Source organism: Mesorhizobium sp. M0761 (assembly GCF_040320205.1).
In the GTDB taxonomy this organism is placed as follows: Bacteria; Pseudomonadota; Alphaproteobacteria; order Rhizobiales; family Rhizobiaceae; genus Mesorhizobium.
Window position 1 is genome coordinate 1 of the sequence record NZ_JAMYPF010000017.1, and the last position, 56682, is coordinate 56682.

55 protein-coding genes, 1 tRNA gene and 2 riboswitches (1 of these 58 only partly in view) are annotated in these 56682 nt (G+C 63.5%); of the genes, 20 read left to right on the forward strand and 36 right to left on the reverse strand.

Annotated features, from left to right (window positions below):
- Positions 1 to 121: 121 nt before the first annotated feature.
- The 3 genes from NKI32_RS23620 to NKI32_RS23630 all read right to left on the reverse strand — a co-directional run bounded on the left by NKI32_RS23620 (position 122) and on the right by NKI32_RS23630 (position 2112).
- Entirely contained in the window at positions 122 to 925 is an 804-nt protein-coding gene (locus NKI32_RS23620) for a CbtA family protein (RefSeq protein ID WP_352513086.1), read from the reverse strand.
- A 15-nt stretch (positions 926 to 940) separates the two neighbouring features.
- The gene (locus NKI32_RS23625; RefSeq protein WP_023670784.1) at positions 941 to 1120 is read right to left on the reverse strand and encodes a CbtB domain-containing protein; all 180 of its coding nucleotides are present in this window, start codon (positions 1118 to 1120) and stop codon (positions 941 to 943) included.
- A 36-nt stretch (positions 1121 to 1156) separates the two neighbouring features.
- Positions 1157 to 1352, reverse strand: a riboswitch (cobalamin riboswitch).
- A gap of 67 nt (positions 1353 to 1419) precedes the next feature.
- On the reverse strand, positions 1420 to 2112 hold the full coding sequence (locus NKI32_RS23630) for a gamma-glutamylcyclotransferase (protein WP_353003826.1): 693 nt from the start codon (positions 2110 to 2112) through the stop codon (positions 1420 to 1422).
- Between the two features lie 134 nt (positions 2113 to 2246).
- On the opposite strand from NKI32_RS23630, the gene NKI32_RS23635 reads away from it, so the two are divergent.
- Complete coding sequence (locus tag NKI32_RS23635; RefSeq protein WP_353003828.1) at positions 2247 to 3422, forward strand: aromatic ring-hydroxylating oxygenase subunit alpha; 1176 nt, start codon at positions 2247 to 2249, stop codon at positions 3420 to 3422.
- Positions 3423 to 3429: 7 nt separating this feature from the next.
- Here NKI32_RS23635 and NKI32_RS23640 read toward each other — a convergent pair whose 3' ends face one another.
- On the reverse strand, positions 3430 to 4629 hold the full coding sequence (locus NKI32_RS23640; RefSeq protein WP_353003830.1) for an MFS transporter: 1200 nt from the start codon (positions 4627 to 4629) through the stop codon (positions 3430 to 3432).
- A gap of 232 nt (positions 4630 to 4861) precedes the next feature.
- Here NKI32_RS23640 and NKI32_RS23645 point away from each other — a divergent pair, with 232 nt between their 5' ends.
- Together NKI32_RS23645 and NKI32_RS23650 are read left to right on the forward strand one after the other, a co-directional pair.
- The gene (locus tag NKI32_RS23645) at positions 4862 to 5872 is read left to right on the forward strand and encodes a heparan-alpha-glucosaminide N-acetyltransferase (RefSeq protein WP_023690977.1); all 1011 of its coding nucleotides are present in this window, start codon (positions 4862 to 4864) and stop codon (positions 5870 to 5872) included.
- Positions 5869 to 6375 (forward strand): methyltransferase family protein, encoded by a 507-nt coding sequence (locus NKI32_RS23650; protein ID WP_023670789.1) that lies wholly within the window; start codon positions 5869 to 5871, stop codon positions 6373 to 6375. Before NKI32_RS23645 ends, NKI32_RS23650 begins: the two co-directional genes overlap by 4 nt.
- Positions 6376 to 6686: 311 nt before the next feature.
- On the opposite strand, the gene NKI32_RS23655 is transcribed toward NKI32_RS23650, so the two are convergent.
- On the reverse strand, positions 6687 to 7073 hold the full coding sequence (locus NKI32_RS23655) for a MerR family transcriptional regulator (protein ID WP_006203215.1): 387 nt from the start codon (positions 7071 to 7073) through the stop codon (positions 6687 to 6689).
- Positions 7074 to 7231: 158 nt separating this feature from the next.
- Positions 7232 to 8650 (reverse strand): magnesium transporter, encoded by a 1419-nt coding sequence (mgtE, locus tag NKI32_RS23660; protein ID WP_023753461.1) that lies wholly within the window; start codon positions 8648 to 8650, stop codon positions 7232 to 7234.
- Positions 8651 to 8963: 313 nt separating this feature from the next.
- On the opposite strand from mgtE, the gene NKI32_RS23665 reads away from it, so the two are divergent.
- From NKI32_RS23665 to sucD, 5 genes are all read left to right on the forward strand, one after another.
- Complete coding sequence (locus NKI32_RS23665) at positions 8964 to 9584, forward strand: LuxR C-terminal-related transcriptional regulator (protein ID WP_353003940.1); 621 nt, start codon at positions 8964 to 8966, stop codon at positions 9582 to 9584.
- Between the two features lie 145 nt (positions 9585 to 9729).
- The gene (locus tag NKI32_RS23670) at positions 9730 to 10920 is read left to right on the forward strand and encodes an aminotransferase class V-fold PLP-dependent enzyme (RefSeq protein WP_353003833.1); all 1191 of its coding nucleotides are present in this window, start codon (positions 9730 to 9732) and stop codon (positions 10918 to 10920) included.
- A 10-nt stretch (positions 10921 to 10930) separates the two neighbouring features.
- Positions 10931 to 11905 carry an HpcH/HpaI aldolase/citrate lyase family protein gene (locus NKI32_RS23675; RefSeq protein ID WP_023690973.1) on the forward strand — a complete coding sequence of 325 codons (975 nt, stop codon included), beginning with the start codon at positions 10931 to 10933 and terminating at the stop codon, positions 11903 to 11905.
- Positions 11906 to 11923: 18 nt separating this feature from the next.
- Complete coding sequence (locus tag NKI32_RS23680) at positions 11924 to 13108, forward strand: malate--CoA ligase subunit beta (protein ID WP_023739131.1); 1185 nt, start codon at positions 11924 to 11926, stop codon at positions 13106 to 13108.
- A 128-nt stretch (positions 13109 to 13236) separates the two neighbouring features.
- On the forward strand, positions 13237 to 14136 hold the full coding sequence (gene sucD, locus NKI32_RS23685) for a succinate--CoA ligase subunit alpha (protein WP_352499753.1): 900 nt from the start codon (positions 13237 to 13239) through the stop codon (positions 14134 to 14136).
- Positions 14137 to 14172: 36 nt separating this feature from the next.
- Here the strand turns inward: sucD and NKI32_RS23690 are convergent, their stop codons facing one another.
- Complete coding sequence (locus NKI32_RS23690) at positions 14173 to 15105, reverse strand: TauD/TfdA dioxygenase family protein (RefSeq protein ID WP_023685215.1); 933 nt, start codon at positions 15103 to 15105, stop codon at positions 14173 to 14175.
- Positions 15106 to 15504: 399 nt separating this feature from the next.
- Between NKI32_RS23690 and NKI32_RS23695 the strand changes: the two genes are divergently transcribed.
- Positions 15505 to 16584 carry a sensor histidine kinase gene (locus NKI32_RS23695; RefSeq protein ID WP_023685214.1) on the forward strand — a complete coding sequence of 360 codons (1080 nt, stop codon included), beginning with the start codon at positions 15505 to 15507 and terminating at the stop codon, positions 16582 to 16584.
- Between the two features lie 235 nt (positions 16585 to 16819).
- Positions 16820 to 17053, forward strand: coding sequence for a GcrA family cell cycle regulator (locus tag NKI32_RS23700; RefSeq protein ID WP_081726058.1), 234 nt, complete (start codon positions 16820 to 16822; stop codon positions 17051 to 17053).
- Positions 17054 to 17253: 200 nt separating this feature from the next.
- On the opposite strand, the gene NKI32_RS23705 is transcribed toward NKI32_RS23700, so the two are convergent.
- Positions 17254 to 17338, reverse strand: a tRNA-Leu gene (locus tag NKI32_RS23705).
- Positions 17339 to 17676: 338 nt separating this feature from the next.
- Here NKI32_RS23705 and lipB point away from each other — a divergent pair.
- Positions 17677 to 18420, forward strand: coding sequence for a lipoyl(octanoyl) transferase LipB (gene lipB / locus NKI32_RS23710; protein ID WP_023735909.1), 744 nt, complete (start codon positions 17677 to 17679; stop codon positions 18418 to 18420).
- A gap of 19 nt (positions 18421 to 18439) precedes the next feature.
- Here lipB and NKI32_RS23715 read toward each other — a convergent pair whose 3' ends face one another.
- The 27 genes from NKI32_RS23715 to NKI32_RS23845 all read right to left on the reverse strand — a co-directional run bounded on the left by NKI32_RS23715 (position 18440) and on the right by NKI32_RS23845 (position 44792).
- The gene (locus tag NKI32_RS23715) at positions 18440 to 19690 is read right to left on the reverse strand and encodes a peptidase M50 (RefSeq protein WP_023746861.1); all 1251 of its coding nucleotides are present in this window, start codon (positions 19688 to 19690) and stop codon (positions 18440 to 18442) included.
- A 463-nt stretch (positions 19691 to 20153) separates the two neighbouring features.
- Positions 20154 to 20837 (reverse strand): ABC transporter ATP-binding protein, encoded by a 684-nt coding sequence (locus tag NKI32_RS23720; RefSeq protein WP_023670800.1) that lies wholly within the window; start codon positions 20835 to 20837, stop codon positions 20154 to 20156.
- Positions 20834 to 22072, reverse strand: a complete 1239-nt coding sequence (locus NKI32_RS23725) for a lipoprotein-releasing ABC transporter permease subunit (protein ID WP_031194713.1) — start codon at positions 22070 to 22072, stop codon at positions 20834 to 20836. Before NKI32_RS23725 ends, NKI32_RS23720 begins: the two co-directional genes overlap by 4 nt.
- A gap of 104 nt (positions 22073 to 22176) precedes the next feature.
- Positions 22177 to 23505 carry a proline--tRNA ligase gene (gene proS, locus NKI32_RS23730; protein WP_023670802.1) on the reverse strand — a complete coding sequence of 443 codons (1329 nt, stop codon included), beginning with the start codon at positions 23503 to 23505 and terminating at the stop codon, positions 22177 to 22179.
- A 733-nt stretch (positions 23506 to 24238) separates the two neighbouring features.
- On the reverse strand, positions 24239 to 24520 hold the full coding sequence (locus NKI32_RS23735) for a DUF1467 family protein (protein ID WP_023739139.1): 282 nt from the start codon (positions 24518 to 24520) through the stop codon (positions 24239 to 24241).
- Positions 24517 to 24921, reverse strand: coding sequence for a methylmalonyl-CoA epimerase (gene mce, locus NKI32_RS23740; protein ID WP_023739140.1), 405 nt, complete (start codon positions 24919 to 24921; stop codon positions 24517 to 24519). The genes NKI32_RS23735 and mce overlap by 4 nt, the downstream gene beginning before the upstream one ends.
- A gap of 97 nt (positions 24922 to 25018) precedes the next feature.
- Positions 25019 to 26692 carry a ribonuclease J gene (locus tag NKI32_RS23745; RefSeq protein ID WP_023739141.1) on the reverse strand — a complete coding sequence of 558 codons (1674 nt, stop codon included), beginning with the start codon at positions 26690 to 26692 and terminating at the stop codon, positions 25019 to 25021.
- Between the two features lie 32 nt (positions 26693 to 26724).
- Entirely contained in the window at positions 26725 to 27546 is an 822-nt protein-coding gene (locus NKI32_RS23750; protein ID WP_023670806.1) for a biotin--[acetyl-CoA-carboxylase] ligase, read from the reverse strand.
- Between the two features lie 4 nt (positions 27547 to 27550).
- Positions 27551 to 28987 carry an NADH-quinone oxidoreductase subunit NuoN gene (gene nuoN, locus NKI32_RS23755; protein ID WP_023741632.1) on the reverse strand — a complete coding sequence of 479 codons (1437 nt, stop codon included), beginning with the start codon at positions 28985 to 28987 and terminating at the stop codon, positions 27551 to 27553.
- A gap of 18 nt (positions 28988 to 29005) precedes the next feature.
- The gene (locus NKI32_RS23760) at positions 29006 to 30511 is read right to left on the reverse strand and encodes an NADH-quinone oxidoreductase subunit M (RefSeq protein ID WP_023670808.1); all 1506 of its coding nucleotides are present in this window, start codon (positions 30509 to 30511) and stop codon (positions 29006 to 29008) included.
- A complete protein-coding gene (gene nuoL / locus NKI32_RS23765) occupies positions 30511 to 32484 on the reverse strand; it encodes an NADH-quinone oxidoreductase subunit L (RefSeq protein ID WP_353003838.1) in 1974 nt (657 codons plus the stop codon). Before nuoL ends, NKI32_RS23760 begins: the two co-directional genes overlap by 1 nt.
- Positions 32485 to 32494: 10 nt before the next feature.
- Entirely contained in the window at positions 32495 to 32803 is a 309-nt protein-coding gene (gene nuoK / locus NKI32_RS23770) for an NADH-quinone oxidoreductase subunit NuoK (protein WP_023670810.1), read from the reverse strand.
- Position 32804: 1 nt separating this feature from the next.
- Positions 32805 to 33425 (reverse strand): NADH-quinone oxidoreductase subunit J, encoded by a 621-nt coding sequence (locus tag NKI32_RS23775; RefSeq protein WP_023670812.1) that lies wholly within the window; start codon positions 33423 to 33425, stop codon positions 32805 to 32807.
- Positions 33426 to 33548: 123 nt separating this feature from the next.
- Entirely contained in the window at positions 33549 to 34040 is a 492-nt protein-coding gene (gene nuoI / locus NKI32_RS23780) for an NADH-quinone oxidoreductase subunit NuoI (RefSeq protein ID WP_023685203.1), read from the reverse strand.
- A complete protein-coding gene (gene nuoH, locus NKI32_RS23785) occupies positions 34040 to 35083 on the reverse strand; it encodes an NADH-quinone oxidoreductase subunit NuoH (protein ID WP_023727693.1) in 1044 nt (347 codons plus the stop codon). Before nuoH ends, nuoI begins: the two co-directional genes overlap by 1 nt.
- Before the next feature lie 2 nt (positions 35084 to 35085).
- Positions 35086 to 37167 carry an NADH-quinone oxidoreductase subunit NuoG gene (nuoG, locus tag NKI32_RS23790; protein WP_352513065.1) on the reverse strand — a complete coding sequence of 694 codons (2082 nt, stop codon included), beginning with the start codon at positions 37165 to 37167 and terminating at the stop codon, positions 35086 to 35088.
- Positions 37167 to 37448 (reverse strand): pentapeptide repeat-containing protein, encoded by a 282-nt coding sequence (locus NKI32_RS23795; protein WP_352513064.1) that lies wholly within the window; start codon positions 37446 to 37448, stop codon positions 37167 to 37169. The genes nuoG and NKI32_RS23795 overlap by 1 nt, the downstream gene beginning before the upstream one ends.
- An 11-nt stretch (positions 37449 to 37459) precedes the next feature.
- Positions 37460 to 38152: a helix-hairpin-helix domain-containing protein gene (locus NKI32_RS23800; protein ID WP_352513062.1), complete on the reverse strand. Its 693-nt coding sequence runs from the start codon at positions 38150 to 38152 to the stop codon at positions 37460 to 37462.
- 72 nt (positions 38153 to 38224) lie between these two features.
- Positions 38225 to 39529 (reverse strand): NADH-quinone oxidoreductase subunit NuoF, encoded by a 1305-nt coding sequence (gene nuoF / locus NKI32_RS23805; protein ID WP_023670819.1) that lies wholly within the window; start codon positions 39527 to 39529, stop codon positions 38225 to 38227.
- A 3-nt stretch (positions 39530 to 39532) separates the two neighbouring features.
- A complete protein-coding gene (locus NKI32_RS23810; protein ID WP_023670820.1) occupies positions 39533 to 39736 on the reverse strand; it encodes a hypothetical protein in 204 nt (67 codons plus the stop codon).
- Positions 39736 to 41067 (reverse strand): NADH-quinone oxidoreductase subunit E, encoded by a 1332-nt coding sequence (locus tag NKI32_RS23815; RefSeq protein WP_353003842.1) that lies wholly within the window; start codon positions 41065 to 41067, stop codon positions 39736 to 39738. The genes NKI32_RS23810 and NKI32_RS23815 overlap by 1 nt, the downstream gene beginning before the upstream one ends.
- Positions 41068 to 41580 (reverse strand): DUF7674 family protein, encoded by a 513-nt coding sequence (locus tag NKI32_RS23820; protein ID WP_352712313.1) that lies wholly within the window; start codon positions 41578 to 41580, stop codon positions 41068 to 41070.
- Complete coding sequence (locus tag NKI32_RS23825) at positions 41580 to 42770, reverse strand: NADH-quinone oxidoreductase subunit D (RefSeq protein ID WP_023685196.1); 1191 nt, start codon at positions 42768 to 42770, stop codon at positions 41580 to 41582. Before NKI32_RS23825 ends, NKI32_RS23820 begins: the two co-directional genes overlap by 1 nt.
- Before the next feature lie 66 nt (positions 42771 to 42836).
- Positions 42837 to 43214, reverse strand: coding sequence for a four helix bundle protein (locus NKI32_RS23830; protein ID WP_031193090.1), 378 nt, complete (start codon positions 43212 to 43214; stop codon positions 42837 to 42839).
- A gap of 33 nt (positions 43215 to 43247) precedes the next feature.
- On the reverse strand, positions 43248 to 43850 hold the full coding sequence (locus tag NKI32_RS23835) for an NADH-quinone oxidoreductase subunit C (protein ID WP_023685194.1): 603 nt from the start codon (positions 43848 to 43850) through the stop codon (positions 43248 to 43250).
- A gap of 4 nt (positions 43851 to 43854) precedes the next feature.
- A complete protein-coding gene (locus tag NKI32_RS23840) occupies positions 43855 to 44436 on the reverse strand; it encodes a NuoB/complex I 20 kDa subunit family protein (RefSeq protein WP_352712315.1) in 582 nt (193 codons plus the stop codon).
- Complete coding sequence (locus NKI32_RS23845; RefSeq protein WP_023670825.1) at positions 44427 to 44792, reverse strand: NADH-quinone oxidoreductase subunit A; 366 nt, start codon at positions 44790 to 44792, stop codon at positions 44427 to 44429. Before NKI32_RS23845 ends, NKI32_RS23840 begins: the two co-directional genes overlap by 10 nt.
- A 327-nt stretch (positions 44793 to 45119) precedes the next feature.
- On the opposite strand from NKI32_RS23845, the gene NKI32_RS23850 reads away from it, so the two are divergent.
- The 9 genes from NKI32_RS23850 to NKI32_RS23890 all read left to right on the forward strand — a co-directional run bounded on the left by NKI32_RS23850 (position 45120) and on the right by NKI32_RS23890 (position 56172).
- Complete coding sequence (locus tag NKI32_RS23850; protein ID WP_353003845.1) at positions 45120 to 46343, forward strand: winged helix-turn-helix domain-containing protein; 1224 nt, start codon at positions 45120 to 45122, stop codon at positions 46341 to 46343.
- Positions 46344 to 46372: 29 nt separating this feature from the next.
- The gene (locus NKI32_RS23855; protein WP_023690307.1) at positions 46373 to 47065 is read left to right on the forward strand and encodes a DUF6348 family protein; all 693 of its coding nucleotides are present in this window, start codon (positions 46373 to 46375) and stop codon (positions 47063 to 47065) included.
- 58 nt (positions 47066 to 47123) lie between these two features.
- Positions 47124 to 47328: riboswitch (cobalamin riboswitch) on the forward strand.
- A 38-nt stretch (positions 47329 to 47366) separates the two neighbouring features.
- The gene (locus NKI32_RS23860) at positions 47367 to 47792 is read left to right on the forward strand and encodes a DUF1636 family protein (RefSeq protein ID WP_353003847.1); all 426 of its coding nucleotides are present in this window, start codon (positions 47367 to 47369) and stop codon (positions 47790 to 47792) included.
- A gap of 2 nt (positions 47793 to 47794) precedes the next feature.
- A complete protein-coding gene (cobW, locus tag NKI32_RS23865) occupies positions 47795 to 48847 on the forward strand; it encodes a cobalamin biosynthesis protein CobW (protein WP_353003849.1) in 1053 nt (350 codons plus the stop codon).
- Between the two features lie 18 nt (positions 48848 to 48865).
- Positions 48866 to 52546, forward strand: coding sequence for a cobaltochelatase subunit CobN (gene cobN, locus NKI32_RS23870; RefSeq protein ID WP_353003851.1), 3681 nt, complete (start codon positions 48866 to 48868; stop codon positions 52544 to 52546).
- Entirely contained in the window at positions 52543 to 54006 is a 1464-nt protein-coding gene (gene cobG, locus NKI32_RS23875) for a precorrin-3B synthase (RefSeq protein WP_023739147.1), read from the forward strand. The genes cobN and cobG overlap by 4 nt, the downstream gene beginning before the upstream one ends.
- A gap of 2 nt (positions 54007 to 54008) precedes the next feature.
- Complete coding sequence (locus NKI32_RS23880; protein ID WP_023739148.1) at positions 54009 to 54641, forward strand: precorrin-8X methylmutase; 633 nt, start codon at positions 54009 to 54011, stop codon at positions 54639 to 54641.
- Complete coding sequence (locus NKI32_RS23885) at positions 54638 to 55411, forward strand: precorrin-2 C(20)-methyltransferase (RefSeq protein WP_031199068.1); 774 nt, start codon at positions 54638 to 54640, stop codon at positions 55409 to 55411. The genes NKI32_RS23880 and NKI32_RS23885 overlap by 4 nt, the downstream gene beginning before the upstream one ends.
- Complete coding sequence (locus NKI32_RS23890; RefSeq protein ID WP_023700382.1) at positions 55408 to 56172, forward strand: precorrin-3B C(17)-methyltransferase; 765 nt, start codon at positions 55408 to 55410, stop codon at positions 56170 to 56172. The genes NKI32_RS23885 and NKI32_RS23890 overlap by 4 nt, the downstream gene beginning before the upstream one ends.
- Here the strand turns inward: NKI32_RS23890 and NKI32_RS23895 are convergent.
- Positions 56136 to 56682 carry the 3' portion of a cobalt-precorrin-6A reductase gene (locus NKI32_RS23895; RefSeq protein WP_032903654.1) on the reverse strand. Its footprint extends 212 nt past the window's final position, so 547 of the gene's 759 nt are visible here — the last part of the coding sequence; its start codon lies beyond the right edge, outside the window; it ends in the stop codon at positions 56136 to 56138. The genes NKI32_RS23890 and NKI32_RS23895 overlap by 37 nt on opposite strands.

The window sequence follows — 56682 nt, forward strand, 5'->3', positions numbered from 1 at the left end:
TCTTTTCTTTTTACAACCCCCCCTGCCCCGGCCGCGGGCGGCCCCCCCCGCTGTCCCTCCGGGGCCCCCGCCCCCCCCCCCCCCCCCCCCCCCACCGCCGATGATGAAGGTCAAACTGCGATCAGGCAAAGCTGTCGCGCAGGCTGGTCGCGGTGCCGGTGAAGCGCGCGCGCACTATGCCGACAACTGCGCCGAGCACCAGCCAGAACACCAGATTGGTCAGCGTCACCGCCACCACGAACTGATGATGCAGGCCCTCCGGGATCGGCGTTACGAAACTGTCAGGCTGCGGCGCGCCGACAATATGCGGGGCGACGATCAGGACGACGGCGAGCACGGTCAGGGGCGCCGACGTGCGGAAGGTGATAAGGGCAAGACCGATCGCGGTTGCCATCACCGTTGCCCACCACCAGATCTGGCGCTGTATGAGATCGGCCGCCGGCATTGCCGGCAGTTCCGGCGGCAGGCCGAGCCCCGGCGCCAGCGTGAACACGGCAAAGCCCGCCAGACCCCAGAACACGCCCTGGCGCCAGCTGCCGATGCCGCCGGCGAATTCGGAAACCGCCACCAGGACCAGCGCGAAGCCGATGCCGGTGACGATATTGGCGACGACACTGAAGGCGAAACGCTCGAAGCCGTCGGCCGGTGCCCAGCCTTCGTCCTCCGCCGGCGCGGCTGCTTCAGCCGGTGCTGCGCTGCTCACCGCATTTTCCGCCGGCGCGGCGGTGCTCATGGCATTGGTGTCCGCAGCGTTGGCGGCGGGCACCGCGGCATGCTGATGCTCGTGGCCGCCACCAGCCTTTTCGTAGACCTCCGCCTTGAGGATCAGCGGCACGGTGGCGTAGGCCTGCATGCAGGCGAGAGCGACACCGGCCACGAGCCCTGCGATCGCCGCGATGAACACGACGTTGCGAAACAGGTTCATGATGTCAGATCCTCGTCAGTGGCAGGGAAACGCCATCGAATGGCGATAGTCGTGCGCCGCATTGTGGACCGCATCGATGTGCGAGAAACCGACAACGCCGACGACGAAAATGCCCAGAAACGCGCTAAGCACGAGCTGCATGAAGCGCGACTGCGAGGAGACGGAAGCGCCGAGGGAGACGGAAGCGGTATTCATATCTTGTCCTTTCGCCCTCCACCCGAGGGCATCGAAGTCAGTTCCCTGTCGCCGGCAGGTCTCCTGGCTCGCGGATCAGCGCCCTTCCCCACCTTCCCGAAGAAAAAATCCCCAGTGGCTTGGAGAGGACTACCGCACACAGTTGCGGGGGCAGCCACGGCATTGGGCAACAAGTCAGCCCTCACCGCATTCCCTCTTGGTCCCTAACGGAACCGACGACATGCATGACTATAGGCTGAAACGGTCGCATCCGGCAAACCAAATTCCGCCGGCCAACAGCGCGAATGCGCCATGCGGCGTTACGGGTTCAACGCGGTGATCCGCTCGGCAACCAGCCGCTGCAGCCGCCACAGATGGCGATCGTGAATGCCGCGCTCTTCAAGGTTTTTCACCGTGTTGTAGAGATAGTCGGCGCCCGACCCCCAGTGCCCGCAGGACGTTGCCAGCCTTTCGACGACCTTGCCCTCGTCGAGCGGTCCTGAATAGGTCAGGCCGTTGCGGTTGATGACGAAGGCCAATGCCCTGAGCGGTCCGGCCTCGCTTGCAAGCTTGAGCATGCGCGGCCGGTAGCTTGTCGGCTTCAGCGTGACTTCGCGCCGGAAAAGCCGGCCCAACTGCTCGCGCCGGTTATTGTCGGTCAGCCGAAAGGCGACGCCCTTGCATTGTCCGCCACGGTCCAGCGCCATCATCAGGCCGGGGCTGTCCTTGGTGCCGCGCCAGCGCGTCATGTTCATGCAAAAGGATCGATGCCAGCCGCACGCCAAGGCAACGCGGTCCTCGACATAATCTATTTCCGGTTTCCAGATCAGCGATCCATAGCCGAACAGCCATAGCGGTTCGCTGTCCGGGAGTTCGACCTGCAATTCATCCAGCAGCGCGTCATAGTCGGCTTCATCGAGATGCATCGCGTCCGGATCAGGCCCGGGGTCCCTGATCTCGCGCCAGCAGCGCGCGACCAGCTCCAGCGTAAGCGACATCTGTCGTGCGGCCACGTCCGAATCCCCCCAATTCCGAATGTCCCATGTCTACGACATGATTATGCGCCGCGCCTGCAACCGGCAATGCGGCACTCTGATTGACAAACGATTTGCCGGGGTGTCGGCTGACGCTTCATAGGAAGCCAGCCATGCATCCCAACCCGAGCGAGCGCGACCCCTATAACGGCCTGAGCCGGGCCCAACCGACGCTACCGTCGTCGGCCTATTGGGATAGCGAGGCTTACCAGCGCGATCTCGAGGCCATCTGGTACAAAAGCTGGCTGCTCGTCTGCCGCGAGGCCGATCTTGCCCAGCCTTTGGCATTCAGGACATTCCGCGTCGGCACGCAGGAAATCGTCGTGCTGCGCGACGACACCGGCGAGTTGCGCGCCTTCCACAACACCTGCCGGCATCGCGGCTCGCAGCTTTGCCAGGAAAGCGAGGGCCGGCTGAAAGCGCGGCTCATCACTTGCCCCTACCACGCCTGGTCCTACTCGCTGCGCGGCGATCTCGTGCGCGTTCCCTCGAAATCGCTGCCAGATGGTTTCGACAAGGCCGATCATCCGCTCTACCAGGTGGCGCTGTCGGTGTGGCGCGGTTTTGTCTTTGTGAACCTTCAGCAGGCTGCGGCCGGCTCCGCCGGGACCTCCTTCGATCCCGCATCCGGCGACCTCGCCAACTGGCCGCTGGAAACGCTGGTATCAGGCCGTGTCCTGCGCAAGGTGATGAACTGCAACTGGAAGATCTTCTGGGAAAACTTCAACGAGTGCCTGCATTGCCCGGGCGTCCACAAGGACCTGTCTCGGCTGGTGCCGATATACGGCCGCGGCCTGATGAGCCGGCACGACGACCCCGACTGGGTCCGCCATGCCGACAATGACGCGCCGGAGTTTTCGGGTGGCCTGCGCGCCGGCGCCGAGACCTGGTCGCGCGACGGACATGCCCATGGCCCGGTCTTACCGGGCCTGACGCCAGCCGAGCGTGCGGCCGGACAGACCTATGCCACCAGCCTGCCCTCGATGTTCATCGTCGGCCATGTCGATTATGTCAGGACGGTGCGACTGATGCCGCTCGGTCCCGAACAGACCGAACTCACCGCCGAGTGGCTGTTCGCGCCCGAGGCGCTTGCCGAGACCGACATCGACAATGTCGTCGCCTTCGGCACCCAGGTGCTGGAGGAGGATGCCGCGATCTGTGAGATCAATCAGAAAGGCCTGCGCTCGATGCGCCACCAGGCCGGCGTGCTGATGCCGGAGGAGTACGATCTGCACCGCTTCCACAACTGGGTGCGCGAGCGGCATGCAGCGCTTGAGGCAACCGCCTGATCGGCGACTAAAGCGACTTCGGCAAATAGCGCCAGGTGATAAAGCCGCAAACAGCGGCCAGAATGCCCAGCGTCACGAACACCGAGCCGAGGCCGAAAAACGCCAGCACCACCGAATAGACCAGCGGCGGCGTCAGCTCGGAAAAGTCGAGATAGGTGCGGTAGACCGCGGCCATCTGCGCCCGCTCATAGGACCGCACCGAGCGCATGAAGGCGGTCGAGCCCAGTGCATCGAGCGCGATGGTGAAGAAGGCGCCGCAGAGCAGGAAAAAGCCCGTAAGCAGCGGCGCGGTAGTGCCGACCGCGCCCGCCGCAAGCAGCGTCGCCGACATCGCGAAATAGGCGAAGGTCATGGTGCGCCGGCCGCCGAAGCGTTTTCCCGCTTTGCCCCAGAAGATCGCCATGAACAACAGCGCATTGCCGGCCGAAACCAGCAGGCCGCCGGCAAGCTTGCCCTCGCCGGTAATCACCATGAACAGCGGCCCGTAGACGAAGAACGTCGTCCAGAAGCATGACCGGCCGAAGGCGATCAGCCAGGCCAGCCTGAGCCTGGGTTGTGCTACGAAGCGGCCGATATTGGCCAGCGGATTGGCCGGCCGCGTCTTGCCGGGCCGGATCGACTGGTTGTCGCCCAGCCTGTAGGTCCAGAACAGCGCCAGCAAGGCCAACGCAAACACCGCCACCGCGCCATGCGCGGCATAGATGCCGTAGCGTGTGTAGAGGAAGATGCCGAGTGTCGGCCCGCCGGTCCAGGCCAGCATCGACCACGCCATGCGCAGCGATTCGGCCTGCATGAAATCGGTCTTGCGGATGTGATCCATGATGTAGAGGTTGAGCGTGATCGACAGCGCGCTCGCCCCCATGACGCGGCACAGCATGCCTGCCAGTTGCCCGGCAAGCGTGTGGGTGACGAAGAACAGCGAGCCCATCGCCAGCAGGCAGGCGCCGGCGGTATAGACCCAGCGCCGGGCAAACCTGCGGATCAAGATCGGCATGAACAAGGTCACCGACAGGCCGAGCAGCGCCACGATGGTGTAGAGGATCGAGACGATCTGCTCGTTGTGCAGAATCTCATAAGCCTGGATCGGGATGACGCTCGATACCGTGGCGCGGGCGAAGGATTCGACCGCATAGAGCGAGGCAAAGGTGCGCGCATCCGCCGGACGCAAGGCTGGAAGCCAGATCGGATGGCGCACATGGGTGGACATTTGATCCCCAAATCAGACTCGCAGCCCAAATCTGCGCTGGCGCTTCCTCCGCCGGTAACAGGAAACCGACCCCTTCCCGGCAAAAAGCAAATTCGGCCAAAGGCTTTCCGGCTCTGGCCTAAAGCGCCGCCCGATGCAGCCGCACGGCATGACCCGGAGCGTAGAGGGCGGCCTTCTTTTGTCCGGTGCAACCGTGATAGTCGTCTTTCGGGCTGAATCAGATCGCGAGACCATGAGCATCCATACCGCACCCCCTGGAGATCAACTGAAGCGAGATCAACCGAAGCGCATCGTCGCCATCGATGTCGTACGCGGCATCGCGCTGATCGCCATGGCGAGCTACCACTTCACCTGGGATCTCGAAAATTTCCACTACACCGACCCCGGCCTCACCGCCGTCGGCTGGTGGAAGATCTATGCGCGCTGCATCGCCTCGACCTTCCTGTTCCTGGTCGGCGTCAGCCTGTTTCTCGCTCATGGCAGGCAGATCCGCTGGACCGGCTTCTGGAAACGTTTTGCCATGGTCGCCGTCGCGGCCGCCGCTATATCGGCGGTCACGTACTTCATCACGCCGGACAGCTTCATCTTCTTCGGCATCCTGCATCAGATCGCGCTGGCCAGCTTGCTCGGCCTTTTGTTTCTGCGGCTGCCTTCCTGGCTGACGCTGGTCGTGGCGGCGGTGGTGATCGCAGTCCCCCTCTATCTCCGATCCGAAGCCTTCGATCATCCGGCGCTGTGGTGGGTCGGCCTGTCGGCGATCAACCCGCGCTCCAATGATTACGTGCCGCTGTTTCCCTGGTTCGGCGCCGTGCTTCTCGGCATCGCCGCGGCAAAGTTTGCGTCCACCACTGGCCTGCTGGCGCGGCTGGCCACGCTGGGATCAGGAAGCTGGACCAGGCCGCTCACCTTCATCGGCCGCCACAGCCTGGCTTTCTACCTGATCCACCAGCCGCTGCTGTTCGGCTGCGTCTGGCTGTTCTCGCAGATTGCGCCGGCGCCCGTCGAAACAAGGGAAGTGATCTTCCTCAAGGAATGCCAGGTATCTTGCGAACAGCAGCGCGACACGGAGTTCTGCACCAGCTATTGTGTGTGCATGCTGGACACGCTGCAAAGCGAAGCGGCATTCGACCGGCTCTACAATGGCGACCAGACCCCGGAGTTCAAAGCGCATCTCGGTGAACTCGCCGGCATCTGCACCGCCAGGACGGAGGAGAGCCCGATGACGCAGGGAGGGCAACAATGACCGACAAGCTCACAAAACCCGGGCTGGCAAAACCCGATCTATCGAGACCACGGCTGATCCCGTGGCCGCCACTGATCTACATCGCCGCCATCGCCATCAGCATCGTGCTCGGCCTGTTCTATCCCCTGCCCTGGATCGGCGACCTCTTGGGCGACCTTTTGTTTGCCGCCGGCTTTGTGGTGCTGTTTGCCGTCGCAGCCCTCTGGTTCACCGCTATCCGCGCCATGATCCGGGCCAAAACGACGATGAACCCCAATGGCTTGCCGGAGCATCTGGTGACGTCTGGCCCGTTCGGCGTGACGCGCAACCCGATGTATCTGGCCAACACGCTGCTTTTGATCGGCGTCGCCTTCGTCTCGGGGATCATATGGTTCCTGCCGCTGGCCCTGATCGCGGCTTTTGCAACGCAGAAGGTCGCCATCGAGAGCGAGGAGAAGGTGCTGTTCGCCAAATTCGGCAAGAAGTACCGCGACTATACGAAGCGGGTGCGCCGGTGGATTTGAGGCGGGTGTGATCGCTGGCAGGGTTCGCATGCCTTGGCGACTAGCCGAACGCCCATCTCTTCATCATCCACGGGCGGAGTAAGGAGCGTAGCGACGCAGCACAGACCCGAGGATCCATGCCGGGACTCCAGAGCGTTGCTATGGTCCAGAATTCGCTACCGCTGCACTCCACGACCGATGTCACGGAATGGATTCTAGGGTCTCCGCGACGGAGCTTCGCTCCTGCTTCGCCCTAGAATGACGAAGTGCGGAAGGGCTCCGGCTAATCACGAACGTTTGCGACGGGCGCGCGCAAACGCTCGACGGTCCGCTCAGGTATTAACCCCCAGCTCCACCAGCCGCTCAACACATGACTCCTCAGCCTGGTCGAGCTCCGCCAGCGTCTCCTCGAGATCGCGGCGCTTCTGGCGCAAATCCTCGCGCTTCTCCTCGATGCGCTTGATCATCAGCTTGAGTTGACCGACCTCGCCGGGCGGTTCCTTGTACATCTGGATGATTTCGCGGATTTCGTTGATCGAGAAGCCGAGCCGTTTCCCGCGCATGATCTGGCGGATCAGATGCCGGTCAGATGGGCGAAACAGCCTTGTGCGGCCCCGCCGGACCGGTTGCACCAGCCCCTCATCCTCGTAGAAGCGCAGCGTCCGCGTCGACACGTCGAATTCGCGGGTCAGTTCGGTGATCGAATAATATTCCCGCATCTTTGCTCCAAATGTCGGAACATCGGAAAACGCCCGGTCGCCCGGGATTTCCAACGCATTCCGATCAACCCCGTTCCAAGCCGGACTCGGCATGGAACCCCGCGCAAGCCTCGCACCACATTTACGTAAAAGTCAATTGAGCCCGCAACGCCTCTTTCTCAAGGGATAGCGAACCACCAGGTGGCCAGCCCCAGGAAAGCAAAGAAGCCAACGACGTCGGTGACGGTGGTGACGAAAACCGCCGACGCCACCGCCGGGTCGATCTTGAACCGGTCGAGCAATAGCGGGATCAGGATACCGGCAAGGGCTGCCACGAACATATTGATGATCATCGCCGCCGCTATGATGCCGCCCAGATTGGCATCGCGGAACCAGACGGCCGCGACGATGCCGATCAGCACGGCGAAGATGATGCCGTTGATGGAACCCACGCCCATTTCGCGGCGGATGATGCGGCCGGCATTGTAGATGTCGAGATCCCTGGTCGCCAGCGCGCGTACCGTGACGGTCATGGTCTGCGAACCGGCATTGCCGCCCATGCCGGCCACGATCGGCATCAGCACGGCCAGTGCCACGATGTGCTCGATGGTGCGGTCGAACAGGCCGATCACCGACGCCGCCAGGAACGCCGTCAACAGGTTGACCAGCAGCCAGGGAACGCGCGAGCGCGAGGTCGAAAGAATGCTGTCGGACAACTCTTCGTCGCCGACGCCGCCCATGCGCAGCAGATCTTCCTCGGCCTCCTGCTGGATGACGTCGACGACGTCGTCGATGGTCAGCACGCCGACCAGCCGCTCGTTCTCGTCGACGACGGCGGCGGACAGAAGATCGTATTGCTCGAAGTCCCGCGCCGCCTCTTCCTGGTCCATGGTGGCCGGAATGGCGTGCCTCGTCTCGTGCATCACGTCTCCGACCTTGGTCGTGCGCTTGGTGCGCAGGATCTGGTCGAGGTCGATGGCGCCGAGCAACTTGAAGCTTGGATCGATGACGAAGATCTGGCTGAAGCGCTCGGGCAGGTTCTTGTCTTCGCGCATGTAGTCGATGGTCTGACCTATGGTCCAGAACGGCGGCACGGCGACAAACTCGGTCTGCATGCGGCGACCGGCCGTCTCTTCCGGGTAGTCGAGCGAGCGGCGCAACCTGATCCGCTCGGTGAACGGCAACTGCGACAGGATCTCGTCCTGGTCTTCCTTTTCGAGGTCTTCGAGAATGTAGACCGCGTCATCGGAATCGAGGTCCTGCATGCCCTGGGCAATTTGCTCATTGGGCATATTGTCGACGATATCGCGGCGGATCGCCTCGTCGACCTCGGTCAGCGACGAGAAGTCGAAGTCGGCGCCGAGCAGTTCGACAAGGGCGCGACGCTGTTCGGGGTGCAGGGCCTCGAGCAGATCGCCAAGTTCCGACTGGTGCAGGTCGTCGACTTCGCGCTTCAGCGTCAGCGTATCGCGATCGGCGATCGCCGCCCCGATCTGGGCCAGGAATGATGACAGGACGGCGCCGTCCTCGCCATAGATGTCGGCGTGGGCATCGTCAGCGGCTTTGGCGCCGGTCTTCTGGTCGTCCTGGCGTTCCACCAGCGGCCCCCGCCATGGGAATTTCGGAAAAGGTGCCTGTCAGGTCTAGCGCGCAACGCACGGGAATATCAAACGAAATGCGCCCCGCCCTGCATATGGGGAGAGAGCGATTTCATCAGGATATGACGCCGCCCAGGATTCAGGCGGCGCGACAGCACATGTCGCTGGGGAAAGAGCACCCGAGCACGGTTGGGGCAGAATTGTCATGATGCAGGTCCTGCCATCTGCCGGACCCGCCCAGGCCAGGAACCAGAACAGCCGGAAGCCCTTGAAGATCAGGTCACAGACGCAGAAGGCAATCGAGGAACGGCGCGTGCGCGTGGTCGTCGCCGAACGCAATCCGCTCGTGATATCGGCGCTGCGCGACATGCTGGACTGCGACGGGCGCTTCGATCTCAGGGCCTGCGTGCAAAGCGGCAGGCATTTTCTGGAATTGGCAGCCGAAGCGGAATTCGACGTCGCCGTTATCGGCTGGAAGCTCTCCGACATGGACGGCGCCGATGTGCTGGCCGAGGTTTACAGCCGCAAGCTGGGCGTACGCATCGCGGTGTTTTCCAACGACCACGACATCGGCATCCTGAAGCAGTGCGTGCGGCTCGGCGCCCAGGGCTACTGCTTCCAGTTCGACGATCCGGCGATCATCTTCGAGACCATCCTGGCCGTCGCGCATGGCCGCATCTGCATCCCCTACATCGACATCAACAAGGTCAACGACACACCCTTGTCGCTGCTCACCGTGCGCGAGCGCGAGCTGCTGGCGGTGCTGTCCGACGGCTGGACCAATCTGCAGATCGCGACGCGCACCGGGATTTCGGAGAATACGGTGAAATACCACCTCAAGAATCTCTACGACAAGCTCGACGTCCGCAACCGGGCGATGGCAGTCGCGCTCTACGCGCGGGAGAGGCGTACCCAGAAGCAGCCGTTGGGGTAGGCGAGCGACTGGCCGCGGGTAGGTCACCCGGGTAGGCAACCCCCACCCGCGCGCGGCAAGATGTTACCCCTTGAGGTGTTGTTGCCATTAGCCGTCGAGACGAAACTCCCCTCACCGCTTTGCTGGATCAGGAGGAGTTCGCGACATGGCCGGTTTCACCCATCTTTTCATTCCCGGACCGACCAACATCCCCGAACAGGTCCGGCAGGCGATGAACCTGCCGATGGAAGACATGCGTGCAGCATCCTTCCCCGATCTCACGCTACCGCTGTTCGAAGACATCAAGACGGTGTTCAAGAACGAGACCGGCCGCGTCTTCATCTATCCCTCCTCCGGCACCGGCGCCTGGGAAGCGGCGATGACCAATGTGCTCAGCCCCGGCGACCGCGTGCTGATGTCGCGCTTCGGACGGTTCTCGCATCTGTGGGTCGACATGGCCGAGCGCCTCGGCTTCGAGGTGGATGTCATCGATTGCGAATGGGGAACCGGCGTGCCGCTCGAGCTCTATGCCGAGCGGCTCAGGGCCGACAAGGCGCACCGCATCAAGGCAGTCTTCTGCACCCAAAACGAGACCGCGACCGGCGTGACCAGCGACGTCGCCGGTTGCCGCGCTGCGCTCGACGACGCCAATCACCCTGCCCTTCTCTTTGTCGACGGCGTGTCGTCGATCGGCTCGATCGACTTCCGCCAGGAGGAATGGGGTGTCGACTGCGCCGTCAGCGGCTCGCAGAAGGGTTTCATGCTGCCCGCCGGCCTCGGTTTCCTCTCCGTCAGCAAGAAGGCGCTGGTGGCGTCGCGGAGCGCCACCCACCGCCGCTGCTTCTTCTCCTTCGAAGACATGATCCGCGCCAACGACGCCGGCTATTTCCCCTATACGCCGGCTACGCAGCTGCTGCGCGGCCTGCGCGCCTCGCTCTACCTGATCGCCGAGGAAGGGCTGGAAAACATCTTCGCCCGCCACCATCGTCTCGCCGAAGGAGTGCGCAAGGCGGTCGACGCCTGGGGCCTGAAGCTCTGCGCCAAGGCGCCGAAATGGCACTCCGATACGGTCAGCGCCATCCTAGTGCCGGACGGCGTCGACAGCGGCGATGTTGTCAAGCGCGCCTACCAGAAATACCAGACCGCGCTCGGCGGCGGCCTCAACAAGGTGATCGGCAAGGTCTTCCGCATCGGCCATCTCGGCTGGCTGAACGAGGTGATGGTGCTGGCCTCGCTCTCGGCCGCCGAAATGGCGCTGCTCGACTGCGGCGTACGGCTGGCGCCCGGCTCCGGCGTCGGCGCCGCCATCCAGCACTTCCGCGCCTCGGCCGCCGTGCCGGTCGCCGAAGCCGCCTGAGGAGCCGACAATGAGCCACACCATCAACCACCTCAAGAAATTACGGCTGCAGCGCAGCGAGCTGGCGGTTCCAGGCTCCAGCCCGGAAATGATCGACAAGGCGGCCAACAGCGCCGCCGACTTCATCTTCCTCGACATCGAGGACGCCGTCGCCCCGCCCGACAAGGAGCGCGCCCGCAAGAACATCATCCAGGCGCTCAACGACATCGACTGGCGCGCCAAGGGCAAGACCGTCTCGGTGCGCATCAACGGGCTCGACACCCATTACATGTACCGCGACGTGGTCGACGTCATGGAGCAGGCCGGCGACCGGCTGGACACCATTTTGGTGCCGAAGGTCGGCGTGCCGGCCGACCTCTACATGGTCGAGGCCATGGTCAACCAGATCGAGATGGCAAAGGGCTTCAGGACCCGCGTCGGCCTCGAAGCGCTGATCGAGACCGCGCTCGGCATGGCCAATGTCGAGGCGATTGCCGCGACACCCGGCCGGCTGGAAGCCATGCATTTCGGCGTCGCCGACTATGCGGCAAGCTGCAAGGCGCGCACGGTCAACATTGGCGGCCTCAACCCCGACTATCCCGGCGATCAGTGGCATTTCGCTCTGTCGCGCATGACCGTCGCCTGCCGCGCCTATGGCTTGCGCGCCATTGACGGGCCGTTCGGCGACTTCTCCGATCCGGAGGGCTACATCGCTGGCGCCAGGCGCGCGGCGGCGCTGGGCATCGAAGGCAAGTGGGCGATCCACCCCTCGCAGATCGCGCTTGCCAACGACGTCTTCTCTCCACCGGAAAAAGAGGTCACCCGCGCCCGGCGCATCCTCGAAGTGCTGAAGGAGGCGGAGGCGCAGGGCAAGGGCGCGGCCGCCCTCGACGGCAAGATGATCGACGCCGCGTCGGAACGCATGGCGCGCAATGTTCTGGTGGTCAACGAGGCAATCGAACGCGCCGGTCAATTCTCTAGTGAGCCGCGCGTCGCCACGCATTGACCGTTCAGGGAGGACAAAATGGACATCCACGAATATCAGGCCAAGGAACTGCTGGCACGCCACGGCGTGCATGTGCCGCGCGGCGGGCTGGCCTACAGCCCCGAGCAGGCGACCTACAGGGCCCGCGAGATCGGCGGCGCCAAATGGGTGCTGAAGGCGCAGGTGCATTCCGGCGCCCGCGGCAAGGCCGGCGGCATCAAGCTGTGCGCCAATGACGAGGAGATTTCCAGCGCGGCCGAGGGCATGCTCGGCCGCAAGCTGGTGACACAGCAGACCGACCCGCGCGGCAAGCTGATTTCGCGCCTGTATCTCGAGGAAGCCGTCGATATCGCGCAGGAGCTCTATGTCGGCTTCGTGCTCGACCGCAAGGAAGAGCGCGTCATGATCGTGGCGTCCGCTGCCGGCGGCATGGAGATCGAGGACATCGTCGAGAAGGCACCGAACTCCATCCTGCGCACATCGGTCGATCCCGGCGTCGGCATGCAGCGTTTCCAGGCGCGCGAGATCGCCTTCGGGCTCGGCCTCGACCACAATCTGATCGGCAAGGCGACCGAAACCATCTTCGCCTGCTATCAGGTGTTCCGCGACTACGACGCCTCGATGCTGGAGATCAATCCGCTGGTGGTGACCCGCGACGGCAATCTGATCGCGCTCGACGCCAAAATGTCGTTCGACGAGAACGCGCTGTTCCGCCGGCCGGAAATCTCCGAGCTGCGCGACAAAAGCCAGGAAGATCCGCGCGAAACTTTTGCCAGCGACCGTGGCCTCTCCTATGTCGGCCTCGACGGCAACATCGGCTGCATCATCAATGGCGCAGGGCTCGCCATGGCGACCATGGACATGATCAAGATCGCCGGCGGCGAACCGGCCAACTTCCTCGACATCGGTGGCGGCGCCTCGCCGGAGCGGGTGGCGAAATCCTTCCGCGCCGTGCTCGGCGACAAGAATGTCGAGACCATCCTGGTCAACATCTTTGCCGGCATCAACCGCTGCGACTGGGTCGCCGAAGGCGTCATCAAGGCGATCCGCGAGGTCGGCGTCAACGTGCCGCTGGTGGTCCGTCTCTCCGGCACCAGGGCCGAGGAAGGCCGCCGCATCCTGGCTGATTCCGGCGAGGCGGTGATCGTTGCCGGCACGCTTGCAGAAGCCGCCGAAAAAGCCGTCGCCGCATGGCGCTCGGCCACCAAGAAAAAAGCAGCCTAGAGCCGGATGATTTCAGGTCGAATCGACCTGAAATCTGAATCCGTCTCTAAAATCAAACAGATGGAGCATGATGTCGTCCGAAAACCGCTTCACACTTTTCGGCATCATGCTCTAGGGAGGTCGAGAAAATGGCAATCCTGCTCAACCGCAGCACCCGCGTCATCGTCCAGGGGTTCACCGGCAAGATCGGCAGCTTCCATGCCGACGACATGAAACGCTATGGCACCAAGCTGGTCGGCGGCGTCACCCCCGGCAAAGGCGGCCAGAAGCATCTCGGCCTGCCTGTCTTCAACACGGTCAAGGGCGCGGTGCGCGAGACCCGCGCCGAGGCCAGCATCGTCTTCGTGCCGCCGCCCTTTGCCGCCGATTCGATCATGGAAGCGGCGGACGCCGGCATTAAACTCTGCGTCTGCATCACCGACGGCATCCCGTCGCAGGACATGATGCAGGTCAAGCGCTACATGCTGCGCTACCGCTACGAGGACCGCATGCGGCTGATCGGCCCGAACTGCGCCGGCGTCATCACGCCCGGACAGGCGCTGATGGGCATCATGCCCGGCAGCATCTACCTCCCCGGCCGCGTCGGCATTGTCGGCCGCTCGGGAACCCTGGGCTACGAGGCGGCGTCGCAGATGAAGTCGCTCGGCATCGGCGTCTCGACCAGCGTCGGCATCGGCGGCGACCCGATCAACGGCTCCTCCTTCAAGGACGTGCTGAAACTGTTCGAACAGGATGACGACACCGACGCCGTGGTGATGATCGGCGAGATCGGCGGACCGCAGGAAGCCGAAGCCGCGATCTGGGCGCGCGACAACATGAGGAAGCCGCTCATCGCGTACATCGCCGGCCTCTCCGCCCCGAAAGGCCGCCGCATGGGCCACGCCGGCGCCATCATCTCGGCCTTCGGCGAGTCTGCGCAGGAAAAGGTCGAAATCCTGAAAGACGCCGGGGTGATCATCGTGCCGACGCCGTCCTCGTTCGGCGAGGTGGTGGCGGATACGCTTGCGGGGATGAAGAAGGCGGCGTGACAGCAGCCCCCGAGTCCGACTGCGCCAGCCCGAACCTCAGGCAGCCTTGTCGGCTGCCGGCTTCGCGACCTTGGTGCGGGTGGCGCTGCGGCGGCCGTCGACGCTGACCGGAATGTCGCCGTCGACCGTGGCGCGACGCACCACCCGGTGCTGGTCGCCGTAATCGTTGACGGCGTAGTGCTGCGTCGCGCGGTTATCCCAGATCGCCACATCGCCGGCCTTCCAGCGCCAGCGCACGGTGTTCTCCGGCGCCGTGACATAGGACTGGAACACCTCGTAGAGCTTCGCCGAATCGCTTTTGGAAAGACCGATCAGCCGTTGCACGAAATTGCCGAGCAGCAGCGAGCGCTCGCCTGTTTCGGGATGGACGCGGACAACGGGATGCTCGGTCTCGTAGATCGTCGAGGTGAAGATTTCCTCGAAGTGCTTCTTTTCCGCGGCGCTCGCACGCGGCCGCACCGCGGCGTAATCGTAGGCGTTGCTGTGCACCGCCCAGAGATTGTCGGCCAGCAGCTTCAACGGCTCGGGCAGGTCCTGATAGGCGGCCGCGGTGTTCGACCAGATGGTGTCGCCGCCGGCCGGCGGTATGACGACGCCGCGAAGAACGGAGAATTTCGGATAGGCGTCGACGAAGGTGACATCGGTATGCCATTGGTCGGCGCGACCGCCGCCACGGCTGGAATCGAGTTCGAGAATGGACGCCGTTCCCTTGACGGGACCTTGGGTCGGATGCGGGACGAGGTCGCCGAGACGCTGGGCAAAGCGCTCCTGCTCGGCATCGTCGAGATGCGCCTGGTCGCGGAAGAACACCACCTTGTGCCGCAACAGGATCTGGTTGATCGCCGCGACCGTCTGCTGCGGCAGGTCGCCGGAGAGCCGAATGTTCCTGATCTCTGCGCCGACGCGTCCGGTAAGCGGGACAATATCGGCATCCGGGATGATCTGCTCTACGGGGGTAAGTCTGGTCATGGGAACCTCTTCCTCTAAAGCCGCGGGCTGGTGGCAATGCTCCGCCGTCTGCCGGCCGCATAGCGATCGGCGGAGCAACTCCCTCATCGGGAGCCGACTTGCTTGGCAACGAGAGCACTGATCTCAACTCAGGAGGCGAAGGCCGCCAAGGCTTGCGAGCAGTACCGAGATCCCATTCAAAGCGTAATTCTACAAATTCCATAGACATTTCTTTTCAAAGTTCGGCGGCCCTGAGAAAAATGCCTTCTGTCCAATTCGTTCGTGAGCGGCAGGCGGTGGAGCGCTGCGCGACGCGGCCCGCACCAGTAGTGACGCTGTCGTATCCCCTTCGATATTGGAGATGGCGGGTGAATTGCATGCCTGATATTGATGGCTTCCACGCATCACGCAGGCGCCGAGATGACAGACTCCGATAAGGCTGACGCTGTCGAGCAATTGCTCGATACGCCTGACCTCGCCACCGCGCTGGAAAGCGACCAGTTCAAGAAATTTCTCGACCAGATGCCGATCGCGATCGCCGTCTCGGAATTGATCGCGAAGGAACGTGTCGTCTACGCCAATCCCGAATTCGAGAAGCTCTCGGACCTCAAGGCGCCGAAGCTTGCGCGGGAAAACTGGGCGGCCCTTTCCGGCAGGGGGCTTCATCGGCAGAAGGACAGGCCGCTCGCCGAGGCTGTCGTTGAAGACACCGATTTCGTCGGCACGTTTCGCCTCGAGCGCGGCGAGGACAAGCCGGCAATCGTCGACGTTTATTCCAACGTTATCGAGGACGACAACGGCAAGCTCTGCTTCCGGCTGGTGGCGCTTGTCGACGTCACGGCACACGGTGAGACCGAGGACGCGCGACCCGCGGAGGAGCTCATCCGGGAGAAGGACACCCTGTTGCGCGAACTGCAGCATCGGGTGAAAAACAATCTGCAGATGATCACCGCTTTGATCCGGATGGAAACCCGCAACGCCACCGAACCGGACCAGAAGCGTTTCGAAAGGCTTGCCGGCCGGGTAGACGCATTGGCAATCCTCTACCAGACATTGTCGGCTGACCAGCAGAAGGATGAGGTGGATCTTGGCGTGTACCTTAGCCAGATCGCGTCCGCCGTCATGGCGTCGCACGCAGTCGAAGGTATCCGCCTCGACCTTAAGGTGGATACCTATCCGGTATCCATCAACGTTGCCATGCCGACAGGCCTGGTCGTCAATGAGTTGCTGACCAACGCTCTCAAACATGCATTCGTCGGGCGCGATGGCGGCACGATCACGCTGCACAGCGTCGTCAGCGGCGATGGTTGCCGGGTGACTGTCGCCGATGATGGGATCGGTCTGCCGACGGGTGAGACCTGGCCCAGGCCCGGCAAGCTCGGCTCCTTGATCGCGCGGTCGCTGACCGAAAATGCCAAGGCGCAATTCGACGTCAAGTCGAGTGCCGGCGAGGGAACCAGGGTCACCATCGTCTTCAAGCGATCGGCGGCGACGGACTGAGGCTATGCAACGGCGCGCCGGCAAATCCCGGCCGGACAGGTGCTTCGGGCGCTCGCGGGTGTGGCCTTAAGTCGCAAACGATTTGGCTGCAGAAGCGGGGCGCCGGGCTTCTTTGACGGTGCTATCAGCACCATATGTGGTCCACAGCCCTCCAAAACGAGAGAAGCTCGCTCCGACCGGTCGCATCGCGGCCGTCAGCCGGCAATGGCTATGAACCAGGAAACTGAAAACCATCATGCGTGAAAATATCAGACCAGCGTCGAGAGACGTCCCCCTCATTCAGCTAGGCCTGCACCAGTGCCGCTTCCCGGTGAGCGAAGACCGGTCGGTACCCGGTGGTTACCGGTTTTGTGCCGGGCCGACGTCGCCGGATCGCGTCTACTGCGATCACCACCACACCGTCGTGACGGCCGTTGACCCTCGTCGAGCCCGTCCGGGTCTCCATTTCCCGCAACGACGCGCCGCTTAGGTCAACCACATCCCCTGCCCCGCCACCGGCAAAGCCGGGGACTCAGGTGCAGGAGGCTGGCCGGTGCGAGCCAAGCGGCGTTCGCGTGCGGCTCTGCGACCTCTTGTTGCAACTCTGCTGCGGCCGGTTCAAGCGCCAAAGGCGATGATTTGGCGTCGACGGCCTGAGAAGCCGCAATGATTTCAATGGCCGAAAAATTATGGTGCGGTCGAGAAGACTCGAACTTCCACGGGTTGCCCCACAGCGACCTCAACGCTGCGCGTCTACCAATTCCGCCACGACCGCCCGTGGTAGGAGCCGGAACGAACCGGCTCGCGGCGTGTAGCAAATCGTTTCCTGCGAAACAAGGGCGCGGCGCGCAATAATCGCCGCGAATTGGCATATCGGCCTCTACAGCGCCGCGCGTCCTGTGGGACGCGCAAAGGACGCTGCAGCACTTTGATTTGGCGCATGATCCTTTCCGAAGATCGTTCCTATCTTCGGGGTCGTGCGCGAAGGCCGAAATGCGTGGCGAACTGGACGTTTCAGCCGGATACCGCCATATGAAGGGCAAATGCATTTGGCTCCAGAGCGCAAGGCGGTTTCGCCAAGCCGGCGTGCATCACGCGAAAAACGAAAAAGCCATGACCGAACGCAGCCAGATCGCCACGTCGTTCCTGCCCTTGCCGGGTTCGGCGCCGGTCGAATGGCGCATCGAGCCCGGCCTGACCGGCTACACCGATGCGCTGGCCCTGATGGAAGCGCGCGCCGAGGCGATCCGCGCGGGTGCAGCCGCCGAGATGGTCTGGCTGGTCGAGCATCCGCCGCTTTACACCGCCGGGACCAGCGCCCGCATCGAGGACCTGATCGACCCCGACCGTTTCCCGGTCTTTGCCGCCGGGCGCGGCGGCGAATACACCTATCACGGGCCGGGGCAGCGGGTTGCCTATGTCATGCTTGACCTGAAGCGCCGGCGTGAGGATGTGCGCGCCTTCGTCGCCGCGCTCGAGCAGTGGATCATCGGCACGCTTGCCGCCTTCAATGTACGCGGCGAACGCCGCGAGGACCGCGTCGGCGTCTGGGTGGTGCGGCCCGAGCGCCCGTCCCTGCCCGACGGCTCGCCGGCTGAAGACAAGATCGCGGCCATCGGCATCCGGCTGCGGCGCTGGGTGAGCTTTCATGGCATTGCCGTCAATGTCGAGCCGGATCTCAGCCATTTCAGCGGCATCGTGCCATGCGGCGTGCCGGATCACGGCGTCACCAGCCTCGTCGACCTCGGCCTGCCCGTAACCATGGCCGATTTCGACCTGGCGCTGAAATCCGCCTTCGAGGATGTTTTCGGGGCAGCGAAGTCAACTTCTACAGAACCGGCTCGCAAGGCCGGCTGAGTCTCGCCTCGACCAACGCTCAAAGCAACCGCGCCGAGGCCCACAACAGCCCGAAACCGTGAATGGCGAAGACGGCCAGCAGCGCGCCGGCCATGGCGAAACGATCGAAGATGCGGATCGGCTTCAATTCGTGGCGCGGTTTTACCCCGCTACCCACTGTCATCAGGCTGAGGATGGCAAAGACGGCGCCCGCCACCAGCAGAAAGCTTTGGGAAAAGCCGGCCAGCCAGCCAAGCCACAGCAAGGCCGAGAGCAGGGAAAACGAGGCGAGCGCCAGGGCGGCCGGCCCCGGGCAGATCTGGCGCAGCACCTGACCGCCGTCGAATTTCCACACCGGCACCAGATTGGCGATGTTGAACAATGCGGCAACGCCGGCGAGCGTCGCCAGAAGGGCCGCGGCGAGCCGATGTCCCTCGCCGGACGCGAGCCCGCTGGCGACGATCAGCAGCGGAACCAGGAACGCGGAAAAGCCGGCGCCCATCAGCGCCACGAAGGCGACCTCGAAGCGGCTGTCATAAGGCCGGCCACCAATGGCGATGCCGCCGAGCAGCGGGATAAAGATCATCCGCGCCTTGCGATGACCGGTCAGCCGGAAGGCCGCCATGTGGCCGAACTCATGCAGGGCGACCACCGAGGTCAGGATCGCGGCCAGCGCCAGGCCGCCGAGATTGAGCCCGAAGAACGGCCACAGGATGAAAGCCGAAAGAACGGCGAAACCGACCTGGCTCAGCGGATGCTCGAACCAACCGCCCTTGCGATATTGTCCGGTCCTCGCCCAGACCTCCAGCTTGCCGAGCTCGCGGCGCATGGCGAAGTAGCGGAACACCAGGAAGGCGACGCCGCGATAGCGATCGGTCTGGCTGAGCGTCACCCGCGTGCCGGCACCTTCCGAGGTGAGTTCGGTGGTCTCATAAAAATCCTTCCAGAACGACGCGTCGAGCGCGGTATCCTCGATGACCCGCATCGAAAAACGACTGCCTTCGACGACGTCCTCGAAGCGCGACCCGCGCTCGATCGGCTGGCCGTCGCGGCCTTCCCAGGACAGCAGGATGCGGGTCGTGCCCTGCCCGTCCAGCGGCTGCGCCTTCAGTATCTCGCCGGACCAGCCGGCATCGCTGCCGAGCGGCCACAGCGCCTGCCAGAGGCGCTGCCGGTCCATTGCGACCACGCGGCTGAGCCTCACCGTGCGCAAACCGAGCGGCGCGGTCATCAAAAGGAAAATCAATCCGAGATTACCGGCCACGAGAAGGGCCGTCACGATCGGCGACACCTGAGGTTTTGCTCCCTGTATTTGGCAGGGCACCCTAGCGGCACGGCGGCAAGAAAGGCTTAACGGCACAACGCCCCTCCTGCCCGCCTAAAACAGTGCGGCGAACAGCAGTTGCATCACATGGCGCCGATCCAGACGGCCATGGAAACCAGAAACGCACTCATGCACACCAACGAAACGACGTCCTGAACAAGATCGCTCATAACTCTCTCCTGTTGTTGCTATGTTCGTATTTTGTTCTAACTTTGTTCGAAAGTCAATGAGCGGAAAGCGGCATGCCGACGAATCCTGACAGCCGGTTTGGGCAGGGTTAACGAAAGGTTGACGGGGTGACGGCAGTGCTGACGCAGGGCGCATCGCATGCCTTTGCGATCGGCCGAGACGCACCAATCACTTCGTCATCCTAGGGCGGAGCAAGGAGCGCAGCGACGCGGCGCAGACGCTAGGATGACGAAGTTGGGGCCTACAACGGAACGACCTTGCCGTCCGCCAGCGTCACCCGGCGGTCCATGCGCGAGGCGAGCTCGTGATTGTGGGTGGCGATCAGCGCGGCAAGGCCGGACTGCTTGACCAGCGCGCCAAGCGCGTCGAAGACATAGGAGGCGGTGACCGGGTCGAGATTGCCGGTCGGCTCGTCGGCCAAAAGCAGCAAGGGCGCATTGGCGACGGCACGGGCGATGGCGACGCGCTGCTGTTCGCCGCCGGACAGCTCCGACGGACGGTGCGACGCGCGCTTGCCGATCTGCATATAGTCGAGCAGCTGTGCTGCGCGCTCCGACGACTCCTTGCGCGAAAGCCCTTTGATCAGCTGCGGCATCATGATGTTTTCGAGCGCCGAAAACTCCGGCAGCAGATGATGGAACTGATAGACGAAGCCGACATCGTTGCGGCGGATCGCCGTGCGTTCGTCGTCGGAGAGCCGTCCGCAGGCGCGGCCGGCCAGAATGACGTCACCGGCGTCGGGGCGCTCGAGCAGGCCCGCCGTATGGAGCAGCGTCGACTTGCCGGTGCCCGACGGCGCCACCAGCGCCACCATCTCGCCGCGCTTCAGCGAAAAGTCGGCGCCGTTCAAAATGGTGAGCTTGCGCGGCCCCTGGACATAGTGCCGCTCGACGCTCTTCAGCTCGATAATGATCTCGGACTTCATTCGTATCTCAAGGCCTCGACCGGATCGAGCCGTGCGGCGCGCCATGCCGGAAACACCGTTGCTAGGAAGGACAGGCCGAGCGCCATCAGGATGACATAGGTGGTCTCGCGCGGGTCCATCTTTGCCGGCAGCTGGCTGAGGAAATAGAGCTCCGGGTTGAACAGCACCTTGCCGGTCATCCAGGAGAAGAACTGGCGGATGGATTCGATGTTGGTGCAGATGAGCACCCCGAGCAGCACGCCGGCCAGCGTGCCGGTGACGCCGATCGCAGCACCCGTCATCAGGAAGATGCGCAGGATGGCGCCGCGCGAGGCGCCCATTGTGCGCAGGATGGCGATATCGTGGCCCTTGTCCTTCACCAGCATGATCAGGCCGGAGATGATGTTGAGCGCCGCCACCAGCACGATCAGCGTCAGGATCATGAACATGACGTTGCGCTCGACCTGCAGTGCTGAAAAGAACGTCTCGTTGCGCTGGCGCCAGTCGACCATGTCGATCGGCCGTTGCGCCGCCGCATCCACCAGCGGTTTCAGCGCGTCGACATTATCGGGATTGTCGACATAGATCTCGATCGTCTGCGCCCTGCCGTCCATGTTGAAATAGAGCTGCGCTTCGGAAAACGGCATGTAGACGATGGAGCTGTCATATTCCGACATGCCGACCTCGAAGATCGCCGCCACCTTGTAGCCCTTCAGCCGCGGCGTCGTGCCCATCGGCGTCACATCGCCGTCCGGCGAGATCAGCGTGATGGTGTCGCCGAGCACAAGGCCGAGATTCTCCGCCATGCGCTTGCCGATAGCGACGCCCTCGCCGGAGTCGAAGCCGTCAAGCGTGCCTTGCTTGACGTTCTGGGCGACGATGGCGATCTTGCCGAGGTCTTCGGCCCTGATACCGCGCACCAGCGCGCCCATGCCGCCGCCGACATTGCCTTGCGCCAGCACCTGGCCGTCGATCAGCGGTATCGCGTATTTGACGCCGGCCACGCCGTTGATGCGGGCGGCGACCTGCGCATAGTCCTCAAGCGGCGAATCCAGCGGCTGCACGATCAGATGGCCGTTGACGCCGAGGATGCGGGTCAGAAGTTCGGCTCGAAACCCGTTCATGACAGCCATGACGACGATCAGCGTGGCGACGCCCAGCATGATGCCGAGGAAGGAGATCGAGGCGATGACCGAGATCACCGTCTCCTTGCGGCGCGACCGCAAATAACGCCAGGCGACCATGCGTTCGAACATGGAGAACGGGCCGGCGACCGGAGACTTGGTGACCGGAGACTTGGCGACCGGAGACTTGCCAACCGGAGACTGGGCTACCGAAGACTTCGCTGCCGCGGCTTCGCTCATGCGGTTGCACCGAAGCGTTTCCTGGCCTCCGCGACCGGCAGCGTCTCGCGCTCGCCGGTCCGGCGGTTCTTGATCTCGATCTCGCCGGCGGCCACGCCGCGCGGCCCGACGATCACCTGCCAGGGCAGGCCGATCAGGTCTGCGGTGGCGAACTTGCCGCCCGGCCGCTGGTCGGTGTCATCGTAAAGCACATCCTTGCCGGCGCTGGTGAAGGCGGCGTAGAGCTCGCCGCAGACGCGGTCGCACTCGGCGTCGCCGGCCTTCATGTTGATCAGGCCGATGTCGAACGGCGTCACCGCTTCCGGCCAGATGATGCCGTTATCGTCATGGCTGGCCTCGATGATCGCTGCGACCAGCCGCGACGGACCGATACCGTAGGAGCCGCCGGAAACGAAATGATCCTTGCCGTCGGGCCCGGTCACCTTGGCGCCCATGGGCTTGGAATATTTGTCGCCGAAATGAAAGATGTGGCCGACCTCGATGCCGCGCGCCGAGACCCGGTCGGCCTCGCCAAGCTTGTCCCAGGCCGCCTCGTCATGCATCTCGTCGGTGGCGGCGTAAGGCGTCGTCCACGTCTTGACGATGTCGGCGATCTCGCCGTCATTGCCGAAGTCGGTTTTCTCGCCGGGCACCTGCAGCGACAGATATTCGCGGTCGCAATAGACCTGGCTCTCGCCGGTGTCGGCCAGGATGATGAATTCATGGCTGAGATCGCCGCCGATCGGCCCGGTGTCGGCCCGCATCGGAATGGCCTGCAGCCCCATGCGCGTGAACGTCCTGAGATAGGATACGAACATGCGGTTATAGGCGGCCTTCGCGCCCTCGAAATCGAGGTCGAAGGAATAGGCATCCTTCATCAGGAATTCGCGCGAGCGCATAACGCCGAAGCGCGGCCGCACCTCGTCGCGGAACTTCCACTGGATGTGGTAGAGGTTTAGCGGCAAGTCCTTGTAGGACTTGACGTAGGCGCGCACGATCTCGGTGACCACTTCCTCATTGGTCGGACCGTAAAGCATGTCGCGGTCCTGCCGGTCCTTGATGCGCAGCATCTCCTTGCCGTAATCGTCATAGCGGCCGCTTTCGCGCCACAGATCGGCCGACTGGATGGTCGGCATCAGGATTTCCAGCGCGCCGGCGCGGTTCTGCTCCTCGCGGATGATGCGGCAGACCTTGTCGAGCACCAGCTTGCCCAGCGGCAGCCAGGAAAAGCTGCCCTGCCCCTGCTGGCGGATCATGCCGGCACGCAGCATCAGCCGGTGCGAGACGATCTCGGCCTCGCGCGGATTTTCTTTCAGGATGGGCAGGAAAAACTGCGACAAACGCATGGACAGGTCCGTGAGAGAGGAGGCTGCGCCGGAATCGGCGCGGCTGGCTTGCTTGCCCCGGCTTCATAGCTATTTCGTGACGGAATGGAAACCCGACCGGTCGCATCGGTCCGAAATCGCAAAAATCGATTCTTCTTCCAAAGACCTTCGCACCGAAAACGATAATGCTTCTGACGCAAAGTGATCGCCTGACTGCAAAGTCCTCACACACGCTTTGCGCGTCCGGGCTACGCGGCACACCTGGCCCCATTAATGCGGCAGCCCCGGCGTTGTTCGTTTCGCAAGCAAAGCCTGCCGCACTATTGTGCACTGCAGCACAGATTGCCCGATTGCGGGCAAAATTCTGCGTGACAATTTCATCAGGGTTAGGCTAGTGTGCCCCGATAACCGAGAGGGTGGAGAAAAATCTGCTCTCCTACGCGGTCAAAGTCTTGGGAGGATGCGATCTAGGCGCGGTTACCCGCTGCCGCCGGAAACCGGAAAACAGATCGGAACGCGTTTAAATTGCAAGGCCTTGTGCCTTGCATTTTTTTTGCCCGATCATCTGGTTAGATCAACCTGTTCCCAAATCACGTGAGCTTGCGTCAGCCTGACACCAAGGCGTGATTCTAATGCGGGTGGGCCATGCCTGGCCGCCTATTGCGCATCGCAGGCTGGCGAGACAAAATCTGAGTTTGGCGCTCCGAAACAAACACAAACATCCCAGCCGATCTGCCGGCGGGAAAGTGGTTAGTTAGCCGGGTGCCTGGCTGGCTTCGGGGATGATGTGCGGGACTTCGTCGAGGCTGTAGCCCAGCCCGTGCGTCAGGCTGTAGAAAACCCCCATGACGACAGCCGTGACGATAGTGGTGCGGATCACGGCGCGCAGCATATGCGGTCCGCGCGGCGCGCTCGCAACCGTGCCCAGCGTCACGTCATGGTCGTCATCCTGCGTCTTGACGCTGAACGGCAGCACGATGAACAGCATCAGCCACCAGGTGATGAAGAACAGCGCGGCAAACGAAATCCAGCTCATGCCTGCTCCAGTTCGACCAGCGTGCCGAAGAAATCCTTGGGATGCAGGAACAGCACCGGCTTGCCGTGGGCGCCGGTTTTGGGATTGCCGTCGCCCAGCACGCGGGCGCCGCTCGCTTTGAGGTGATCGCGCGCGACAAGGATGTCGTCGACCTCGTAGCAGACATGATGCATGCCACCCGAGGGGTTCTTCGCCAGAAAGGCCGCGATCGGCGACCGTTCGCCCAGCGGCTCCAGGAGTTCGATCTTGGTGTTGCCGACATCGACGAACACCACCGTCACGCCATGCTCGGGCAAAGCCTGCGGCGCAGTCACCCGCGCGCCAAGTGTATCGCGATAGGCCGCAATCGCCGCGGCCAGGTCCGGTACGGCAAGTGCTACATGGTTCAGGCGTCCCAGCATGAAGTGCTCCACAAGTTAAGGGAGTAGGGAATAGGCAGCAGGCAGTAGTGATACATCCGCATTTTTCTCCACTGCCTACCGCCTACTGCCTATTCCCTCACCTCGTCACAAACACCGTCACCAGCGGCTTCTTGCCCCAGGCTTCGTTGGCGGCGCCGCGCACGGCGCGGCGCACCGCTTCCTGCACCAGATCGAGGTCCTTGCGGCGCTGGCGAGGGATCGAGTCAACCGCGCCGACGGCCGCGTCGAGCATCAGATCTTCCATGTTTTCGCCACGGGCATCGGCCTCGGCGACGCCGATGGCGACCAGATCGGGATCGCCGGCGAGCTCATATTTGTCGTCGAGCACGACATTGACCGCGACATGGCCGGCAAAGGATAGCTTCCGCCGGTCGCGTATGCCCATCGCCTGGTCGGTGCCGATCAGCCTGCCGTCCTTGTAGATGCGGCCGAACGGCACCTGGTCGATGATCGTGGCCGGACCCGGCGCCAGCCGCAGCATGTCGCCGTCGCGCACTTGCGCCACCTGGCCGATGCCCGACGTCGACATCAGCGACCCTTGCGCCACCAGATGCGCGGCTTCGCCGTGCACGGGAACGCCGATCTGCGGCCGCACCCATTCATACATCCTGCGCAATTCGCTGCGGCGGGGATGGCCGGAGACATGCACAAGCGCGTCGCCATCCTCGATGATCTTGATGCCGAGGTCGATGAGGCGGTTCTTGATCTCGAGGATCGCCTTCTCGTTGCCGGGAATGGTGCGTGAGGAAAACACCACCGTGTCGCCGGCCGTCAGCGACACCGATTTCATCTCGTCGCGCGACAGTTTTGCCAGCGCTGCCAGCGCCTCGCCCTGGCTGCCGGTGCAGATGATGACCAGGTTCTCGCGCGGGATGAAGCCGAAATCCTCCTCGGCGATGAACTCCGGCAGCCCGTCCATGTAGCCGAGTTCGCCGGCGACATCGATGACCCGCTTCAGCGAGCGGCCGAGCACCAGGCACTGGCGGCCGGCATCGCGCGCCGCCTTGGCGATGGAGACGATGCGTCCGACATTGGAGGAGAAGGTGGTGACGGCGACACGGCCGACAGCGCTCTGGATGACGCCCCTGAGGCCTTCGCCCACCGCCACTTCCGACGGCGATTCGCCTTCGCGCAGCGCATTGGTGGAATCGCAGATCAGCGCCAGCACACCCTTGTCGCCATAGGCGCGAAACCGCGCCTCGTCGGTTTTCGGACCGATCGTCGGTTCCGGATCGATCTTCCAGTCGCCGGTATGGATGACGGTGCCGGCCGGCGAGGTGATCGCCAGCGACATCGGCTCGGGGATCGAGTGCGCCACCGGAATGGCCTCGATCGAGAACGGGCCGACAGTGAATGTTTCGCCTGCCCGGTAGATCGTCACCGGAATTTTCTTCGGCGCGCCCTGCTCGCCCTGGCGCTTGGCGTCCAGCAGTCCGGCGCTGAACGGTGTCATCCACACCGGCGCCTTCAGCTTCGGCCAGATGTCGAGCAGCGCCCCGTAATGGTCTTCATGCGCGTGGGTGATGATGATGCCGCGCAGGCCGGCGAGGTTCTCCTCGATGAAGCGCGTATCGGGCAGGATCAGGTCGACGCCAGGATGCGCCGCATCGGGAAAAGTCACGCCGACATCGACGACGATCCACTCGCGCGCGCTAGGCGGCCCATAGCCGTAAAGGGCGAAGTTCATGCCGATCTCGCCGACGCCGCCGAGCGGCACGAAGACGAGTTCGGCGTTTTGCGCTTTCGCCATCAATTTTCCCTTCCCGGCCCTTGCGACCAGCTCTAAATCTTTGCCGACGCGACGGCGCCGAAATGCACGTCGCCGGCGGCTACCGTCACGACCGACCCCTCATCATCGCGGATCACGAAACGGCAGTCCGCGTCAATGGTCTCGAAGGTACCGCGCACCACATTCCCGTCAATCCTGACAGCAACCTCGCCGCCAAGCCCCGCCGCGCGCGCCAGCCAGCGACGCCGGATGGCGTCGAGCCCGCGTCCGTCATCCCACAGCCGGGCATTGTCGGTCCAGGCATCGGACAGCGCCAAGAACAGCGTTTCGGCGTCGCATGTCGCGCCCAGCGCCTGAAGCGATGTCGCCGGATACGGCAAATCCGGCGGATGCGCCACCACATTGACGCCGATGCCCACCGCCACCGCGAAACGGCCGCCATCGAGAATGGCCGATTCCAGCAGGATGCCGGCCAGTTTGGCGCCGGAGGCAAGCACATCGTTCGGCCATTTCAGCTCGAAGCGGTTCTGCCCTTGGCTGGCGCCGTCGAGGCCGATGGCGATCCTGCCCTTCGGCACCACGGCGTCAAGCGCATCGGCCAGCGACAGGCCGGCGACGAAGCCCAGCGTCGCCGCCAGACGCAACTCACCGCCGGTGATGACCAGCAATGTCGCCGCCAGATTGCCCTCGGGAGATACCCAGGCCCTGCCGCGGCGGCCACGGCCGCTTTCCTGCTTCTTGGAAACGACCCACAATTTGCCGGGGTCGCCTGCCCTTGCATGGTCCAGCGCAAGCGTGTTGGTGGAACCCACGCTGTCATGGGCCTCGAGCCGGAACCCTTCCGTCTCAGAGGTTGGAGCCAGCCGAAATGCCATCCGGTCAGAAAAATGTCTTGGCGGCGGCTTCGGCGTAGGTCGCGATCGGACCGCCGATCAACACATAGAACAGCACGAAAGCGCCGGAGACACCAAGCACGAGGCGCAGCTCAACCGCCATCGGCACGAAGCCACCGGCCGGTTCGTCGAACCACATGATCTTGATGATACGCAGATAGTAGAAAGCGCCCACGACGGAGGCCAGCACGCCGATGATCGCCAGCGCATAGAGGTTGGCGTTGATGGCGGCGAGGAACACGTACCATTTCCCCCAGAAACCGGCGAGCGGCGGGATGCCGGCCAGCGAGAACATCAGGATGGTCAGGATCGTCGCCATGATCGGGTTGGTCGACGACAGACCGGCGAGATCGCTGATCTGCTCGACATTGCCTTCCTTGCGCCGCATGGCGAGGATGAAGGCGAAGGTGCCGAGCGTCATGACGAGATAGATCAGCATGTAGATGGCGACGCCGCGCACGCCGGCCTGGCTGTTGGCGGCTAGGCCGACCAGCGCGTAGCCCATATGGCCGATCGAGGAGTACGCCATCAGCCGCTTGATGTTGGTTTGGCCGATCGCGGCGAAGGAGCCGAGCGCCATCGAGGCGATCGAGATGAAGACGATGATCTGCTGCCAGTCGGAAGCGATCGGCTTGAAGGCGCCCATGGTGACGCGCACGATCAGCGCCATTGCCGCCATTTTGGGGGCAGCCGCCAGGAAGGCGGTGACCGGCGTCGGCGCGCCCTCGTAGACATCGGGCGTCCACATGTGGAACGGCACCGCGGAAATCTTGAAGGCAAGACCGGCCAAAACGAAAACCAGGCCGACGACGAGGCCGAGCTGGCGCTCACCGCTGCCAAGCGCCGAGGCGATTTCCTGGAAGCCGACATTGCCGGTGTAGCCGTAAATGAGGCTGATTCCGTAAAGCAGCATGCCCGACGACAGCGCGCCGAGCACAAAATACTTCAAACCGGCCTCGGTCGAACGCAGATTGTCGCGATTGATCGCCGCCAGCACGTAAATCGCCAGCGACTGCAGTTCGAGGCCGAGATAGAGCCCGATCATGCCGTTGGCCGAGATCATCAGCATCATGCCGAGCGTGCACAACAGGATCAGCACCGGGTATTCGAACTTGTCGAAATGCTCCTGCCTGGCGAAGCGCATCGACATCACCAGCGTCACCGCCGAACCGATCAGCGACAGCACCTTCATGAAGCGGGAGAACGGATCCTGGATGAAGGCGTTGCCATAGGCTGCGCCCTGCCCCGTGGGAAAGATCAGCCATAGGCCTGCGATCACCAGCACGGCGACGGCAAGGCCGGTCACCAGAATGGCAGTGTTGGCGCGCGAATAGGCGCCGACCATCAACAGCGCCAGCGCGCCGATGGCGAGGATCAGCTCCGGCGTCGAGAGCGAAAGGCTGGAGTAAAGGTCCGGCGTCATGGTTCGCAAAACCTCTGGTCAGTTCGCCGCCGCGGTCTGCGCGGCGCCGATGGATGCGGTGACATTGGTGACGAGCGCCTTGACCGACTGGGCCGTGGCATCGAAGACGGGAGCGGGATAAACGCCGAAGAAGATGACCAGCACGACCAGCGGGTAGATGATTGCCTTCTCGCGCGTCGACAGATCGAGCAGGCCCTTCAGGCTTTCCTTGGTCAGCGCGCCGAAGATGACCCGGCGGTAGAGCCAGAGCGCGTAGGCCGCCGACAGGATGACGCCGGTGGCGGCGAAGAAAGCCACCCAGGTGTTGACCCGGAACACGCCGAGCATGGTCAGGAACTCGCCGACGAAGCCTGACGTGCCGGGCAAGCCGACATTGGCCATGGTGAAGATCAGGAACACGGTTGCGTATTTCGGCATGTTGTTGACCAAGCCGCCATAGGCGTCGATCTCTCGCGTGTGCATGCGGTCGTAAATGACGCCGACGCACAGGAACAGTGCGCCCGAGACGAGGCCGTGGCTCAGCATCTGGAAGATCGCGCCCTGCACGCCTTCCTGGTTCATGGCGAAGATGCCCATGGTGACGAAGCCCATATGGGCGACGGAGGAATAGGCGATCAGCTTCTTCATGTCCTCCTGCATCAGCGCCACCAGCGAGGTGTAGATGATGGCGACGACCGACAGCGTAAACACCAGCGGCGCGAACATTTCCGACGCCAGCGGGAACATCGGCAGGGAGAAGCGCAGGAAGCCGTACCCACCCATTTTCAACAGGATGCCGGCCAGGATCACCGAGCCCGCCGTCGGCGCTTCGACGTGCGCATCGGGCAGCCAGGTGTGCACCGGCCACATCGGCATCTTCACCGCGAAGGAGGCGAAGAAGGCCAGAAATAGCCATGTCTGCATGTGGGCCGGGAAGTTGTGGGTCAGCAGCGTCGGGATGTCGGTGGTGCCCGCCTGGAAGAACATCGCCATGATGGCGAGCAGCATCAGCACCGAGCCGGCCAACGTGTAGAGGAAGAACTTGAACGAGGCATAGACGCGGCGCTTGCCGCCCCAGACGCCGATGATGATGAACATCGGGATCAGGCCGGCCTCGAAGAAGACGTAGAACAGCACGATGTCGAGCGCGCAGAACACGCCGATCATCAGCGTTTCCAAGAGCAGGAAGGCAATCATGTAGGCCTTGACGCGCTTGTCGATCGCTTCCCACGACGCCAGGATGCAGAGCGGCATCAGGAACGTCGTGAGGATGACGAACAGCATCGAAATGCCGTCGACGCCCATATGGTAGGAGATGCCGGAATCCAGCCAGGCAAACTTCTCGACGAACTGGAAGCCGGCCTGCGAATTGTCGAAGCCGGTCCAGATGAACAGCGAGATGATGAAGGTGGCCGCCGTCGTCGTGAACGCGATGGCGCGGATGTTGCGACGCGCATTCGGGCTGTCATCCCTGATGAACAGGATCAGCAGCACACCTACGAGCGGCAGGAAGGTGACCAGCGAGAGGATTGGCCAGGCGGTCATCAGAGCATCATCCAGGTGACGAGTGCGGCCACGCCGATCAGCATGGCGAATGCATAGTGATAGAGATAGCCGGTCTGCAGCTTGACGACGCGGTCGGTGACGTCGACGACGCGCGCCGAAATGCCGTCAGGACCGAGCCCGTCGATGATGGTGCCGTCGCCGGTCTTCCACAAGAACCTGCCCAGCGCCTTTGCCGGCCGCACGAACAGGACGTCGTAGAGCTCGTCAAAGTACCATTTGTTGAGCAGGAAGGCATAGAGCAGCCGATGGTTGGCGGCGACACTCCGGGGCAGTTCCGGCGAGCGGATGTAGAACTTCCAGGCGACGGCAAAGCCGATGACCATGGCGACGAACGGTGCCAGCTCGACCCACAGCGGCAATTCGTGGATATCGTGCAGGATGTGGTTGTCCGGCAGCGTGAACAGCGACGCCTTCCAAAATTCGGCATAGGCTTCGCCGATGAAGGCGCCATGGAAGATAACGCCGGCAAACAGCGCGCCCGCGGCCAGGATGAACAGCGGCACCAGCATCACCGGCGGCGATTCATGGACATGGTGCATGACGTCGTGGCTCGCCCGCGGCTCGCCGTGGAAGGTCATGAAGATCAGCCGCCAGGAGTAGAAAGAGGTGAAGCAGGCGGCGATGACCAGCAGGACAAAAGCGAGGCCGGCGACCGAATTGTGGCCGGCAAAGGCAGCCTCGATGATGGCATCCTTGGAGAAGAAGCCGGCGGTGCCGATGACGGTCACCGGAATGCCGACGCCGGTCAGCGCCAGCGTGCCGATCACCATCATCCAGTAGGTCTTCGGAATGAGCTTCCGCAGGCCACCCATCTTGCGCATGTCCTGCTCGTCGGACACGGCATGGATGACCGAGCCGGAGCCCAGGAACAGCAGCGCCTTGAAGAAGGCATGCGTGAACAGATGGAAGATCGCCGCGCCATAGGCGCCGACGCCGAGCGCGACGAACATGTAGCCGAGCTGCGAGCAGGTCGAATAGGCGATGACGCGCTTGATGTCGTTCTGAACCAGGCCGACGGTCGCCGCGAAGAAGGCGGTGAAGGCGCCGATGAAGGTCACCACGGTCAGCGCCGAATGCGACAGTTCGAACAGCGGCGACAGCCGCGCCAGCATGAACACGCCGGCCGTAACCATGGTGGCGGCATGGATCAGCGCGGAAACCGGCGTCGGGCCTTCCATGGCGTCCGGCAGCCAAGTGTGCAGCGGCACCTGCGCCGACTTGCCCATGGCGCCCATGAACAGCAGCAGGCAGACGATGGTCATGGCCGCCTGCTTGTCCAGCGCATAGCCGAGGAAGGTAAGCACGGCGGCGCCTTGTGGGGCGCCTTCAGCCGGAATGAACGTAGCGGCATTGGCGAAGATGGTGCCCAGATTGACCGAGCCGAACAAAACGAAGACGCCGAAAATGCCGAGCGCAAAGCCGAAATCGCCGACGCGGTTGACGACGAAGGCCTTGATCGCAGCGGCATTGGCCGACGGCTTCTTGTACCAGAAGCCGATCAGCAAATAGGAGGCGAGACCCACCCCTTCCCAGCCGAAGAACATCTGCACCAGATTGTCCGCCGTCACCAGCATCAGCATGGCGAAGGTGAACAACGACAGATAGGCGAAGAAGCGCGGCCGGTTCGGATCGTGGTGCATGTAGCCGATCGAATAGATGTGGACCAGCGCCGACACCGTGTTGACCACCACCAGCATGACCACGGTCAGCGTGTCGATCCTGAGCGCCCAGGAGGCGTCCAAGCCGCCGGATTGGATCCAGCGCAGTACCGGCACGGTGAACACCTCGCCTTCGCCGAAGCCGACGGTGAAGAAGGCGACCCAGGACAGCACGGCCGAGATCACCAGGAAGCCTGAGGTGATATATTCCGATGCCTTGGCGCCGAGCGAATTGCCGAACAGGCCGACAATCAGGAAGCCGAGCAGCGGAAGGAAGACGATCGCTTGATACATGTTAGCCCCGTCAACCCTTCATCTGGTTCACGTCTTCGACCGCGATCGAGCCGCGGTTGCGGAAGAAGACGACGAGAATGGCAAGACCGATGGCCGCTTCGGCGGCGGCGACCGTCAGCACGAACAGGGCAAACACCTGGCCGACGAGATCGCCCAATGCCGCCGAGAAGGCAACGAAATTGATGTTGACCGCCAAAAGGATCAGCTCGATCGACATCAGGATGACGATGATGTTCCTGCGGTTCAGGAAGATGCCGAACACGCCCAGCGTGAACAGGATCGCCGATACGGTCAGGTAATGTGCGATGCCGACGACCATCTCAGAGCCCCTCGCCCGACTTGACCTTGCGGATTTCCATGCCTGTCGCCGGCGTGCGGCCGACCTGGGCTGCGATCGACTGCCGCTTGATCCCTTCCTTGTGGCGCAGCGTCAGCACGATGGCGCCGATCATGGCGACCAGCAGGATGAGGCCCGAAATCTGGAAGTAGTAGAGGTAGTCGGTATAGAGGATGTCGCCGAGTGCTGCGGTGTTTGTCCGCGCGGCAAGATCCGGGATGGGTTTGGAGACCGTCGAGGCCAGTTGCGGCGCGAAGGTGTAGCCGCCGAGCACCACGATCAGCTCGGCCGCCAGGATCAGCCCGACCAGCGCGCCGATCGGCGCATATTGCAGGGCGCCTTCCTTCATCTCGGCGAAGTCGACATCGAGCATCATGACGACGAACAGGAACAGCACCATGACCGCGCCGACATAGACGACAAGCAGGATCATCGCCAGGAACTCGGCGCCGGTCAGCATGAACAGGCCGGCGGCGTTGAAGAAGGTCAGGATCAGGAACAGCACGGAATGCACGGGGTTGCGCGACGAAATGACCATGAATGCCGACGCCACCGCGACAAAGGCGAAGAGGTAGAAAAAGGCCGCCTCTAGTCCACTCAGCATTGGGGATCCCCCGGGTTCCTGTCCAAACAGGACATCCGTCCTGTTTGATTTGTGCGACCGCCTCCGGCCGGCAAGTTGCGTTGTCCTTAGACGAGGCCCCTCGCCCCGTCCATGCGTCAAATGTCAGCGGTAGGGCGAGTCCAGCGAGATGTTGCGCGCCAGTTCGCGCTCCCAGCGGTCGCCATTCGCCAGCAGCCTGTCCTTGTCGTAGTAAAGCTCCTCGCGCGTCTCCGTCGCGAACTCGAAATTCGGCCCCTCGACGATGGCGTCGACCGGGCAGGCTTCCTGGCAGAAGCCGCAATAGATGCACTTCACCATGTCGATGTCGTAGCGCACGGTGCGGCGAGTGCCGTCATTGCGGCGCGGGCCGGCCTCGATGGTGATCGCCTGCGCCGGACAGATCGCTTCGCACAATTTGCAGGCGATGCAGCGTTCCTCGCCATTGGGATAGCGGCGCAGCGCATGCTCGCCACGGAAGCGCGGGCTGGTCGGCCCTTTCTCGTGCGGATAGTTGATCGTCTCCTTCGGCGCGAAGAACTGGCGCATCGACAGGAAAAAGGCGCTGACGAAATCCTGCAGCAGCAGCGATTTGGCGGCCTGGCCAAAAGCGGACATCACGCAAACCCCGTGATCTTGAGGAAGGCCGCGGTGGCAACGACCATGAATAGCGAAATCGGCAGGAACACTTTCCAGCCAAGGCGCATCAGCTGGTCGTAGCGGTAGCGCGGCACGAAGGCCTTCACCATCGAGAACATGAAGAACATCAGGCAGATCTTGAGCACGAACCAGATCACGCCGGGCACCCAGGTGAAGGGGGCGAAGTCGAAGGGCGGCAGCCAGCCGCCGAGGAACAGGATGGTGGCCAGCGCGCACATCATCACCACGGCGACGTATTCGCCGAGGAAGAACAACAGGAACGGCGTCGAGGAGTATTCGACCATATGGCCGGCGACGAGTTCCGACTCGGCTTCCACCAGGTCGAAGGGCGGGCGGTTGGTCTCGGCCAGCGCCGAGATGAAGAAAATGACGAACATCGGGAACAGCGCCAGCCAGTGCCAGTCGAGGAAGCTGTTGGGCAGGCCAAGCTTGGTGCCCAGCCCATCCTGCTGAGACAGCACGATGTCCGACAGGTTGAGCGAGCCGACGCAGAGCAGCACGGTGACGATGACGAAGCCGATCGAGACTTCGTAGGACACCATCTGCGCCGCCGAGCGCAGCGCGCCGAGGAACGGGTATTTCGAGTTGGACGCCCAGCCGCCCATGATCACGCCGTAGACCTCGAGCGAGGAGATGGCGAAGACGTAGAGGATGCCGACATTGACGTTGGCGATCCCCCAGCCCGCATTGACGGGAATGACCGCCCAGGCCGAGATTGCCAGCACGGCCGACACCAGCGGCGCCAGCAGGAACACGCCCTTGTTGGCGCCGGACGGAATGACCGGTTCCTTGAAGACGAATTTCAGCAGATCGGCGAAGGCCTGCAGCGTGCCCCAGGGGCCGACGACGTTCGGGCCGCGGCGCAGCTGCACCGCCGCCCAGATCTTGCGGTCGGCGTAAAGCAGGTAGGCGACCCCGATCAGCAAAACGACGATCAGCACGACCGACTTCAAAATGATGATCAGCGCCGGCAGCACGTAGAAGGAGAAGAAAGTGTCCATATCTACTCTGCCGCCTGCCTGAAGCCGTTTTTCGCCAGCGCCGAGCATTCCGCCATGACGGCGGAGGCCCGCGCGATCGGGTTGGTCAAATAGAAATCCGTGACCGGCGAGGTGAAAGTGCCCTTGTTCAGCCGCCCGCCGAGCTTCGCCACCCTGGCGATGTCGTCGGGGTTGCCTGAGACAACATGGTCGATGTGGGCGAGATGCGGATATTCGCCATAGAGCCTGGCGCGCAGTTGCTGCAGCGAATCGAATGGCAGTTTCTTGCCGAGCACATCGGACAATGCCCTCAGGATCGCCCAGTCTTCGCGCGCGTCACCCGGCGCGAAGCCCGCGCGGTTGGTCTGCTGCACGCGTCCCTCGGTGTTGACATAGGTGCCGGACTTTTCGGTGTAGGCGGCTCCCGGCAGGATGACATTGGCGCGGTGCGCGCCGGCGTCGCCATGCGTGCCGACATAGACGACGAAGGCGCCGCCGGTCTTGGACATGTCGATCTCGTCGGCGCCGAGCAGGAACAGAACGTCGCTCTCCCCCAGCATGCCGGCGACGTTCTTGCCGCCCTTGCCAGGCACGAAGCCGACATCCAGGCCGCCGACGCGCGCGGCCGCAGTGTGCAGCACGGCAAAGCCGTTCCAGTCGGCGCGGGCAGCGTTGACGGCGGTGGCGAGTTTCGCCGCCTGGCCGAGCACCGCCGCGCCGTCGGCACGCGACAGCGCGCCCTGGCCGACGATGATCAGCGGATGCGTCGCCTTCTTCAGCACCTGGAAGAACTTGCCATTGCCGTCGGCCAGGTCTTTCAGCGACTCCGGACCGGCGCCGAGCTGTTCGTAGTCGTAACGCGTGTCGCCGACCTCGCCGATGACGCCGACCGGCAGATTGCCGATCCGCCAGCGCTTGCGGATGCGGGCATTGAGCACCGAGGCCTCGAAGCGCGGATTGGCGCCGATGATCAGCACCGCGTCGGCCTGCTCGATGCCCTCGATGGTCGGGTTGAAGATGTAGCTGGCGCGACCGAGCGCGGGATCGAGTGCGGCGCCGTCCTGGCGGCAATCGGTGTTCTTCGAGCCCAACGCAGCCATAAGCTGCTTCAGCGCGTAGATTTCCTCGACGGCGGCAAGATCGCCCGCAATCGCGCCGATTTTCTCGGGCGCCGCATTCGACACCGCATCCCTGATCGCAACGAACGCTTCGGCCCAGCTGGCCGGCGCCAACTTTCCGTCCTTGCGGACATAGGGGCGGTCGAGGCGCTGCGTGCGCAATCCGTCCCAGATGAAGCGGGTCTTGTCGGAAATCCACTCCTCGTTCACCGCTTCATTGACGCGCGGCAGGATGCGCATCACCTCGCGGCCGCGGCTGTCGACGCGGATTGCCGAGCCGACGGCGTCCATGACGTCGATGGATTCTGTCTTGGTCAGCTCCCACGGCCGTGCCTGAAAGGCGAAAGGCTTGGAGGTCAGCGCGCCGACCGGGCAGAGGTCGATGACATTGCCCTGCAGCTCCGAGGTCATGGCGCTTTCGAGATAGGTGGTGATCTCGGCATCCTCGCCGCGGCCGATCAGGCCAAGCTCGGAAATGCCCGCAACTTCCGTGGTGAAGCGAACGCAGCGCGTGCAGTGGATGCAGCGGTTCATCACCGTCTTGACCAGTGGGCCGATATATTTGTCTTCGACCGCGCGCTTGTTCTCGTGATAGCGCGAGGAATCGACGCCGAAGGCCATCGCCTGGTCCTGCAGGTCGCATTCGCCGCCCTGGTCGCAGATCGGGCAATCCAGCGGATGGTTGATCAGCAGGAATTCCATCACGCCTTCGCGGGCCTTCTTGACCATCGGCGTGTTGGTGAAGATTTCAGGCGCCTCGCCATTCGGACCCGGACGGAGGTCGCGCACATTCATGGCGCAGGAGGCCTGCGGCTTCGGCGGCCCGCCCTTCACCTCGATCAGGCACATGCGGCAATTGCCGGCGATCGACAGCCGCTCATGGAAGCAGAAGCGCGGCACTTCCGCGCCGGCGTCCTCGGCCGCCTGCAGCAGCGTGTAGTGGTCGGGTACAGTGATCTCTTTCCCGTCGACCTTGAGCTTTGCCATCAATTGCCCCCGGCGGTCTGCGCCGTCTCATATGCCTGAAACAGATCGCTCAGCCTGATGCCATTGATCATCATGCCGGCGACTTCAGCGTTTTCTATCTTCAAATTGCTCATATTCACATTGCTGAAAAACGCGTCCGAGAGGTTCGCGTCCTCCACAACGGCCGCCGACAGGTCGACGTTGTGAAACTGCGTGTTCGACAAGTTCACATCGTCAAATCTGGAGTTGCTGACGATGGCATTGCGCACATCGAGAACATCGCTCCTGTCGTGGATCTCCATGCCTGCCACCCCTACTTCTTCGCCTTGGCGGCCAGCGTCAGCGCCGCGGCCTGGCGGGTCCACTCGTCGCGGCCGATACGGCCGGTGAGCGACAGGTAGTCCTCGACCCAGGCGATCTCTTCTGGCGCCCAGGCGGCGATCTGGGCAAAGGTCCAGATGCCGAGGCCGTTCAGCACCTTTTCCAGCTTCGGCCCAACGCCGGTGATCGCCTTGAGATCCGACGGCTTGGCCGGACGAGCCACGGCCTTGGGCTGTCTGAAATCCTCCGGCATCAATCCGATCGTTGCGCCTTCGGCGACGGCCTCGGTCTTCTCCGACTCGGCATCGAGGGTGAGAGCGGCAATATCGGTCAGATCCTGGGCAAAAGTCTGCGCCTCGGCGATCAGGGTTCTGGTCGCCGCGCGCGCCTTGGTGGCGGGGGCGGTCTCGGCGAACCCTTGGCTGCGCAGTTCGAAATCGTCGATGATCGGCTGGAAAATCCGCTGCGATGCCTCGGCAGCACCCGACAAGGCGCCTAGCCACACGCCAAAGGCATGGTTGGCAAGGCCAAAGCCCAGCGCCGACATCGCGGCGGCACCCGCGACAGGATGCGCGAGAAGGTTGACGGCGCTGGCCATCTCCTTCGGCATCATCCTTGTCAAATCCTGGTTCATCTTCTCAAGCTGGTCCAAATTGGGCATCAAAGGGTTCGAATAGGGCGCCATAGACATCTCCTGGTCGTTTCTTCGTCAGCCCCGCCCCTATATTTCCGTCCGGGGCTTGCGCCCGATTTCAATCTACTCAGCAGCCACCATCACCGGTTCGGCCCGGTGCGCGTTGCGCGAAAACTCGTCGATGCGCCGCTCCACCTCGCCGCGGAAATGCCGCATCAGGCCCTGGATCGGCCATGCCGCGGCATCGCCCAGCGCGCAGATCGTATGACCCTCCACCTGTTTGGTGACGTCGAGCAGCATGTCGATCTCGCGCTTCTGCGCCTCGCCGCGCACCAGCCGCTCCATCACCCGCCACATCCAGCCGGTGCCTTCGCGGCATGGCGTGCACTGGCCGCAGCTCTCATGCTTGTAGAAATAGGAAAGCCTGGCGATCGCCTTCACGATATCGGTCGATTTGTCCATGACGATGACAGCCGCCGTGCCAAGGCCGGATTTCAGGTCGCGCAAAGCATCGAAATCCATCGGCGCATCGATGATCTGCTCGGCCGGCACCAGCGGCACCGAAGCGCCGCCCGGAATGACCGCCAGGAGATTGTCCCAGCCGCCGCGAATGCCGCCGCAATGGGTTTCGATCAGCTCGCGGAACGGGATCGACATCGCCTCTTCGACGGTGCACGGATTGTTGACGTGACCCGAGATGCAAAACAGCTTGGTGCCGACATTGTTGGGCCGGCCAAAGGACGAGAACCAGGCGGCGCCACGGCGCAAAATGGTCGGCGCGACCGCGATGGACTCGACATTGTTCACGGTAGTCGGACAACCGTACAAGCCGACATTGGCTGGGAATGGCGGCTTCAGCCGGGGCTGGCCCTTCTTGCCTTCGAGGCTTTCGAGAAGTGCTGTTTCCTCGCCACATATATAGGCGCCGGCGCCGTGATGCATGTAGATGTCGAAATCGTATCCGGACGTGTTGTTCTTGCCGATCAGCCTGGCCTCGTAGGCCTCGTCGATGGCGCGCTGCAGCGCCTCGCGCTCACGGATGAACTCGCCGCGCACATAGATGTAGGCGGCGACCGCGCCCATGGCGAAGCCGGCGATGAACGAGCCCTCGACCAGCGTGTGCGGATCGTTGCGCAGGATATCGCGGTCCTTGCACGTGCCGGGCTCGGACTCGTCGGCGTTGACAACGAGATAACTCGGCCTTCCATCGCTCTGCTTGGGCATGAACGACCATTTCAGCCCGGTCGGGAAGCCGGCGCCGCCACGGCCGCGCAGGCCGGACGCCTTCATCTCATTGACGATCCACTCTCGCCCCTTGGCGATGATGCCGGGCGTGTTGTCCCAGGCGCCGCGCGCCATCGCGCCGGCCAGTGACTTGTCGAAGAGCCCGTAGATGTTGTTGAAGATGCGGTCTTTGTCAGCCAGCATGACTTACCTCTTTCCCCGCAAGACGATCGAGACCCACACCAGCACGCCTATGCCGGTCGCGGCCATCGATTCCAGGGTATCCGAAAACGGCAATTCGACGAGGCGCCGAAGCCCCTCCAGAAGGATGTTGGCAGCAGCGATGCAGACAACGCCGATGACAATGCTGCGCAGCGACAGCAAAGATCCGGTGCTTTGCGCTTCAGCCATCAACGTGGCTCCTTGCCGAAGACGCGGATGTATTCGGCGACGCCGCCCTTGGCGAGCGCCTTGGCCTGCTTGCCCCAGTCGTCGCGCTCGATGCGGCCCTGGAAAGCGAGATATCCATCCACCCAGTCGCGCTCGGCCTTATTCCAGGATGCGACCTGTGTGAAGGTGAAGATGCCAAGCGAATGAAGGATGCCCTCGATCTTCGGGCCAATGCCCGAGATCAGCTTGAGATCGTCGACCGCAGCCGGCCTGTCGATTCCGGCCGGACGGTTCTTGTCCTCGAGCGACGGCTTTGCGGGTCTGGCTGTCGGCGCCTTGACGGTCGGGGCCACCGAGGCGTTGGCCGCTGGCGCCTTGAATTCCGGAGCGATGAAGGCAGCTGCCGGCGTGGAGGTGGTCTTCGGGCCATTACGCTGCTTGGCGACCTTCTCGACTTCAGGCGCCGCGGTGTTGGCGTTGGCGGCCGAATGCAGGGGCGCCGGGACGCTCGCCGCTTTTTCCGCCGCCGGTGCAACCTTGGCCCTGGAGGGCGACTTCAACGCCGAGCTGGTTTCCGGCGCATCGGTTTTCGGTTTGCCGGCGTTGGATGGCGCGACCGGGGCGGCCGCTGCAGGAGCGGCAGGAGCCGGAACAGGCGCCGCAATGATTGCGTCGGGCGCCGCGTGGGCAGCCTTGCTCGCCGCCCTGGCTTCCTTGTCGCGCGTTGCTTTGAGGATCGCCTTTTCGCTCTTCAGCGTCGTCAGGCCAGGCGCCGGCTCCGAGCCGGTTCTGCCGTTTTGCGGTCCCGTGGGAACCGAGGCGCCCTTGCCCGCATCGTAAAGATCGATGATTTCGGCCAGCCGCTCGGGGGTGAGATCCTCGAACGTATCCTTGAAGACCATCACCATCGGCGCGTTGACGCAGGCGCCGAGGCATTCGACTTCCTCCCACGACAGTGTGCCCTTGTCGTTGGTGTGGAATTGGTCGTGATGGATTTTCGAGCGGCACACATCCATCAGCGCTTCCGAGCCGCGCAGCATGCAGGGCGTGGTGCCGCAGACCTGGATATGTGCGCGCGTGCCGACCGGATTGAGCTGGTACTGCGTGTAGAAGGTCGCGACTTCGAGGCCGCGAATGCGCGGCATGCCGAGCATGTCCGAAATCGTCTCGATCGCCGCCTTGGTGACCCAGCCTTCCTGCTCCTGCGCAATCATCAGCAAGGGAATGATCGCCGACTGCTCGCGGCCCTTCGGATATTTCTTGATCCATTGCTTCGCAACCGCCGCATTCGCCCGGTTGAAGGCGAAGGATGCTGGCTGGACGCTTGCTTCTGCGAGACGGCGGACTGACATTTAGCGATCGGGCCCCTGCTCTGCTACGAGAGCTATTGCGGTTTCACATTCTTTCTGATGAGAAAACGGAATGCGTTCGGCAGATCGAGCAACACTCGCAAATCGCTCTGCGGGCAACATGTATTGCCACAGCCCCAGAACAGTTTGCCTTACTTGAGGCGAGATCCATGGCATGACCGCATCAGCGTCGATGTCATCGTCGAACAAGTGCTCGTAAAAAGCGACACCAGCCGCATTCCAAATCTGTTTGTTCGGGTGAACGGCAGCCCATTGGGCGAACCCGTGCATTCTACCCAGCTTGTCGACGTCATTGTCGCGGTGGGCAAGGCGCGTCTTGGGTAGCAGGGTAAAAAAGAAGTCATAGATCGAACAGTGCTGAGTCGAGTTGTAAGAAGCCTCTGCGAACTCGACCGGCAGCATGGCTTTTGCCAATTCGCGCCACCGCGGTAGGGCAGCGTCGGCATTCCCTCGAACACCGACCTGAGAGCGCACTGTAGGATTGGCTGCCGCCATCACCGATCAACCTCCCCGAAGACGATATCGAGGGAACCCAGGACGGCAGTGACGTCGGCCAGCATGTGGCCGCGGCAGAGGAAATCCATGGCTTGCAGATGCGCGAAGCCGGGCGCGCGCAGCTTGCAGCGATAGGGCTTGTTGGTGCCGTCGGAGACGAGATAGACACCGAACTCGCCCTTCGGCGCCTCGACGGCAGCATAGACCTCGCCGGCCGGCACGCGATAGCCCTCGGTGTAGAGCTTGAAATGATGGATCAGCGCTTCCATCGAGCGCTTCATCGCCTGGCGCTTCGGCGGCACCACCTTGCCGTCGAGGTTCGACACCGGCCCGGTGCTCTCCTTGCCGAGCAGAAGGTCGACGCACTGGCGCATGATTTTCGCCGACTGGCGCATCTCTTCCATGCGCACGAGATAACGGTCGTAGCAGTCGCCGTTCTTGCCGATCGGGATGTCGAAATCCATCTCGGAATAGCATTCATAAGGCTGCGACTTGCGCAAATCCCAGGCCGCACCCGAGCCGCGCACCATGACGCCGGAAAAGCCCCAGGCCCAGGCGTCGGCAAGCGACACGATACCGATATCGACATTGCGTTGCTTGAAGATGCGGTTGCCGGTAAGCAGCCTGTCGAGGTCGTCAAGCGACTTCAGGAACGGGTCGATCCACTTGCCGATGTCCTCGACCAGCTTCGCCGGCAGATCCTGGTGCACGCCGCCGGGACGGAAATAGGCCGCATGCATGCGCGAACCGGAAGCGCGCTCATAAAACACCATCAGCTTTTCGCGTTCGACGAAACCCCACAGCGGCGGCGTCAGCGCGCCGATATCCAGCGCCTGCGTCGTCACATTGAGGATGTGCGACATGATGCGGCTGAGCTCGGAATAGAGCACGCGGATCAACTGGCCGCGCTTCGGCACTTCGATGCCGAGCAACCGCTCGGTGGCGAGCGCGAAGGCATGCTCCTGGTTCATCGGTGCGCAATAGTCGAGCCGGTCGAGATAGGGCACTGCCTGCAGATAGGTTTTGTGCTCGATCAGCTTTTCGGTGCCGCGATGCAGCAAGCCGATATGCGGATCGACGCGGTCGACCACCTCGCCGTCAAGCTCCAGCACAAGACGCAAAACACCGTGCGCCGCAGGGTGCTGCGGTCCGAAGTTGATGTTAAAGTTGCGGACGGAGGTTTCAGCCATTCTGGCGCCTCTGGCGAAGAGTCAGTAGTGAGTAGTGAGTAGTGATCATCAATCTCAATGCCTGCTTCATTCCGCCTGCTTGGCCTGCACCGTTCGGATAAGAGATCTCATCATTTTTCCAATCTCTTCGCATCGCAGCAGCAGCTCAATCTCATTGTCTTTTCGCAGCAGGCCAACCCGACATGCCAGCAGTATGTGTGTCTCCAGTTCCTTCAACGAGCCTTGCGCCATGCGCAAAAATTGAACGAACGACCCTCTGTTCTCCCGACCGTATCCCTCCGCGACGTTCGCTGCGACCGAAACCGCCGATCGGCGCATCTGAGAGGTCATGCCGTAAATCTCATCCCTCGGAAACTCTTTGGTGAAACGGTAGCAATCCTCAGCAAGCGTCATCGCCGATTGCCACACCTTCAAGTCGCGATAAGATTCGATCCGTTGCTCCAAATCTTTTGCTACTGACTACTCACTACTTCCTACTCACTGTTTCGCCTTCTCATCGCCCGGCAGGACGTAGTCCGTCCCTTCCCATGGCGAGAGAAAATCGAAGTTCCTGAATTCCTGCTTCAATTCCACCGGCTCGTAGATCACGCGCTTGGCTTCGTCGTCGTAGCGCACCTCGACGAAACCGGTCAGCGGGAAGTCCTTGCGCAGGGGATGGCCCTCGAAACCGTAGTCCGTGAGGATGCGGCGCAGGTCCGGATGGCCGGAGAACAGCACGCCATAGAGATCGTAGGCCTCGCGCTCATACCAGTCGGCGCCGGGATAGACAGCGGTGAGCGACGGCACCAGCGTCTCTTCGTCGGCCTGCACCTTGATGCGGATGCGCAAATTCTGCTTCGGCGAAAGCAAATGATAGACGACATCGAAACGCTTGACGCGCGACGGGTAGTCGGCGCCGCAGATATCGATGATCGAAATGAACTGGCAGCCCGAATTGTCACGCAGGAAGCTTGTCACCTCGATCAGATTGTCTGTAGCAACCGAGATCGTCAGTTCGCCATAGGCAAGCACCGCATCGGTGACGCGGCCCGGCAGCTTTTCGCCGAGATAGGTCGACAGTTCGCTCAGGGATGCGGCCATGGGTCTACCGTTCGATCGTGCCGGTGCGGCGGATCTTCTTCTGCAGGAGAAGAATGCCGTAGAGCAGCGCTTCGGCGCTCGGCGGGCAGCCGGGCACATAGATGTCGACCGGCACGATGCGGTCGCAGCCGCGCACCACCGAATAGGAATAGTGATAATAGCCGCCGCCATTGGCGCAGGAGCCCATCGAGATGACGTAGCGCGGCTCCGGCATCTGGTCGTAGACCTTGCGCAAAGCGGGGGCCATCTTGTTGGTCAGCGTTCCCGCCACGATCATTATGTCCGACTGGCGCGGCGACGCGCGAGGAGCCACGCCAAACCGCTCCGAATCATAGCGCGGCATCGAGGTGTGGATCATCTCGACGGCACAGCAGGCGAGACCGAAGGTCATGAACATCAGCGAGCCGCTGCGTGCCCAGGTGATCAGCGCCTCGGTCGAGGTGACCAGAAAACCCTTGTCGGCCAGTTCATTGTTGATCTCGAGGAAGAACGGATCGTCGGAACCGACCGGACGTCCGGTATTGGGGTCGATCAGGCCTTTGGGCTTCGGCGCGACGAGCGTTTCGGAACTGTCGTTCAATCCCATTCCAGCGCTCCTTTTTTCCACTCATAGGCAAAGCCGATGGTCAGCACCGCCAAAAACACCATCATCGACCAGAAACCGAGCATGCCGATCTTCGAGAACGACACCGCCCACGGAAACAGGAAGGCCACTTCCAGATCGAAGATGATGAACAGGATCGACACCAGGTAGAAGCGGATGTCGAATTTCATCCGGGCATCGTCGAACGAGTTGAACCCGCACTCGTAGGCGGAAAGCTTCTCCGGATCGGGATTGCGATAAGCCACCAGGAACGGCGCGATGATAAGCGCCAGGCCTACAACTGCGGCCACGGCGATGAAGAGGACGATGGGCAGGTATGAACTGAGGAGTACGTTCATGCTCGGCTTTCCGTTGGCGGCCAATCCACTTTGATTACAGCAACCAACCCTAATGCGGAAGCGCGACAGTTTAACCGCTGAACCGTTTTAGGTGCCTTTGCTGCAACGCGGCGAGGGTTAGCGCACGGCTTTCAGCGAAGCAAGTCAAACCTTGTTCAAAAGACAGTGCTGGACGGCAGGCCGGGAAAAACTGGTCCGATCTCCTCCTGTTTGATTTCCTTCATCTTTCACTCCACTTTTGTCTCCTGACACATCTCCCGCCATTTGCCTGCTAGCATGACCGGAATCGCCGGCTAAAGTCGGGAAAATGGTTCGAGGCAAGACACTTTGACGAAGGACAAAATCTCACTCCCCGCGGCCAGGCGCATCGCGCTCGCCGCGCAAGGATTTCTCGATCCCCGCCCGGTCGGCACGCCCGATCGCCGCCACCTCGCCCGCGTGCTGTCGCGCACCGGCTTGCTGCAGATCGATTCCGTCAGCGCGGTGGTGCGCGCCCACTATATGCCGCTCTATTCGCGGCTTGGCCCCTACCCGCTGGCTTTGCTCGACAATGCGGCCATCACCCGCAAACGCACGGTGTTCGAATACTGGGCGCATGAGGCCTCGTTCCTGCCGGTCGAGACCTACCCGCTGATGCGCTGGCGCATGCAGCGGGCCGAGCAAGGCGACGAAATGTATCTCGGCCTCGCCAAATGGGGCCGCGAGCACGCCGCCTATATCGAAGAGATCTACCGCGCGGTCGCCGAGCGCGGCCCGATTGCCGCTTCGGCACTGGAAGGCCAGAAAGGTTCGGGCGGCTGGTGGGGCTGGAGCCACGCCAAGCACGCCTTCGAATGGCTGTTCTGGGCCGGACGCATCACCACGGCGCACCGCCGTGGCTTCGAGCGTTTCTACGACCTGCCCGAGCGCGTGCTGCCGCAGGCGATCCTCGATCTGCCGGTGCCGGCGGCCGAGGACGCGCACCGCGAATTGCTGCGCATTTCTGCCCGCGCCCACGGCATCGCGACGTCGGGTGACCTGCGCGATTATTTCCGCTTGTCGCCAGCCGACATGAAGGGCCGGTTGGAGGAACTGGTTGAGATGGGCGAGTTGCTGCCGGTAAACGTCGAAGGCTGGGACAAGCCGGCTTACCTCTATAAGGACGCCCGTCTGCCGCGAAAGATCGAGGCCCGCGCGCTACTGGCGCCCTTCGATCCGGTGGTCTTCGAGCGCTCGCGCACCGAGCGCCTGTTCGATTTCCACTACCGCATCGAGATCTACACCCCGGCTGACAAGCGCCAATATGGCTACTACGTCCTGCCCTTCCTGCTCGGCGACCGGATCGTCGCCCGCGTCGATCTCAAGGCCGACCGTCCCGCCGGCGTGCTGCGCGTCCACGCCGCCTACGCCGAACCCGGCGCACCGCCTGAGACCACCGCACAGCTTTTCGAGGAACTAAAGGAGATGCAGGGCTGGCTTGGCCTTGAGCGCATCGAAGTGACGCCGGCCGGCAATCTGGGGCCGGCATTGGCTAGCGAGAGAGATGGCCAACCCTTGCAGCGTCTGTCATAGACGCCTCAATAAGCCTCGTAGGTTGTGCAATGGCATCGGACAAAGTGCTCGACATGATCCATGGCGCCCTCATTGCGCATGGAATAGATGCAGTCCGCAGAGATAGGGACGTCATGCTCCAATCGAAGCAGCTTCGGTTTGAGGCTGAGGTGTTCGAGACGAGTTCTGACCGGCTGGTCCTGGAAATCTACATTTTTTCTCCGCTGCTTGATGTTCAGCCGGTCATTGAATCCTTTGCTGGCTTCGGCGACACGCGCGAACAGGAACTGAACCAGGCGTTTGAAAAGTTTCTCCGTGGTGTTTTCCATGTGGCCATTGAGGGACTGGCCGATCACGTCTGCGAGAACATGCAGGCCGAAATAGAGCTTTGGCAGCGAAGCAGCGCCAGTTGGAAGATCTGGCGAAAAGATGCCCGCTGGAAAATCTATAGCGGCCCGGTCATTTCCCAGGCCACAACCGAGCTATGCTCGCTGACACCAGGCTATCCAGCATTCTATGCCAAGCTGGAAAAGCTGTTCACAGCTTCGGTACCCCCCGGAAGCCATTTTGTCCGGACCTTTCTGGCAGGCTTGAAGGGCACGCTGATTAGTGCCGAAGTCCTTCTGGACAACGCGGTTTGGCATGAGGGACAGAATCTGGCTGTCGGTCATGACTGGGACTATAGCGATGGCTATCAAGCTATCCGACAGGTCATCCTGGCACTGCCGGAAGCCGGGACATGACAGCCCCTGCCGACATCGCCATGTCGTAGCCGTGCGTTGACACCGCCGCCCGCAAAAGCCTAAATCCGCTGCAGACGGTCCCCTGCCCGCAACGGCAAGGGCCAATAGGGAATGCGGTGCGGGATTTCGGTCCCAAATCCGCGGCTGTCCCCGCAACTGTAAGCGACGAGCCAAGGCCGAAAGCCACTGGGTAACACCGGGAAGGCGGCTAACCAAGGCGACGACCCGCGAGCCAGGAGACCTGCCGTCTGAGACAAAGTATCCGATCGCCTGGCGGGTTTCCGGGCAAGGAGCACGGTTTTTGGACCAGAACAGCAGTTTTTCGGCTGGCACAGCGGACATTGCGTCCGGGGACAACGACGCCCTGACCGGCGTGACCGTCATCGTCTGCGCCTCCTGCCGCGATGAGACCGGTTCCGACGCCCATCCGCGCGCCGGCGAATTGCTGGCTGAGGACACACGCCGCGCCGCTGCCGGCGATATCCGGGTCCGCACCGCCGAATGTCTCGGCAATTGCAAGCGCCGCCTCAGCGCCGCGATCCTGCGCGATGGCTGCTGGAGCTATGTCTTCGGCGATCTGGCCGCAACCAGCGGCGCCGACCTCGTTACCGGCGCAAAGCTCTTCGCGACTTCGGCCGACGGCCTCATCCCGTGGCGCGGCCGGCCCGATAGCCTCAAGCGCGGCCTCGTTGCCCGCATCCCACCCCTCGACATGCTGAAGGACTGACGATGAACGCTTCAAACCCGGCCGCCAACCTCTCCCGTGTTCCCTGCACTGTCGTTACAGGCTTCCTCGGCGCCGGCAAGACGACGCTGGTCCGCCATCTCCTGGAAAATGCCGGCGGCAAGCGCATCGCCATCATCGTCAACGAGTTCGGCGACATCGGCATCGACGGGGAAATCCTGAAAGGCTGCGGCATCGACACCTGCCCCGAGGAAAACATCGTCGAACTGGCCAATGGCTGCATCTGCTGTACAGTCGCCGACGATTTCGTGCCCGCCCTCGACAAGATCCTCGCGCTGACACCGAGGGTCGACCACATCCTGATCGAGACCTCGGGCCTCGCTCTGCCCAAGCCGCTGGTCCAGGCGTTCCAGTGGCCAAGCGTGAAGAGCCGGGTGACCGTCGATGGCGTCATCGCCGTGGTCGACGGCCCGGCGCTGGCTGAGGGACGCGTTGCCAACGATATGGACGCCCTGCAGGCGCAGCGTGTCCAGGACGAGACGCTCGACCATGACGATCCTGTCGAAGAAGTGTTCGAGGACCAGATCGCCTGCGCCGATTTGATCATCCTGTCGAAGAGCGATCTGATGGACGCCCCCGGTTCGGCCCGCGCCAACGCCATCATCAATGAACATTCCGCCCGCGCCGTGAAGATCGTGCCGACCGCACATGGCAAGGTCGACCCGTCGGTGCTGCTTGGCCTCGGTCTCGCCGTCGAAGACGACATCGAGAACCGCAAGTCGCATCACGACGGCGCTTTCGATCATGAGCATGACGATTTCGACACCTTCATCGTCGACATCCCCTCGATCGCCAATCCCGACGACCTGGCCAGGCGCGTCGCCACCGCCGCCGAACAGGAAAACGTGTTGCGTGTAAAAGGCTTCGTCGATGTCGGCGGCAAGCCGATGCGGCTTTTGCTGCAGGCCGTCGGCCCACGCGTCAACCATTACTATGACCGCGCCTGGGCGGCTGAGGACGATCGCCGCTCGCGTCTCGTCGTCATTGGCCTGAAGGGGCTGAACCGTCCGGCGATCGAGCGTATACTCGCCGGTTGATCTCAGGCACGAGCCGCGATGCATATACTCGCCACGACCTCCGCCTCGCTCGACGATCTCGCCGAGCCAGTTGATCTCCGGCAGACGCCGGCGGATATCGTGGCGCTGTCCTTCACCGACAGCGACCTCGCCGGCCTCGCGGCGGCCTGGAAGGCCGATGCCGTCCGCCTGCCGTCGATGCGGCTGGCGGCGCTGCGCGACCTGCGCCATCCCATGTCCGTGGACCTCTGGATCGACAGCGTCGCCCGCCACGCCAAGGTGATTTTGGTGCGCATCCTCGGCGGCTACGACTGGTGGCGCTATGGCTGCGACCAACTCGCGGTGACTGCTCGCGAACGTGGCATCAAGCTGGCGCTGCTGCCTGGTGAAAGCCATGACGAGGACCTCAGGCTGATCGAAGCCTCGACGCTGCCCCGCGCGGAGCTGGACGGCCTGCTGGGCTATTTCCGCGAGGGCGGGCCGGAGAATATGACAGCGCTGATGCAAAGATTGGCGGGGCTGGCGGGACGGGATGCGGCTTCGGCTGACCCGGTTAGCGTGCCGAAAGCTGGTTACTACGAGCCAGGTCGCGGCGTGGTGGGCAAGTTGGATTTGGCCAATGTCGGCGTTCCTTCACACCCCCCTCTGTCCTGCCGGACATCTCCCCCGCAAGGGGGGAGATCAGCCGTCACCAAAGCCGGCTCCTCTTCGGCCCCGTTGAACAGGAAGCTGTCTGGGTCATCTAAGATTGGCGAAACCGTTGACGACAGATCAATCTCCCCCCTTGCGGGGGAGATGTCCGGCAGGACAGAGGGGGGTGGGCGGGAACTCGGCGCAGACAACATCAACTCTCCCATCATCCCCATCCTCTTCTACCGCTCGATGCTGCTGGCCGCCGATGTCGCGCCAATCGATGCCCTCTTTGATGCACTCCGCCAGCGCGGCATGAGACCGGTCCCGATCTTCGTCTCCAGCCTGAAGGACCCGACGTCGCTGGCCTTCGTCGAGACCGCGCTCGCCTCGCTCAACCCCGCCGCCATCATCACTTCAACCGCCTTCGCATCCGGCGCCGAACCCGGCGTCCAAACCCTGTTCGACCGGGCCTGCGTGCCGGTCTTCCAGGTCATCGTCGCCACCACCCGCCGCGACGTCTGGGACAACAACCAGCGCGGCCTGGCGCCGGCCGACCTTGCCATGCATGTCGTGCTGCCCGAACTCGACGGCCGCATCCTGGCCGGCGCGATTTCCTTCAAGGGCGAGAGCGAGACCGACCCGGCGCTCGGCCACCGCGCCTTAGCGAACCGCCCGGAACCGGATCGCGTTGCGCAAGTGGCGGAGCGTGTCGCGGCGTTCATCAAGCTGCAGCAGACGCCCCGCGCGACGCGTAAGTTGGCGATCCTCATTCCGGACTATCCGAGCGCGCCCGGCCGCACTGGCTATGCAGTGGGCCTGGATGTGCCGTCCAGCGTGCTGGCCATGCTGCATGACCTGAAGGAGCAGGGCTATCGGGTTGAAGGGATTCCGCAAACGCCGCGTGAGTTGCTGGACGCGTTGGAGCGGAGAGGCGATGGGCTGGGGTTGGAGGAGTATCTGGACTTCTCAAAGGATTTGCCGGCTGACGCACTGGCTGCAGTCGAGGCGGCATGGGGCGCCCCTTCACCCTCCCCCTTGTGGGGAGGGTCGGTTCGCGACATTCGCGAAGCGGATGGCGCGAAACGGGGTGGGGGTAGCGGTGCACCACCCCCACCCGGCCCTGCGGGCCACCCTCCCCACAAGGGGGAGGGTAAGAGCGGCTTCCCCTTCCGCGCCGCCACCTTCGGCAACATCACTGTCGCTCTCGCCCCCGACCGTGGCCGCTCGGCCGACCGCCGCGCCGATTACCACGACCCGACGCTCCCTCCCCGCCACGACCTCATCGCCTTCGGCCTGTGGCTGCGCAAATCGCTCCGCATCCATGCTCTCATCCATGTCGGCGCTCATGGCACGCTGGAATGGCTGCCCGGCAAGACGGTAGCGCTCTCACAAAACTGCTTCCCCGAGATCGTCACCGGCTCGTTGCCCGTCATTTACCCCTTCATCGTCTCCAATCCCGGCGAAGCGGCGCAGGCGAAGCGGCGTATCGCCGCCGTCACGCTTGGCCATCTGCCGCCGCCGCTGACCGGTGCCGGCCTAGACGAAGGGCAGCACAAGCTCGAACGCCTCGTCGACGAATATGCCCAGGCCGACGGCCTCGACCGCCGCCGCCGCGATCGTCTGGCCAAGCTGATCGTCGACACGGCGCAAAAGACCGGCTTCGCCTCCGAAGCCGGCGTCGCCGGAACCGATGCGCCCGACGAGGCGCTGCGCCGCATCGACGCCTGGCTCTGCGACCTCAAGGATTTCGCCATCAAGGACGGCCTGCACATCTATGGCCGCGCTCCCGACGACGAGCCCGACGCCATGCGCGTGCAAAGCGCGGAGGCCGAGAAAGCAGCACTTCTTGCCGCGCTCGACGGCCGTCACATCAAGGCGGGTCCGGCGGGCGCACCGGCGCGTGGCCGCTCCGACGTGCTGCCCACCGGCCGCAACCTGTTCACCTCCGACCCGCGCACCATGCCGACGCCGACCGCCTACGATCTGGGAAAGGCGGCGGCAGAAGAAGTCGTGCGCGGCTATATGCAGTCGCATGGCGACTGGCCGCGCTCGCTGGTCATCGACCTCTGGGGCTCGGCCTCGCTGCGCACTGGCGGCGAGGAGATCGCGCAAGGCCTGGCGCTGATGGGCTGCCGGCCGCAATGGGACAGTGCCACCGGCCGCATCACCGGCATCGAAGTGCTGCCGCCGGCCACGCTCGGTCGCCCGCGCGTCGATGTCACCTGGCGGATTTCGGGTCTGTTCCGCGACATGTTCCCGACCCAGATCGCGCTGATCGACGCCGCCGCCAACGCCGTAGCCGCGCGCGACGAGGACGATTCGGAAAACCCGCTCGCCGCCAGAACCCGCGCCGATGGCAAGATCGGCCCGCGCATCTTCGGCACCTCGCCCGGCACCTACGGCGCCGGCGTCGAGGACCTGCTGTCCAGCGGCGACTGGGTCGGGCGCGAAGAAATCGGCCGCGCCTATCTCGATGCGACATCGCATGCCTATGGCGGCGCCGAGGGCGAAGGCATTGCCTCCCCCGGCGCTTTCGAGACCCGCATCGCCGAGGCCGATCTGCTCGTCCACACCGGCGACGATCCCGGCCGCGACATTCTCGAGGGCTCCGCCGACGTCGCCTTCATCGGCGGCTTTTCGGCTGCACTTGCGACGCTCGGCCGAAATGCCGACGTCATCGTGCTCGACACCACCGACCCGCACAAGCCGAAGCCGCGCTCGGTCGGCGAGGCTGTGTCGCGGGTTGTGCGGGCGCGAGCCGTCAATGCGCGTTTCATCGCCGGCCAGATGCGGCACGGCCCGCGCGGCGCCTCCGAATTCGCCGAAACGGTCGACCGCCTCATCGGCTTCGCTGAAACCACGCACGCCATTTCAGGCGCGCTGATCGAGGCCGTGCATGATGCCTATGTCGGTGATCCCGATGTCCGCGCCTTCATCCTGCGCGAAAACCCGGCCGCAGCCAAAGTCATCGCCGAACGCTTCCTGTCGGCGCGCCGGCGTGGTCTCTGGCATCCCTTGCGCAACGCGATCGACGACGATCTCGCGGCGTTGATCGCCGAGGCCGAGGCGCTCGGGGTCGCGGCATGAACGCCTTCTCGCGCCGCGGCGCCTGTCCGGCTCTCTCGGCGCCGATGCAGACCGGCGATGGCCTGCTGGTGCGGCTCAACCCGGTTGCTGGAGGGCTTTCCCCCAAGTCGCTGATCGGACTCTGCGAATCCGCCTTGAAGCGCGGCAACGGCATCATGGAAGTGACCGCACGAGGCAGCCTGCAGATACGCGGCCTGACGGCGGAAAGTGCGGTGCTGTTGGCGGCGGAGGTCGATGCACTGGGGATTGCAGTGCGTACCGGCGTGCCGGTCGAGACCGGGCCGCTGGCCGGCATCGATCCGCGGGAGATTGCCGATCCGCGATCTTTGGCTGAGCGGGTCAGGGCTGCGGTCGAGGAAGCTGGGCTGACGCCAAGGCTCGGGCCGAAGGTTTCGGTGGTTGTCGATGGCGACGGGCAGTTGACGATGGATGGGGTGACGGCCGATGTCAGGCTGAAGGCGGTGCGGGACGGCGCTAGCGTTCTGTGGACTGTATCTGTCGCTGTTGACGGTCAAAGCGCGAGGCCGCTTGCGACGGCCGATGAGGATGCAGCGCGCGATATTGCGGTTGCTGCGCTGAGGATGGTTGCCGAGAAGGGGCGTGACGCACATTCTCGGGATTTGTCGGAGAGGCAATTGGCCTCTCTCGCAAGCTGGCATTCCCTCGCGCCCCCCTCTGTCCTGCCGGACATCTCCCCCACAAGGGGGGAGATCAGCAGGGTCGCCGGCGGCTCTCCACTTTCGACGCTGAAAATTGGCGAAATCGCCCACGAAGACGCAATCTCCCCCCTTGAGGGGGAGATGTCCGGCAGGACGGAGGGGGGTGTGCAGGATCGCCGGCCTATCGGTCTTTTCCCCTTATCCAACGACACCACCGCTCTCGGCATAGCCCTCCCCTATGGCAGCATGCCGGCCGAAAAACTCATCGCCCTCGCCCAAAGCGCCCTGTCCCTCGGCGTCGCCGAAATCCGCCTCGCCCCCGGCCGCGCCTTGCTTTTCCTCGGCCAACCATCGTCCGCAAACCACCTCCTGCAGGCCACCGCCACCGCGCTCGGCTTCGTCACCACCGCCGCCGACCCGCGCACCCGCATCGCCGCCTGCCCCGGCACCCCTGCGTGTGCCTCCGGCCGCATCGCCACGCGCGACATCGCCGAGACAATCGCCGCCGAAAACGCTGATATCCTCGACTTCACACTGCACATTTCCGGCTGCGCCAAGGGCTGCGCTCACCCCGGCTCTGCCGCGCTAACAATCGTCGGCGGCGAAAACGGAGCCGGACTTGTCGTGAACGCGACGGCAAAGGCCCTTCCTGCGGGCTACAGGCCGGGCTATGACGCCGCGCGCGGCATCGGTCGCGTCGCAGCGATGGTCCGCAGCGCTCAATATCCAGGTGAAACCGCCGCCGCCTGCCTGACAAGGCTCGGACCGGCGGCAATCGCCGAAAGCTACCGACAGGAATAAGCATGGCCGCCTACGATTACATCCATGACGGCAACGCCATCTATGAGCGCTCTTTTGCCATCATCCGCGCCGAGGCCGATTTGTCCCGCTTTTCCGAGGCCGAGGCCGACATTGCCATCCGCATGATCCATGCCTGCGGCCAGGTCGAAGCATCAAGTCATTTTGTTTTCTCCAGCGATTTCGTTGCCGCCGCCCGCAGCGCCTTGACGGCCGGCGCACCGATCTTCTGCGACGCCGAAATGGTCTCGCATGGCGTCACCCGCGCCCGGTTGCCGGCCGGCAACGAGGTGATCTGCACCTTGCGCGACCCGCGCACGCACGACATCGCCAAGCAGATCGGCAACACCCGCTCGGCCGCGGCAATCGATCTGTGGGGCGAGCGTATGGCCGGTTCGGTGGTCGCCATAGGCAATGCGCCGACGGCACTGTTCTATCTCCTGGAAAAATTGCGCGACGGCGCGCCGAAGCCGGCGGCGATCATCGGCATGCCGGTCGGCTTCGTCGGGGCCGCCGAATCCAAGGATGCGCTGGTGCAGAATTCCTATGGCGTGCCCTACGCCATCGTGCGCGGCAGGCTTGGCGGCAGCGCCATGACTGCAGCCGCGCTCAATTCGCTGGCGAGGCCCGGCCTGTGAACGCAGCTGTCAAAGAAGATCTGGCAAAAGGCCGCCTCGTCGGCGTCGGCACCGGTCCCGGCGATCCCGAACTCTTGACGCTGAAAGCCGCGCGCGTCCTGGCCGAGGCCGATGTCGTTGCCTATTTCGCCAAGCGCGGCAACAATAGCAACGCGCGCGCCATCGTCGAGGCGCGTTTCCGGCCGGATATGCTGGAACTGCCGCTTCTCTATCCCGTCACCACCGAGATCGACAAGGATCACGACGACTACCGTTCGCAGATCACCGATTTCTACGAGGAGTCGGCCGAGAAGGTCGCCGAACACCTCGAAGCCGGCCGCATGGTCGCCGTGCTCTCCGAAGGCGACCCGCTGTTCTACGGCTCCTACATGCACCTGCATGTCCGCCTCGCCCATCGCTTCCCGACCGAAGTCATCCCCGGCGTCACCGCCATGTCGGGCTGCTGGTCGCAGACCGGCGTGCCGATCGTCCAGGGCGACGATGTCCTGACGGTTTTGCCCGGCACGATGAGCGAGTTCGAGCTGACACGCCGTCTCGCCGACACGGATGCCGCCGTCATCATGAAGGTCGGCCGCAACCTGCCCAAGATCAGGCGGGCGCTGGAAGCCACCGGCAAACTGACCCGCGCCGTCTATGTCGAGCGCGGCACCATGGCCGGCAGCGTTTCGTTGAAGCTCGCCGACAAGCCGGACGACAAGGCCCCCTATTTCGCCATCGTGCTGGTCGCCGGCTGGTCCGGCCGGCCTGGCGTTATGGGAGGCACGCCGTGAGCGGCCGGCTCACCGTCATCGGCCTTGGGCCCGGCAATGCCGACCAGGTGACGCCGCAAGCCAGCCGCGCCGTCGCCGAGGCAAAGTTCTTCTATGGCTACAAGCCGTATCTCGACCGGCTTGATCTTCGCCCGGATCAAACCCGCGTCGCCTCGGATAATCGCGAGGAACTCGCCCGCTCCAAGGACGCGCTGGTAAAGGCGGCGGACGGCCATGACGTCGCCGTCGTCTCCGGCGGCGATCCCGGCGTGTTCGCCATGGCGGCCGCCGTCTGCGAGGCGATCGAGGCCGGTCCGGCCGAATGGCGCACCGTCGATGTCACTGTCGTGCCCGGCGTCACCGCCATGCTGGCGGTTGCCGCCCGCATCGGCGCGCCGCTCGGCCATGATTTCTGCGCCATCTCGCTGTCCGACAATCTGAAGCCGTGGGACTTGATCGAACTGCGCCTCCTGGCGGCGGCCGGCGCCGGCTTCGTCATCGCGCTCTACAACCCGATCAGCAAGGCGCGCCCTTGGCAGCTCGGCCGTGCCTTCGAATGCCTGGCCGCCATCCTGCCCGGCACCACGCCGGTCATCTTCGGCCGCGCCGCCGGCCGCCCGGACGAGCGCATCGAGGTCTTTTTGTTGGCCGATGTCGACGCGCAAAAAGCCGACATGGCGACCTGCATCATCATCGGTTCGCCGGAAACACGGATCATCAAGCGCGGCGACAAACCGGCGCTGGTCTACACGCCGCGCTCCGCGACGGGGTCGAGACCATGATCGATCATCGCGGCCAATGCTTCGACAGTTTCGGCCGACGGCACCTCCGGCAGGATGGGCCTGCGCACCATCACCACCTCGATACCGAGCGCCCGCGCCGCCGCGATCTTGCCGTAGGTCGCCTCACCGCCGCTGTTCTTGGACACGACACCATCGATGCGGTGCTCCTCGAGCAGTGCGCGTTCATCCGCCTCGCGAAACGGCCCGCGCGCCAGAAGGTAGGTCGCATCCGGCACCGCCAGTTTCGGCTCGACCGGATCGACGCTGCGGATGAGGTAGTGATGCTGCGGCGCCGCCTCGAAAGCCGCGACCTCTTGCCGGCCGAGCGCCAGGAAGGCGCGGCGCGGCGTCGATCCAAGCGCGTGCACCGCATCGCCTGTCGTATCGACCTGCGTCCAGCGGTCGCCGTCGACAGGCTTCCAGCCGGGACGGCGCAGCGCCAGGATCGGCACACCGGTCAGGCGCGAGGCTTGCGCCGCATTGGCGGATATCTGCGCCGCATAGGGATGT

Bases quoted from the DNA above. Each gene is read 5' to 3' on its own strand.
- NKI32_RS23645 (WP_023690977.1), top strand. From the start codon at position 4,862: ATGAGCATCCATACCGCACCCCCTGGAGATCAACTGAAGCGAGATCAA.
- NKI32_RS23720 (WP_023670800.1), bottom strand. From the start codon at position 20,837: ATGAAGTCCGAGATCATTATCGAGCTGAAGAGCGTCGAGCGGCACTAT.
- NKI32_RS23760 (WP_023670808.1), bottom strand. From the start codon at position 30,511: ATGACCGCCTGGCCAATCCTCTCGCTGGTCACCTTCCTGCCGCTCGTA.
- NKI32_RS23795 (WP_352513064.1), bottom strand. From the start codon at position 37,448: ATGGAGATCCACGACAGGAGCGATGTTCTCGATGTGCGCAATGCCATC.
- NKI32_RS23800 (WP_352513062.1), bottom strand. From the start codon at position 38,152: ATGGCGCCCTATTCGAACCCTTTGATGCCCAATTTGGACCAGCTTGAG.
- NKI32_RS23820 (WP_352712313.1), bottom strand. From the start codon at position 41,580: ATGGCGGCAGCCAATCCTACAGTGCGCTCTCAGGTCGGTGTTCGAGGG.
- nuoK (WP_023670810.1), bottom strand. From the start codon at position 32,803: ATGGTCGTCGGCATCGCACATTACCTGACCGTATCGGCGATCCTGTTC.
- NKI32_RS23650 (WP_023670789.1), top strand. From the start codon at position 5,869: ATGACCGACAAGCTCACAAAACCCGGGCTGGCAAAACCCGATCTATCG.
- NKI32_RS23700 (WP_081726058.1), top strand. From the start codon at position 16,820: ATGCGTGAAAATATCAGACCAGCGTCGAGAGACGTCCCCCTCATTCAG.
- NKI32_RS23640 (WP_353003830.1), bottom strand. From the start codon at position 4,629: ATGTCCACCCATGTGCGCCATCCGATCTGGCTTCCAGCCTTGCGTCCG.
- sucD (WP_352499753.1), top strand. From the start codon at position 13,237: ATGGCAATCCTGCTCAACCGCAGCACCCGCGTCATCGTCCAGGGGTTC.
- NKI32_RS23810 (WP_023670820.1), bottom strand. From the start codon at position 39,736: ATGGCTGAAGCGCAAAGCACCGGATCTTTGCTGTCGCTGCGCAGCATT.
- nuoN (WP_023741632.1), bottom strand. From the start codon at position 28,987: ATGACGCCGGACCTTTACTCCAGCCTTTCGCTCTCGACGCCGGAGCTG.
- nuoF (WP_023670819.1), bottom strand. From the start codon at position 39,529: ATGCTGGCTGACAAAGACCGCATCTTCAACAACATCTACGGGCTCTTC.
- nuoL (WP_353003838.1), bottom strand. From the start codon at position 32,484: ATGTATCAAGCGATCGTCTTCCTTCCGCTGCTCGGCTTCCTGATTGTC.
- NKI32_RS23835 (WP_023685194.1), bottom strand. From the start codon at position 43,850: ATGGCCGCATCCCTGAGCGAACTGTCGACCTATCTCGGCGAAAAGCTG.
- NKI32_RS23670 (WP_353003833.1), top strand. From the start codon at position 9,730: ATGGCCGGTTTCACCCATCTTTTCATTCCCGGACCGACCAACATCCCC.
- NKI32_RS23655 (WP_006203215.1), bottom strand. From the start codon at position 7,073: ATGCGGGAATATTATTCGATCACCGAACTGACCCGCGAATTCGACGTG.
- NKI32_RS23680 (WP_023739131.1), top strand. From the start codon at position 11,924: ATGGACATCCACGAATATCAGGCCAAGGAACTGCTGGCACGCCACGGC.
- proS (WP_023670802.1), bottom strand. From the start codon at position 23,505: ATGCGTTTGTCGCAGTTTTTCCTGCCCATCCTGAAAGAAAATCCGCGC.
- NKI32_RS23880 (WP_023739148.1), top strand. From the start codon at position 54,009: ATGGCCGCCTACGATTACATCCATGACGGCAACGCCATCTATGAGCGC.
- NKI32_RS23690 (WP_023685215.1), bottom strand. From the start codon at position 15,105: ATGACCAGACTTACCCCCGTAGAGCAGATCATCCCGGATGCCGATATT.
- NKI32_RS23735 (WP_023739139.1), bottom strand. From the start codon at position 24,520: ATGAGCTGGATTTCGTTTGCCGCGCTGTTCTTCATCACCTGGTGGCTG.
- nuoI (WP_023685203.1), bottom strand. From the start codon at position 34,040: ATGTCCGCTTTTGGCCAGGCCGCCAAATCGCTGCTGCTGCAGGATTTC.
- lipB (WP_023735909.1), top strand. From the start codon at position 17,677: ATGACCGAACGCAGCCAGATCGCCACGTCGTTCCTGCCCTTGCCGGGT.
- NKI32_RS23625 (WP_023670784.1), bottom strand. From the start codon at position 1,120: ATGAATACCGCTTCCGTCTCCCTCGGCGCTTCCGTCTCCTCGCAGTCG.
- NKI32_RS23845 (WP_023670825.1), bottom strand. From the start codon at position 44,792: ATGAACGTACTCCTCAGTTCATACCTGCCCATCGTCCTCTTCATCGCC.
- mce (WP_023739140.1), bottom strand. From the start codon at position 24,921: ATGCTGGGACGCCTGAACCATGTAGCACTTGCCGTACCGGACCTGGCC.
- NKI32_RS23855 (WP_023690307.1), top strand. From the start codon at position 46,373: ATGGCATCGGACAAAGTGCTCGACATGATCCATGGCGCCCTCATTGCG.
- cobN (WP_353003851.1), top strand. From the start codon at position 48,866: ATGCATATACTCGCCACGACCTCCGCCTCGCTCGACGATCTCGCCGAG.
- nuoH (WP_023727693.1), bottom strand. From the start codon at position 35,083: ATGGACACTTTCTTCTCCTTCTACGTGCTGCCGGCGCTGATCATCATT.
- NKI32_RS23635 (WP_353003828.1), top strand. From the start codon at position 2,247: ATGCATCCCAACCCGAGCGAGCGCGACCCCTATAACGGCCTGAGCCGG.
- NKI32_RS23840 (WP_352712315.1), bottom strand. From the start codon at position 44,436: ATGGGATTGAACGACAGTTCCGAAACGCTCGTCGCGCCGAAGCCCAAA.
- NKI32_RS23725 (WP_031194713.1), bottom strand. From the start codon at position 22,072: ATGTTCGAACGCATGGTCGCCTGGCGTTATTTGCGGTCGCGCCGCAAG.
- NKI32_RS23750 (WP_023670806.1), bottom strand. From the start codon at position 27,546: ATGGCATTTCGGCTGGCTCCAACCTCTGAGACGGAAGGGTTCCGGCTC.
- cobG (WP_023739147.1), top strand. From the start codon at position 52,543: ATGAACGCCTTCTCGCGCCGCGGCGCCTGTCCGGCTCTCTCGGCGCCG.
- NKI32_RS23825 (WP_023685196.1), bottom strand. From the start codon at position 42,770: ATGGCTGAAACCTCCGTCCGCAACTTTAACATCAACTTCGGACCGCAG.
- NKI32_RS23815 (WP_353003842.1), bottom strand. From the start codon at position 41,067: ATGTCAGTCCGCCGTCTCGCAGAAGCAAGCGTCCAGCCAGCATCCTTC.
- NKI32_RS23675 (WP_023690973.1), top strand. From the start codon at position 10,931: ATGAGCCACACCATCAACCACCTCAAGAAATTACGGCTGCAGCGCAGC.
- NKI32_RS23620 (WP_352513086.1), bottom strand. From the start codon at position 925: ATGAACCTGTTTCGCAACGTCGTGTTCATCGCGGCGATCGCAGGGCTC.
- NKI32_RS23745 (WP_023739141.1), bottom strand. From the start codon at position 26,692: ATGGCGAAAGCGCAAAACGCCGAACTCGTCTTCGTGCCGCTCGGCGGC.
- NKI32_RS23695 (WP_023685214.1), top strand. From the start codon at position 15,505: ATGACAGACTCCGATAAGGCTGACGCTGTCGAGCAATTGCTCGATACG.
- nuoG (WP_352513065.1), bottom strand. From the start codon at position 37,167: ATGGCAAAGCTCAAGGTCGACGGGAAAGAGATCACTGTACCCGACCAC.
- cobW (WP_353003849.1), top strand. From the start codon at position 47,795: ATGAACGCTTCAAACCCGGCCGCCAACCTCTCCCGTGTTCCCTGCACT.
- NKI32_RS23775 (WP_023670812.1), bottom strand. From the start codon at position 33,425: ATGCTGAGTGGACTAGAGGCGGCCTTTTTCTACCTCTTCGCCTTTGTC.